The organism is Acinetobacter sp. YH12069 (assembly GCF_013419675.1).
Lineage (GTDB): Bacteria > Pseudomonadota > Gammaproteobacteria > Pseudomonadales > Moraxellaceae > Acinetobacter > Acinetobacter amyesii.
This window is the reverse complement of sequence record NZ_VOZS01000006.1, coordinates 1-57671: the sequence shown is the minus strand read 5'-3', so window position 1 is coordinate 57671 and position 57671 is coordinate 1. Positions and strand designations below refer to the sequence as shown.

The following is a 57671-nucleotide window of genomic DNA, read 5'->3' as shown; positions in this document are numbered from 1 at the left end:
AAGCCAATCCTGAATATGCATGTATTCAATGTATCAATCAAAAAGACGAAGTTGAATCAGCAGATCCGACCACGCCGGATGATGAAGTGATTGAAGTCACTAATCAGGATAATAAACCTGCTGAATCGAAAATTTCAGATACTGAAGCAGCAAACTATAAACAAGCTCAGCGAATTTTGAAGTCAAGTTCGGCCTTTGATATGGCGAACATCTTGCGTGACGTGATCCAACACGGTACAGGTCGTGCGGCATTAAAAATTGGTCGCGGTGATTTAGGTGGTAAAACCGGTACAACCAATGATGCAAAAGACGCGTGGTTTGCTGGATTTAATGGAAAATTAGTCACTGTGGCTTGGGTCGGTTTTGACCAACCCTCTACCTTAGGTCGTCGTGAATATGGTGGTGTTGCAGCTCTGCCGATTTGGTCAGATTTTATGGCGAAATCACTTAAAGGCACACCTGAAGCTTGGGTGCGTTTAGACACCCATGCCAAGAATCCAATCAACCGTAATTCGGCTAAAGCGACTCAAGGTCAACCTGAACAAGATCGTGCAGCAACGCCACCAATGGCTCAACCGCTGTATCGTCCTGCTCCTGTTGCACCGAAGCCTCAGGCTTCGCAAAATGATTTTGACGACCTTCCTGGGTCTACTGAAACCAATCTTGCACCGACTCGAACTGCGCCACCACCAATGCAGCCTAAACCACAAGGTGCAGAGCATAAAACGGACGCACTTGATCATCTCATCGATCAAGTTCAGTAAATACTGCATAAAAAAAGCCCTCAAACGAGGGCTTTTTTATCACTTCCAATGCATTATTTCTTTTTAAAGAGATAAATTTGATACTGCGCTTGCAACTCAAATTGTTCATTTTTTTCTAGAGCTTCTCGACGCTCAGCTTTCACTTTATAGGCATAAGGTGTCATTGCAATTAAGTTTTTGAGATCCTGCTGAGAAAGTGACATTTTCGCTTGTACCACTTGCTCACTTTCCAATTCAAAATCATTCGCCAGTTGTTCCACAAATTTATGCGGTTCATGTAGTTTTACTTCTTCAAACAGGGCTTCACGCATTGCATAAAGATGCTCTGGCGCAGGTGTAACCACCATCAAGTGCCCTTCAGGCTTTAATACGCGAAGGATTTCTTCTTTTGGAATAGGACTAAATAAACTCGTACACAAGTCAATCGAATGATCTAATACAGGTAAGGTTGCCCCTGTCCCAACCACCCAAGTCACCTCTTTATTCAGTTTAGCGGCCACTTGTACTGCATTTTTAGCAATATCGACACCCACACACTGTAATACTTCAGCTTGCATTGCATTGGTGTAATAGCCTTCACCACAGCCAATATCCAACAAGTTTTCAACACGTAACTTTTGAATCAAAGCCACTACTGCCTGTTGCAAAGGTGCATAGTGACCTGCACTTAAAAATGCTCGACGCGCCTGTACAGATTCAGGCGTATCACCCGGGTTTTTACTGTGTTTATGTTGAACCACATGTAAATTGACATAGCCTTGTTTTGCAACATCATAGCTATGATTATTTTCACAGCGCCATGTCCGCTCTGTGAGTTTCAATGCTTCACGGCATACAGGACACATCAACAGGTTCATCATTTACTCCACTATATTTTTGAAATAAAAAAACCGGCATCTGTGGGAGCAAATGCCGGTTTCGTTTATTTATTTGCTTAACGTAATTTTAAAGTCATTAGACCCAAAACTACCAGCATAATTGTGATAATCCAAAAACGAATCACCACCTGAGTTTCACGCCATCCCTTTTTCTCATAGTGATGGTGCAGCGGTGCCATTAAGAATACACGCTTGTTCCGCATACGCAGTGAGCCAATTTGCAAGAAAACAGAAATAGCTTCAACCACAAAGACACCGCCCATAATGGCAAAAACGATTTCTTGACGAACCATGACTGCGATCGTACCGAGCATCGCACCTAGAGATAAGGCACCGACATCACCCATAAACACTTGAGCAGGATGTGCGTTAAACCATAAGAATGCCAAACCAGCACCGATCATTGCCGCACAGATCACGACAAGTTCAGATGCGTATTTCACATAAGGGATATGTAAATAATCGGCAAAACGAACATCACCAGCCAGATAAGCAAATACACCTAAACCTGCGGCAACCAGAACGATTGGCATAATTGCTAGGCCATCTAAACCATCGGTTAAGTTCACAGCATTAGATGCACCGTTAATCACCAAATAAGTAAAGACAATAAAGCCAATACCGAGTGGAATAATAGACAACGGAATGCTAATTTCTTTAAAGAATGGAATCAGCAGATCCAACATATTTGAGGTATGTACTGGGTTTGCTTGCTGTGTCGCAATCACATAGAGCGCAATACCGGCGCCTAAAGATGCCACAGAAGTCCAAAAGAATTTCTTCTTCGCAGGTAGACCGGCATTATCTTTATAACGGATTTTAATCCAGTCATCGGCCCAGCCAACAGCACCAAAGATCACCATCACGCCAAGTACAATCCATACATAAGGGTTTGAAAGATCAGCCCAAAGTAAGGTTGAAATCCCAATAGACAGTAAAATCAACACACCGCCCATAGTCGGTGTGCCCATTTTTTTGGCATGATTTTCAGGTGCAAATGAACTGACTGCCTGACCATATTTGAGAGCTTGCAATTTGCGGATCATCACAGGTCCAAGCAACAGACCAATGGCCAATGCCGTTAAGACACTGAGTAGCGAACGAAGCGTTAAATAACGAACAACCTGAAACGAGCTGTGATAACCCGCAAGCTGCTCAAATAACCATAACAGCATTAAAGTTTCTCCATCAATTCAGCCATCAAAGTTTCCATGTGGGTATAACGAGAACCTTTAAACAGGAAACTCATGGACTGAGGCTGATGTGTTTTGACTAGACTAATTAATAACGGTAAAGCCTGTTCTTGAGTAAGAAAGGCCTGTAATTTTTTACCATATTGTGTACTGCGCGCGCCTTCTTGCACAGCAGGTGAAAACTCACCGACAGCAACGACAAATTGAAGACCAGAGTGTGAGACAAGATCACGTCCCAACATGTAGTGCTGCTGTGCAGCAGATGAACCTAACTCACCAATATCCCCAATGACCATGACTTTGATGCCATCTTGCTGCGCAAGTACATCAGCAGCAGCACGCATTGAGGTTGGATTTGCATTGTAAGTATCATCAATAAACAAATAATCTTTATGCTGAATAAAGTTTAGACGGCCTTTGGCACCTGTCGCATGTTCAAGCCCCACAACGATATCATCTAAACTCACACCAATCGATAATGCGAAAGCTGCGGCTGCAGTGGCATTTTGCACATTATGTTCACCAGCAAATGGCAGTTGAACAGGACGTGCACCTTGTGGCGTATTTAAGATAAAACGTGAAGATTGAGCCTGAAGCTCCGTCTCAGTCGCAAAGACATCCCCACCCTGACCAAAACTCATTACTTGCTCAGTTTGCACAGCTTGACGAATGGCATCTGTAAAATCATCTGCCGCAGGCACAATCGAAGTTCCTGTTTTCGCTATATGTACATAAATTTCAGACTTGGCACGACAGATGCCATCACGTCCACCAAACTCACCCATATGAGCGGTGCCAATATTTAAAATTCCGGCAACCTGAGGCTGTACCAAATTTGAGGTGTAATCAATTTCACCTTTATGACTGGCACCAAGCTCCATCACGGCATACTGATGTTCTGGACGCAACTCAAGTAACATCATCGGCACACCAAGGTCATTATTTAAATTACCGCGCGTAATTAACGTTGGTGCAAGACGAGAAAGGATACTCCCGAGCATCTCTTTGGTTGTGGTTTTACCACTGCTTCCTGTCAAGGCAATCACTTTTAAGGTTGGGTTTTGGGCACGACGAAATGCACCTAAATGTCCAAGTGCTAAACGTGTATCTGCAACCACCAACTGATAAATATCCACATCGACCGGATGACTGACAATGGCAATTTCACAACCCTTTTCAGCCACTTGAGCAAGGAAGTCATGCGCATCAAAGCGTTCACCTTTCAGGGCAAGAAAAGCATCTCCTTGCTCTGCATGACGTGAATCGGTCAAAATTCGTTTCACAGGAGCTGTCGGCGCTTGATTATTATGCCAGTGCCCTTGTGTCGCTTGAACCAACTGTTCGGCAGTCCAAGGTTCTAACGGAACCGTACTGGTCGTTGAAGTATGCATATCTGTTTCCTATTGCGCTGGATAAGCCGAGTCAGTGTTGTGATGCTGTGAATCAATCGCTGATTTCACCTCCACCACATCATCAAACCAATGTCGAACACCATCAATTTCTTGATAGTTTTCATGGCCTTTACCAGCAATCACCACAATATCACCCGCTTGCGCATGGTTGACTGCGAATTTAATCGCTTCACGGCGGTCATGGATTTCATGGACAGTTTTTCCAGTGAAATCAATACCAGCCTTCATATCTGCAAAAATTTGTTCTGGGTTTTCAGTACGTGGATTATCTGAGGTAATCAACGCAACATCTGCATGGTTTAATGCCGCTTGAGTCATCAATGGACGTTTACCACGGTCACGATCACCGCCACAACCGAACACTGCCCATAACTGTTGCGATACATGACGTTTTAAGGTCTGTAACACTTGAATCAAGGCATCTGGTGTATGTGCATAATCCACTACAAACAAGCGTTCATCATCACGGATCACTTGCATACGGCCCGGTGCACCTTTTAATTCGGGCGCAGTTGCGATCAAGGCAGATAAATCAAAACCTGCTTGCTCCGCTGAAATTAAGCTGGCCACAATATTTTCAATATTGAAGTGCCCCAATAATGGACTTTGCACCACAAATTCAGCTTGAGCAGTACGCAATTTAAATTGTGCGCCCGTTAAGCTGTATTGAATATCGGTCACTTGATAATCCGCAGCCTGACGCGTTGAATAAGTCAAAATTTTAGGCTGAGCCGGATTTTGACGTGCAGCATTCATCATCACTTCGGCATGTTCATCATCGAGATTGATGACTGCAACTTTGAGCGATGGAAACTGAAATAAACGTGATTTCGCTTCAGCATAGGCTTGAAGGGTTTTATGATAATCCAAATGGTCACGACTTAAATTGCTATAAGCGGCAATTTCAATAGCACAACCATTTAATCGACCTTGTTCTAATCCATGCGAACTTGCCTCAATGGCAGCAAACTCTGCTTCTTCAAGTGCATAGGTATGCAACGCATTTTGCATATGCAACGCATCTAAAGTGGTGTGAGAAGAGGCTTCTAAATTCGGTAAAATTCCGTTCCCGGTAGTTCCCATCACTGCACATTTTTTGCCTTGCAGCATGAGTAATTCAGCGATTAAGCGTGAGATCGTGGTTTTACCATTGGTACCCGTCACTGCCAAAATTCGTGCAGCTTGAACCGGTTGAGTCGCCTGTAAATATTGCTTTTGCCACTGCCCCATCAATTGACGCACATCAGCGATTACGACACTTTGATCCAAGCCCAAATCAGTTTCGGAAATAACTGCCAACGCACCATTTTCTAACGCTGTACATGCAAATTGTGCTGTTTTTTCAGGTTGCGAAAACGAAGTCAGGGCAATAAATATTTGCCCTGCTGTAACTTTGCGACTATCCAGATTGAAGCCTTGAAAGGATTGCGACATCCATTCAGCGGGCTGTTCAACGGTGTATAGATCTTGAAACGTAATTTTCATTCATCACCTATTACTGGATCTTAGGAGTGTCTAAAGGTTTATCTAAAGGTACGTTCATTAAACGTAAAGATTCTTGCATTACACGAGCAAAAACGGGTGCAGCCACCAGACCACCGTAATACTGACCTGTTGGGTTTTCCACCACAACAATCATGGCCAAACGTGGATCACTCACTGGTGCGACACCAGCAAAGAGTGCACGATATTCTGAAGTCGAATAACCTTTACGGTCTGCACGTAATTTATGTGCTGTACCAGTTTTACCCGCCACGCGATAACCCGGAATATTGGCTTGACGTGCCGTACCACCCGGTAAGGTCACCGCTTCCATCATTAAAAGCACTTGATCAGCAATTTTAGGGTCAATCATCTGCTCACCTTTCGGCTTTTCCTCAAGCTTGTACAAGCTCAGTGGCATTTTGACGCCTTTGTTGGCAATCATGGCATAAGCATCCGCCAGTTGGAGCACTGTAGCGTTCAAACCATAACCATAAGCCATGGTTGCAACTTCAGACACATTCCATTTGCTCTTCGGCAAAATCAGACCAGCACTTTCGCCGGGGAATTTCACGGCTGAACGTTGACCAAAGCCAAGACGTTGATAGAAGGTCGGTAATGTTTCATAAGGGAGAGATAAAGCGATTTTTGCCACACCGACGTTAGACGATTTTTGAATAATGCCGCCCAAAGTCAGAGGGCCATAGTTATGCGTGTCTCGAATAGTATGATTCCCAACGCGCATTGAACCTGGTGTGGTATTTACCACCGTATTTGCCGTGTATTTGCCGCTTTCCAACGCCATTGCCACGGTCATTGGCTTCATGGTTGAACCTGGCTCAAAAGAGTCAATCGCACCACGGTTACGCATGGCATCTTTATTTAAGACACCTTTTTTATCATTCGGGTTGTACGACGGCCAAGACGTCATCGCTAAAATTTCACCTGTTTTGACATCCACGGCAATCGCGGTTGCAGAACGTGCGTTATTGGCTACGCCGGCTGCAGTCAACTCACGATACATAATGTATTGCAAACGTGAATCAATACTCAGCGTGATATTTTCACCCGACTCAACTTCTTTCACGATCTCAGGGTCTTTAACGCGGTTGCCTTTTTTATCTCGGACAATTTGCTGCGCACCATCTACGCCTGCAAGACGTTCATTCAATTGCATCTCTAAACCTTCGATGCCCATACCCTCACTATTGGTTAAACCAATAATTTGTGAGTTTGGCTGAGGCTGTGGATAGTAGCGCTTATAGTTTTTCTCGGTATATACCCCCTGAAAGTCACGTTTCATGATCAATTCAGCTTGTTGTGGTGGCACTTCTTTCTTTAAAACTAAATAACGTGAACGTGGACGCTCATTCATTTTGCGTCTCAGTTCAGCACGATCCATCCCTACAGCATCAGCGAGTTCATCTAAATTCAGATTTTTATCTGGTAATTGACGTTTTAACTTACGATTGTTTGGATCTTTAGCCAATTCGGCCGTAATTTCTTCAAAGAGTTTTTTATTGTCAAAATAATCACGTGGATCGATCACGATTTTCATGATCGGAGTACTAATGGCTAAAGGAACGCCGTGACGGTCATAGATTACACCGCGCATGGCTTTTAAGGTTTCAGTTCTTAAAATTTTGGCATTGGCTTTATTTTGTAAAAAGTCTTTATTGATGATTTGTACATAAAAAGCCCGCCCGACCAATGCAATAAAGCACAGTAAAACCACCGCCCACATCAAGTGATAGCGCCACATCTCCACCGAAATGGCTGTACGACCAGTAACAGACTGCTGTTTTTTACGCGGAGTTTGTTTGTTTCTCTTTTCAACCATGTGACCGGCAGCCTATTTTTTCTGTTCTGGAGTTTGTGGCAATGAAATAACAACGGTTTGTGCAATAGGAGGAGAATACATCCGTAATTGGGTAACTGCACGTGTCCCAATTTGGGCTGTTGCACCAAAGGTTTGTTGTTCGATCAGCAAACGTCCCCATTCTGCGTTGAGGTCATCCCTTTCACGCATATAGGTACTCAATTGACGATAATCTTGGCGATATTCAAAGACTTGAAACACCACCATAATCGCACTCACAAAAACCAAGAGCAATAAAATGCCGTATGTAATGATTTTCTTTGACTGCGATTGATCAGAGTTTTTTTCGATTGCTTCGGTTTTCATTCTTTGCCTTTTAAGCTAAACGCTCTGCCACACGAAGCCAAGCACTACGAGATCGTGGATTGGCTTTAACTTCTTCTTCACTTGCTTTAATTCGTGACACTTTTTTTAAGCGGCGGGTATCTTCGCGTTTTTGTGGTAAACCCCAGCCTGTGTCTTCTGCAAGTGTAGATTCTTTTTGAATAAATTGTTTAATTAAACGATCCTCTAAAGAGTGGAAACTGATCACTGCCAGAGCGCCTTCAGGTTTCAGCATCTCCACCGCTTGAGGTAAGAAGATATCAATATCGTCGAGTTCTTTGTTAATAGCAATACGAATTGCTTGGAAAGTTCGTGTCGCTGCATGTTTATTTTTTTCCCATTTCGGGTGGGCAACTTTCACGATTTCGGCCAATTGAGCTGTGGTTTCAATATACCCTGCCGCTTTAATCGCTTTGGCAATACGGCGGCTATAACGCTCTTCACCATATTTAAAAATAATATTGGCCAAATCTTCTTCTTCAATATCAACCAACCACTCTGCGGCTGTTGGACCTTGTGAATTGTCCATACGCATATCGAGTGGGCCATCTTTCATAAAGCTAAAGCCACGCTCTGCTTGGTCTAGCTGCGGAGATGACACCCCTAAATCCGCCATAATACCGTCTACCAAGTCGATACCACGACTACGCAGTTCCTCTTTTAAATCGGCAAAACTAGCGTGAATGATTTTAAAACGCGCATCTTCTTGTTCTAATTCTGCTGCAACAGCCAACGCTTGCGGGTCTTTATCAAAGGCATAAACACGTGCGTTTTCATCTAATTTAGACAGTAATAAACGCGTATGACCACCACGCCCAAATGTACCATCTACGAAAATTCCTGTATTGCGATCTGCCAGTAAAGCATCAACAGTTTCATGAAGTAATACAGAAATATGCGACATAAGGGTTCGTTCAACACAGCTAAAAATGTAACTGCACATTATTACCTTGTTTTAGCAAAGCTCCAAACGTCTTTTTGTACAGAAATATTACTTTCCATAGAGAAAACCGTTTTTATTTTTTGCCATCCATTAAAAAACCTCCCGAAGGAGGTCCTTGTACATCTCAAATCATAGATTTCGATGCATTAACGCTTGTTATTGTAGATCTGATCGAAGATCGCACCATTCACAAAATGTGTTTGTTGTGCTTTTGCCCAGCCACCAAAGACTTCATCAATAGTAAAAGTTTTTAAAGGTGGGAATTGAGTTTTATATTTTGCTAAAACTGCTGCATTACGTGGGCGGTAAAAATGACGAGCTGCCATCTCTTGACCTAATGGAGAATAAAGATAATTGATATAGCCTTGAGCTAACCATTTATTACCATTTTTATCGACAGTTTTGTCTACGATTGCCACTGAAGGCTCAGTCAAAATCGACATCGATGGATATACGATATCAAATTTGTTTTTACCCAAAGTTTTTTGCGTAACTAAAGCTTCGTTTTCCCAAGTCAATAACACATCACCAATACCACGTTCTGCAAATGTAGTCATCGATGCACGTGCCGCAGAGTCCATTACTTTTACGTTATGGTACATCTTACCCACGAAATCTTTGGCTTTCGCTTCATTACCACCCGGCTGTTTCAAAGCATAACCCCAAGCTGACAAGTAAACCCAACGTGGGAGACCGCCAGTTTTCGGGTTTGGGGTAATAATTTGTACGCCTGGTTTGGTTAAATCAGACCAATCTTTAATATGTTTCGGGTTGCCCTTACGCACCATGAAGACAATCGTTGAAGTATATGGCGCTGAGTTATGTGGAAACTCTTTTTGCCAACCCGGCTGAATCTGACCAGACTTTACAATTTCTTCGATGTCATTGGCCAAGGCCAAAGTCACGACATCACCTTTTAAACCGTCTACTACAGAACGGGCTTGTTTACCTGAACCACCATGTGATTGTTTAAATGCAACCGTTTTACCCGTACGCTCTTTCCAATATGCGCCAAATGACTTATTAAATTCGTCATAAAATTCACGCGTTGCATCATAAGAAACGTTTAAAAATTCACGATCAGCGGCCTGAGCAGACGCTGAGAAAGCAACACCAGTGGCAAGCAATGCAGCACTGAGCCACGCCTTAAATTGAGTTTTCATAACAGCCAGCATAAAGTTATATTCAATACTGCTAAATATATGAAATAAAGTCATAAATCGCAATTGCAGCGTGTTTAAACGTCTTGCTGGATACAGCTAACGCAGCGAATTTAATTGTTTGTTTTTCATATTAAAATACACAAAAACAATCTACTTATTCCCTATATATAGATTTTTATGCATTACATATGCAAAAAAACGGATAACCCCAATTATCCGTTTTTACACCAATCAACTTTATTTGCAGACTTACTCTTTATTCTTTTCACTATAGATTTGATCGAAAATCGCACCATTCACAAAATGTGTCTTTTGCGCTTTTGCCCAACCTCCAAACACTTTATCAATGGTAAAGGTTTGAACTTTCGGGAATTGAGCAGCGTATTTTGCTGTGGCTTTTGCATCGCGAGGGCGGAAGAAATATTTACCTGCCAGCTCTTGGCCCTTAGGTGAATATAGATAGTTTAAATAACCCTTCGCCAAATTTCGATTACCATTTTTGTCGACGGTTTTATCTACTACAGCCACCGAAGGTTCAGCTAAAATCGAAATAGACGGATAAACAATGTCATATTTATCTTTGCCTAGGCCCTGAGTCGCTAATAGTGCCTCATTTTCCCAAGATAGTAAGACATCTCCAATGCCACGCTCAGCAAAGGTCGTGAGCGAACCACGTGCACCAGAATCCAATACTTTGACATTGCTATAGAGTTTTTTCACCAATTCTTTGGCTTTGGCCTCATTTCCACCCGGTTGTTTTTAAAGCATATCCCCAAGCTGATAAATAGATCCAACGCGGTGCCCCACCTGTTTTTGGATTTGGCGTAATAATTTCAACACCCGGTTTGGTCAGGTCATTCCAATCTTTAATTTTTTTCGGGTTGCCCTTACGCACCAAAAATACGATGGTTGAGGTATACGGTGCAGAATTATGCGGAAATTGTTTTTGCCAATTTTTCTTGATTTGTCCGGTCGCCACAATTTCATCAATATCATTGGCCAATGCCAAAGTGACAACGTCTCCTTGCAAACCTGTTGCCACTGCACGAGCTTGCTTCCCAGAGCCACCGTGAGATTGTTTAAAGTTAATCTCTTGTCCTGTACGTTTTTTCCAATATTGTCCAAATTCTTGGTTATATTCCTGATAAAACTCACGTGTTGGGTCATAAGAAACATTTAAGAAATCTTTTGCGGCATACACCTGTACCGCCACCCCACCCAACAAAGCGAAAATGCCCGATGCTATTATTTTTTTCATCTGCTCAAACTCAAATTGATATCGAGAGCACTATATAAATCAAAAATAACTTTAACAATCAACTATCTATAATACAAATTCAAATCTATTTCTGTTTTAAAGATATCTAAAAATAACGTATTTAAAGCTTTAATTCTGCTAATACAGCAACAATCAGAAGCGATCTCCATGCTATCTTCATAGTTGTTTGCTAAAACATCCGAAAATCTGGAGAAAACAGTCTATTTAGGTAATCCTAGTACAGACTTTTTTAGTTTTTTTGTAAAAATTGTGACGTAGTTCTACTTTTTAATTACGAAAGATGGTTAAATCGTAGTCTAAATATTAAAACTATTTTGCAAATAAAAAGTTCCATCACCAAAACTAGGGGGAGATTTGGACATGAAATTTTCATACGCACTATGCCTAGGCTTAAGTTTAAGCGTGACTGCACAGACTGGATTTTGTGCTGCAACCAGCACCGCATCGAATAACAAACTTACGATGCCTGCTGAACGTACCTCATTGATCGAAAAAGCGATTAATCAGCAAAAATCTGAAGGTAAAGGCCGTACAGACGATAATTTAAAAGTACTTACGTCTATTAAAGCTGCACCGACTCAAAGTTTCTTTGCATCACAAAACCAAAGTTTTTCTCGTTTTGTTCAAGCCATTTTCTCTGGTAGCAACTCATAACGACATCAGTATATTGATGCTGCCCAAGCTATTGTTTTAGACCAGTTCCCCCACTGTCGTCTAAAAAACACTAAAAACGCCTGATCATTCAATGTTGAATTAAGCATTAAGTGATCAGGCTTTTTCGTTATAATAGATCCCAATTTACATTCTGATTAAAAGCTGATTATGACTGTTCGTACTCGTATCGCACCTTCTCCTACTGGTTTCCCGCATGTTGGGACTGCTTATATTGCATTGTTTAACTTATGTTTTGCGAAGCAACATGGCGGTGAATTTATTCTTCGTATTGAAGATACAGACCAACTGCGCTCTACCCCAGAATCTGAAAAAATGATTTTAGATTCATTGCGTTGGTTAGGTTTGAACTGGTCAGAAGGTCCAGATGTGGGTGGCCCTCATGCGCCATACCGTCAATCTGAACGTATGGACATTTATAAACAATATGCGTTGGAACTGGTTGAAAAAGGTCATGCATTCTACTGCTTCGCAACAGCAGAAGAACTCGATCAAATGCGTGCGGAACAACAAGCGCGTGGTGAATCACCGCGTTACGACGGACGTGGCTTAAAACACACTGCGGAAGAAGTGGCGCAGCGTTTGGCTGCTGGTGAACCGCATGTCATTCGTATGAAAGTGCCTGAAGAAGGGATTTGTAAATTTAACGATTTACTGCGTGGCGAAGTCGAAATTCCTTGGGCGCAAGTCGACATGCAAATTCTACTGAAAACCGATGGTTTACCGACGTATCACTTGGCAAACGTAGTTGATGACCATTTAATGGAAATCACTCACGTGATTCGTGGTGAAGAATGGATTCCCTCTGCGCCTAAACACCAATTATTGTACAAATATTTTGGTTGGGACATGCCGGTGCTTTGCCACATGCCGCTGTTACGTAACCCAGATAAATCAAAACTGTCTAAACGTAAAAACCCAACATCAATTAACTACTACAAAGACATCGGCGTTTTACCAGAAGCCTTGTTGAACTACTTAGGCCGCATGGGCTGGTCAATGCCGGATGAAAGTGAAAAATTCACTTTGGCTGAAATGATTGAACACTTTGACATTCAACGTGTATCACTAGGCGGTCCAATCTTTGATGTTGAAAAGCTAAACTGGTTAAATGGTCAATGGATTAAAGGTTTAACACCGGGTCAATTGCTCGATACCCTACTGGCTTGGAAATCAGATCGTAATACCTTGGAAGAAATTGCTGCTGCGATTCAACCACGTATTAATTTATTGTCTGAAGCAGTGAATTGGGCAGGTTTTTATTTCAACCAATTCCCAACACTCAGCAAAGAACAGTTTGAAAGCAAAAAATTGACTGAAGAACAAGTTCGTCAAAGCCTTCAATTTGCCATTTGGCGTCTAGAAAGCATGTTCACTTGGAACAATGACACTGTCAGCCAAACGCTTATGGATTTGGCGAACCAAATGGACATTAAACTTCGTGACTTCATGCCAACCTTCTTTATTGCTATTGCTGGTTCGACATCTTCGACACCGGTTATGCAATCGATGGTAACCATTGGTCCTGATTTAACCTTTGCTCGCTTACGTCATGCGCTTGAAATTGTGGGCGGTCCGAGTAAAAAAGAAACAAAAGCATGGGAAAAACTCAATGAAAGCCTAAAACTGCCGAAAAATGATGCAGTTGATGAAGCTTAATTGATTTTTTAGTTGACGGATGGGCGTTATCCCCCTAATATAGCGCCCATACCGAGAGATGGTGTCAACCAACTCTAAGTTGCCTCAAATTGTCCCTATCGTCTAGAGGCCTAGGACATCGCCCTTTCACGGCGGTAACCGGGGTTCGAATCCCCGTAGGGACGCCATATTCAAGGTGATGCAAATCATCTTATAAAAAACCCAAGCATTATGACTTGGGTTTTTTATTGCCTAAATTTTATCTGATTTAAATTTACGGTATTTTTGCTTTCTGCGTCATTCTGATTAAAATAAACCATAGATTAAAATTATGGAGTTGCAATGCAATACCGTTGCCCTAAATGTCAAAGCCCTAAAATTATGCCTCTTGCGCAAGCAGGCCAGCCTGTTGCTCGTCCTGTCGTGCCTAAAAGCCTGATTATCCTCATCCCTGCGGTATTTATTCTTTTACTGTTGGTGATTATCAGCATCGCAATGTGGATTTTTGGCGACGGTGCAGGCACTACATTACAAACTGCGACTGTTGTTGTATTTATTGCTTGCTTGATTGCAGGCTTCATGTTCTACCGCGACCTGCCAGATTTTAAAATTTCAATGCAAGGTTTTATGCAATCACAGAAAAAATGGAAATGCCGCGAATGTAATCATGAGTGGGAAATCTAAGCCGGCCATTTAAATTACATCAGCATTAGTGCTGATGTGATTCATCATGAGAATGCGCGTGATCATCTTGATGATACCCATGTGCATGATCAGACTTTTGGGTATGTTGATGTACCACACATTCATCTTCTTCGATTTGTAATGTCATCTCCGTGATTCCATGTTCATGTTGCAACATTTCAATCGCCTCAAAATACAAGGCATTACGATCGGCTTCAGGTGCAAAGAGATGAACTGTCAAATGCACATTCTTTGATGTTATTGCCCAGACCTTTAACTGGTGAATACTCTCTACCCCATTGAGTGCCAATAAATCATTGCGTAACTTTTCTATGTCAATTTCTTCAGGCACGCCTTCTAATAAAATATTGATACTTTGTTTGAGTAAAATCCAAGTCCTTGGTAAAACCCAAAAGCCAATGAGCACCGCAATTAGTGTATCGACCCACATCCAGCCCGTAAAATAAATAATCGCTGCACCAATAATTACACCAATCGAACCTAGGGCATCACTCAACACTTCTAGATACGCCCCCTTCACATTCAAGCTTTCTTGTGAACTGGAAAATAAAATACGCATCGAGATTAAGTTAATGATCAAACCAATAACTGCGACCATCATCATGCCCATACTTTGAATTTCCGGCGGCGTTGAAAAGCGCTGATAGGCCTCATACAAAATATATATTGCAACTACAAATAACATCAAGGCATTAAACAAGGCAGCCAAAATCTCAAAACGCTGATAGCCAAAGGTGCGTTTGTTGTCAGCAGGAAGCTTGCCAATTTTAATCGCGACTAATGCTATAGCAAGGGCTGCGGCATCGGTGAACATATGTGCCGCATCTGACAATAGCGCCAAACTTTGCGTCATAAATCCTGCAATGACTTCAATAATCAAAAACGTCGTGGTCAGTGCTAAGGCAAAACTTAATTTTTTGACATTCCCTTCCGTCACAACGGCATGGCTGTGGTCATGCCCATGATGCTCACTCATTATTTTCTGACCTTTATAAATTATATATTCTTCAGTCTTGAGCTTAACAGGTGCAGTAAACGTAATAAAATTACATCATTCAACCTTCAGTATTACGTTTTACTTTCAAGCTTAAAAACTGCTTTTTCAGCATCCTCTTTCAATTTATTCAAATTAATTTTTCGCGATCTAGATGACTGAAATTACTTATAAATATTTTTCAAGAACTATTCACATATCATGACAAGCATGCTAATTTTCATCTTAAGTGTGATCTGTTTAAAACAATTAAATCATTCATCGCAGCGCACGAATGACTGCAATTAATATTTTTATTAATCAAGTGGTTATATTTAGCAACAAGGAGTTTAACAATGATGATACAAGCTCTGAAAAAAATCTATGCACTGTTGTCACAACAGATGAATCCAAAGTTGCAAGGAATGCACCTTTCGATTACAGAAGCCGAGGGTGATTACGCCCAAGGGACTTATTTTGAAATTCTTGCGGCTCAACACCATCAAGACTTTCTCAGTCACCATACTATGGATTCAGCAGACCAATCCCCTACTGACTATCGCAATGCCATGTGGAATTTCTTAAGTGCCGCATTAAAAGGTCATAAAGATGCCCAATATCGCTTAGGTCTCGGTTATTTACATGGAGAACTCGGCTTAGACCGCAATTATGAACTTGCAGAGCTTTGGCTCAGTAAAGCGGCTGCACAAGGCCATGAACAAGCAGACTACGTCTTACATCATGCCTATGAAGACATTGTTGTATAGTCATTGCTTCTCACGCAATAAAAAACCAGCCCGCAGGCTGGTTTTTTATTTTAAAACTGGAACTTAGTTACCAATTTTGCGGTATTTTTGACGCTTTGCAACAAGGTCATCACCATCACGTTTACGACGGTATTCTTCAAATTCATGGTAGTTACCCGTGAAGAATTCAGGGGTTTCACCTTCAAATGACAAGATGTGCGTTGCAATACGGTCGAGGAACCAACGGTCATGCGAGATCACCATGACAGTACCTGGGAATACCAGAATAGCATCTTCAAGCGCACGTAAAGTTTCAATATCCAAGTCGTTTGACGGTTCATCGAGTAAGATGACGTTTGCACCCATTTGCAGGATTTTCGCAAGTTGTAAACGGTTACGTTCACCACCTGACAATTGACCTACACGTTTTTGCTGATCTTGACCTTTGAAGTTAAAGCGACCGATATACGCACGAGATGCGATTTCGTATTCACCAATTTTCAAGATATCTAAACCGCCAGAAACTTCTTCCCAAACAGTTTTGTTGTCATCTAAGGTGTCACGAATCTGACCAACATAAGCCACTTTAACAGACTCACCCAGTGTAACTGTACCTGTATCTGGTTGTTGTTCGCCTGTCATCATACGGAATAATGTGGTTTTACCCGCACCGTTTTCGCCCACGATACCTACAATTGCAGCAGGTGGTACAACGAATGATAAATCTTTATAAAGCGTGCGATCACCAAACGACTTGCTGATACCTTCAACTTCTACAACTTTGTTACCTAGACGTGGACCAGGTGGAATATAGATTTCAGACGTTTCGTTACGCTGTTGGAATTCGCGTGAGTTAAGCTCTTCAAAACGCTCCATACGCGCTTTGTTTTTCTTTTGCTGACCTTTAGCATTTGAACGAACCCATTCAAGTTCTTTTTTCAATGCTTTAGCAAAAGATTCTTCTTGCTTCTGTTCTTGCTCTAAACGGGCATTTTTCTGCTCTAACCAAGAAGAGTAGTTGCCTTGGTATGGAATACCCATGCCGCGGTCAAGCTCAAGAATCCACTCTGCCACGTTATCCAAGAAGTAACGGTCATGGGTAATCGCAACGATCGTACCTGGGAAGTCTTTCAAGAAACGTTCCAACCATGATACTGATGAAGCATCCAAATGGTTCGTTGGCTCATCTAGAAGCAACATGTCTGGTTTAGACAATAACAAACGGCAAAGTGCAACACGACGGCGCTCACCACCAGACAACTTAGATACATCTGCATCCCAAGCTGGAAGGTTCAACGCTGCAGCAGCCTGATCCATTTGGTTCACAATATTATGTGCATCCCATGAATGGATAATGGCTTCTAACTTCTCTTGTTCTTTTGCAAGTGCATCAAAGTCAGCATCTTCTGCTGCATATTCTGCAAACACTTCATCAAGACGCGCCAAAGCATCTAACGGCTCACGTAAACCGTCTTCAACGTTACCACGAACGTCTTTGCTTTCATCCAATGGCGGCTCTTGTTCAAGGTAACCAATTTTGATACCCGGTTGAGCACGTGCTTCACCTGAGAAATCTTTATCTACGCCCGCCATAATACGAAGCAAGGTAGATTTACCTGCACCGTTTAGACCAAGCACACCAATTTTTGCGCCTGGGAAAAATGATAAAGAGATGTCTTTCAGGATTTCGCGCTTAGGCGGAACCATCTTCGACACACGGTTCATCGTGTAAATATATTGGGCCACTTAGGACTCCTCAATAGTCAAAACATATACGGAACAACACAAAGTTGCCCCTGCTCAATTGAGCGAAAAAATAATCGGCTATTATACGCATAAAGTCGTGAAAAAATAAGGTTTCGCACACGCCTTCAATGCATTGTTACAAGTTTAATGGCGAACAAAATTTAAACATGCGTTTTTAAGCATAATTTCGCTCATCTTTAGCTGAAAATTTTTCAATAATATGAATAATTATGATATTCATTTTATAAATAAAGCACTTTTATTCATATATATAAGTGATAGACTGTTTAAAAAATTAGCTCACTTAGATGATGTAATCATGACATATAAAGACGAAACTTTAGCAATTCACGCGGGGTATACCCCGGAGCCAACCACCAAAGCGGTTGCGGTGCCGATTTATCAAACCACCTCATATTCCTTTGATAACACACAGCATGGTGCTGATTTATTTGACTTAAAAGTTCAGGGTAATATTTATACCCGCATTATGAATCCAACCACGGCGGTACTTGAACAGCGTGTTGCAGCGCTCGAAGGCGGTATTGGCGCTTTGTCCTTAGCCTCTGGTATGGCGGCCATTACATATGCGATTCAAACCATTGCTGAAGCAGGCGACAATATCGCTTCAGTTTCGACCCTGTACGGCGGCACATATAACCTGTTTGCCCACACCCTGCCGAAACAAGGCATTGAAGTTCGCTTCTTCGATTATCAAAATCCTGAAGCGCTGCGCAGCCTCATCGATGACAAAACCAAGTTGGTCTTTGTCGAATCTATTGGTAACCCATTGGGCAATATTATTGACCTCGAAGCAATTTCGAAAATTGCGCATGAATTTGGCATACCTGTAGTCGTAGACAATACTGTTGCCACACCTGTTCTGCAAAAATCATTTGAATTTGGTGCCGACATCGTGGTGCACTCACTCACAAAATATATTGGCGGTCATGGTAATTCGATCGGTGGCATCATCGTCGATAGCGGCAAATTTCCTTGGGGCAAATACCCTGAACGCTTTAAATCACTCAACACCCCTGATCCAAGCTACCACGGGGTCAATTATGTCGAAGCTTTAGGTGACGCAGCCTACATTGCCCGTGCGCGCGTGGTCCCACTGCGTAATACAGGCGCTGCGATCAGCCCGCATAATGTATTCTTAATCTTACAAGGTTTGGAAACCTTAAGCCTGCGCATGGAGCGTCATACTGAAAATGCGCAAAAAGTGGCTGAATACCTACAAGCACACCCAAAAGTAAAATGGGTCAACTACGCTGGCTTAAAAGACCATCCACAGCATGCTTTGGCGCAAAAATATGTCAAAGGCAAACCATCTGCGATTCTTTCCTTTGGGGTTCAAGACGGCCTTGCAGGTGGCACACGTTTCATCGATGCCTTGCAGTTGTTTACTCGCCTTGTGAATATTGGTGATGCCAAAAGTTTAGCTTGCCATCCTGCGACAACGACACATCGTCAGCTCAATGAAGATGAACTCAAAGCAGCCGGTGTCAGCATTGATATGGTTCGTTTATCGATTGGGATCGAGCATGCAGATGACTTGATTGCCGACTTAGAGCAAGCCTTAGCTGCTGTTTAAACCATAATTGCACAATCCACAGGTCTTATTTTTAAGGCCTATTTTTATTTCCATTTCATTTAAATAACCTTCCCCACATAATCCGCCTTCCAATTTTGGGCATCTGTGGCCCTGCTTCTATATTTATTTACAATTTTATTTATCTTGAAAATCGACTTTTTTAGGTTGCAACGATGTTGATAAAAGCACTTCTCTTTCACATATTTATGTGTTAAAAATTGAGTAAATAGGGATTTTAATTTAGAGTAAAAACTCTAAATATTATTTTATTATCAATTACTTATCATATGGCTTTTTTTGAATAAAACGCTATCATACCGCTGACTTAAAACAGCCCTGCACATAGCGTTGTCGGGCCGATAAATGAATACAATAAAACTGATTTAACAGGGAACTTCATCGTGAATTCAAGACTTGAGAAACGTTTCGTTGACCGTGTCAACGGTAAGACCATTTTAATCACTGGTGCATCAAGTGGTATCGGTTTAACCACAGCGCATCGCCTTGCCAACGCAGGCGCACATGTTCTACTGGTTGCACGTACCAAAGAAACCCTCGATGCCGTAAAAGCTGAAATTGAAGCCACTGGCGGTAAAGCCGATGTTTTCCCATGTGACCTCAATGATATGGACTCCATTGATGCTGTGGCACAACAAATCCTCGCTTCCGTCGATCATATCGATATCTTAATTAATAACGCTGGCCGTTCTATTCGTCGTGCCGTGCATGAATCAACCGATCGTTTCCATGATTTTGAACGTACTATGCAGTTGAACTATTTTGGCGCGGTACGTTTGGTGATGAATTTACTGCCGAAAATGATGATTCGCCGTGAAGGTCATATCATCAACATCAGTTCGATTGGTGTATTGGCCAATGCAACGCGCTTCTCTGCGTATGTTGCATCTAAAGCCGCATTAGATGCTTTCAGCCGTTGCCTAAGTGCTGAAGTTCACTCGCATAATATTGCCATCACGTCGGTCTACATGCCATTGGTGCGCACGCCAATGATCGCCCCAACCAAAATTTATAAATACGTACCAACGCTTTCTCCAGAACAAGCAACTGACCTGATTGCCTATGCCATCGTGAAACGTCCGAAGAAAGTGGCGACCAATTTGGGCCGTTTGGCTTCGATCACCTACTCCATTGCTCCTGACATTAATAACAAACTCATGTCGATTGGTTATAACCTATTCCCAAGCTCTTCAGCGTCTATTGGTAAGCAAGAAAAACTCAATTGGGTACAAAAAGCATATGCTCGCCTATTCCCTGGTGAACACTGGTAAGACCTGACTCACCCTTTAAAAAGCCCTTTTAAGGGCTTTTTTTATTGGGTTTTATGCGGCAACTTTGCTACATTGGGCTGAGATAAAATCAACTTTTATAACAATGAAAACTCAAAATATTGCCATCATCGGTGCAGGTACTGCAGGATTGGCTGCTGCAGCAATGCTTGCTAATCAAGGCCATCAAATCTGCTTATATGAAAATGTCTCACAACTTGAACCTGTGGGCGCAGGATTATTATTACAACCCGCCGGGCTGGCGGTTTTCGAACATTTAGGCATTTTGGAACAAGCCTTAAGCCTTGGCGCTGTGGTAACCGGTCTTGAAGGTCAACTGGCTGGCGGCGACTTGCTGATAAACAGTCATTATCGACAAGCCGATGAACGTTCATATGGACTCGGCATTCACCGTGCCACACTCTGTCATGTCCTCGCATCCAAAGTCCGTGAGTATCCTCAACACGTTGAGTGGTGCATGGCGCATGAAGTGCATGAACTTCAAGAGTCCAGTGACGGTATAAACGTGATTGGACAATCCGCAGATCAATCCTTTCAACGTCAATTTGATCTCGTGCTGATCGCCAATGGCGCACGCAGCCATTTACGCCCTAAAGCATGGGAAAAGCTCAACCAAGCCTATCCTTGGGGTGCAAAGTGGATCATCGTGCCTGAATGCGAAGTGCTGAATCCACAGATCTTGCATCAGTTCTATGACCGCTCTAACATCATGATGGGTGTGATGCCTACGGGAGCAATTCCAACGCAGCCTGAACAGCGCCTTTCGAGCATTTTCTGGAGTCTACCTACAGCAGATTTAGAAGGATTCTTAAAAACCAAGAGCGCACAGCAGCAATGGTTGCTTGAAGTTTCGAAACGCTGGCCGAGTGTTGCAGAATGGTTAGCGCATGTGATTCCACATCCAGATGATCCGCAGCAATGGCTGTCTGCCAACTATCGTGATGTGGTGCTGAGCAAACTTGGTGAAGGTCGTATCGGCATCTTAGGAGATGCGGCTCATGCCATGAGCCCACAGCTTGGACAAGGTGCCAATATGGCGCTGCTCGACGCATGGGCCATCAGTCAGGCCCTGCTCCAATATCAACAGGACTCCTCACTGCAAAACCTCTGGCAGCAGTATCATCAACTGCGGTTGCCGTCCGTACGGTTTTACCAATTTTTTAGCCGCCTGCTGACTCCGTTTTATCAATCACATCATCTCTGGACAGCGCCGCTGCGTGATATTTCATTTCGTGCCATGTATCAGCTGCCGTTTTTCCGCAAAGAAATGGCCATCACGATTTCTGGCTTAAAAACAGGTGCATTTGGGCAAATGAATTATGCCGACATTGCCCGCAAGCCTGCAGATGATTCTGCTGCTGAACTGCGCAATTTAAAATTTGATTAAGAATTAACTCCCCATCATTCTCTTGATGGCTTACACTATGATGCTGCTCAAATGCTGCGGCATTTATTTTTTGATTTTTGAATTGGTGAAATCCTCATGAACAACCTGCAATGGCTCGATGAAGTAAAATTTAACGAACAAGGCTTAGTGCCTGCTATTGCACAGCATCATCAAAGCGGACGCGTATTGATGGTGGCATGGATGAACCGTGAAGCGTTGGCGCAAACTGCAGAAAAGAATCAAGCGGTGTACTTTTCACGTTCACGCAATAAGTTATGGCATAAAGGTGAAGAATCTGGCCATTTCCAAACCGTGCATGAAATCCGTTTGGACTGTGATGCTGACGTGATTGTGCTACAAATTGAACAACATGGCGGCATTGCCTGCCATACCGGCCGTGAGTCGTGTTTCTATCGCAAACTTACTGCCAATGGCTGGGAAATTGTCGATGCGCAATTGAAAGATCCGGCTGCAATTTATGGCGAAAAATCAGCAAATCCGCATACCCTTGCGATGAATGCATCCAATGCACAATCTGAGCAAGTCGAAGTACTCGACTACTTAGGTAAAATGATGGCTGAACGCAAACAAGCCGATCCTGAGTCCTCTTATGTGGCGAAGCTTTACCATAAAGGCCTGAATAAAATTTTAGAAAAAATCGGTGAAGAAAGTGTTGAAACCATCATTGCCGCTAAAGATTTTAAAATCGAAGCCAATGAAGACAACAAAAACGATTTAATTTACGAAGTGGCAGACCTTTGGTTCCATACCATTGTGATGTTGGGTTATTTCGATATTGATCCTCAATTGGTACTTAACGAACTCGCTCGTCGTCAAGGCCTTTCCGGTTTGGTTGAAAAAGCCAACCGTCAGCACTAAGACGCAACCGTGCCAGAGCTTAAAAAACCGACCGCGACCTATGAGCAGGCCACTGCCATAGATAACGCACGTCTTGGAAAATCATTTAAAGTGATTGCCTATGCTGGCACAGGTAAAACCACTACACTCCAAATGATCAGTGATGCCATGCCTCAGCGGCGTGGCATGTACTTGGCCTTTAACAAAGCCATTGCCACCGAAGCACAGAATCGTTTTCATCAAAATGTCGACTGTCGCACCTTCCACTCATTGGCCTATCGCAGTGTTCCACGTGGAGTGACTGATAAACTGCGTCTACCGCGTTTAAGCCCCAGTTTTATTGCCAAAGAATATCGACTAGAACCGATCACCCTACGTCGTATGATGGGTGGTCGTTATGAAAAATATGTGCTCATGCCATCACGTTTGGCGAGTCTGGTAGCAAACGCTGTCAGTTATTTCTGTTCAACCAGTTCACAGTACCCTGCCCCACGACATCTACAAGCACCGAGTTGGCTGCATCCTGACGATATCGAAAGCTTACAAAAGCATTTGTATCCTGCCATTGAACGTCGTTGGTTAGAGTCGATTGATCCGAACCATGCAGCAGGGATTGGACACGATATTTATTTAAAACTTTGGGCTTTGTCTGAACCGAATATTCCTGCGGATTATGTGCTGTTCGATGAAGCTCAAGATGCTGACCCGCTAATGCTAGGGATTTTACTGAAACAGCGGAATACTCAAGTCATCTATGTTGGCGATGCGCATCAACAAATTTATGCATGGCGTGGCGCAGTCAATGCCATGCAGCAACTCCCTTTACCTGAATCCCGCTTAACCACGTCTTTCCGTTTTGGTGAAGAAATTGCCTTGAACGCCAATGCTCTACTGGGCGCATTGAACGAAACCGTGCCGTTATTGGGTAATCCGCAGCTCAACTCTAAAGTGGTCAATAAACCACATACCAAGATGCGCGATGCCATTTTATGTCGTACCAATGCACGTGCGATGGAACTCTTATTAGCGGGTTTGGTTAAGGGCGAAAAAGTTAGCCTGCAAGCAGATCATGCGCGACTCAATCGTTTTGTCGATGCTGCAGCCATGCTCAAGCAAGGCAAACGCGTAGTCGATGTCCCAGAGCTTGCATGGTTTAACTCATGGCATGATGTGCATGAATATTGTGAAACCAATGACGGCAGCGATATTAAACCGCTAGTGAAGTTGGTCGATGACCACGGTACTGACCCACTGAAAAAGGCGCTGGCGAAAATCACCCCGATTGATCAAGCCGACTACATCATCTCGACTGCCCATAAAGCCAAAGGTTTAGAATGGGATCGGGTACATATTGAAGATGACTACCAATTTAAGCTCAACGATAAAGATTATAAAATTAGTGACGAAGAGTTACGGTTACTTTACGTGGCTTGCACACGTGCTAAAGTAAGTTTAAATATCCATCATATTTATGACTTGATGCAACACTTAAAACGTCAAATGCCCAAATCTTTGGCACAAGCGGTCAGCTAGTATGATGAAAAAGGTGAATAAACAATAAATCAGTAAAAGGTGCACCATGAAATTACAATCGATTCAACTCAAGCACACCCTTCATTTTACTGATATCACCCTCAATTTTAATTATCACGATCTGCCGATTACCTTAATTTTGGGTGATCAAAGCTCCGGAAAAACATCCCTACTGCGCTTTAGTTACCAGGCCCTCACTTGGTTCGCTGCACGCTATAAAGATTTACGCACCGCAGGCGTGGTAATGCTCGATCAAGACATCATGTTAAATCGCTTGCAATCGAAACTTGATATTCAAGTCAGTTTTCCCGAAGACATTGGTGCATTTCAGCTTTCAAGTGATCAGCAAGACCAAGACCCTCAGCGCTGTTCATGGCAATTGTATAAAACCTTAAACAGTCAAGGCGTCGGCCTCAGTAAGGCCGAAACACAGCAATTAGAATCGATGGTTGCGCTGTATCAAAAAGCCCTCAAAGCTGATCCGTTACAAGGGTTGCCACTCATTGCCTATTACCCTGCTGAACGTTTCGTCAACGATGTGAATATTCTTAATAAAAATAATCCTGCTATTTTTCAGCCTTCACATGCCTATGAAATCTCGGCCATTCCCTTTACCACGTTTATTCGTTTTTTTGAGTGGTTCCGAGAAATATCCGACATTGAAAATGCACAAAGTGCCGAATTAATTCAAAATTTATTACATCCTAAAACCCAAGCCGATACATCCAACGCATCAGACACGCCAATTTTTGGGCAAAAACTAGCACAAGCTCAGGCCGATCTACACGCGCCGTCACTCAGATCATTAAAACAAGCTTTAGAGACCGTATTGCCCGATGTGAGCAATATTTATCTGCAATATCATCCTAAATTACAATTAATGGTCTGCTACCAAGGCAAAGACATGTTGTTTCAACAGTTGTCGAATAGTGTGCGCAACCTTGTGGCCTTAATTGGTGATATTGTGCGTCGCCTTTGTCTACTCAATCCTCACAGCTTGTATCCGTGCCAAGAAGGTGACGGTATTTTATTGATCGACGCCATAGATCACCAACTCGATCAAAACATGACCCAAGTGATTTTGACCCGTTTAAATCAAGCATTTCCACGACTCCAAATTATTGCCAGCGGAAACCGTCCTGAACTATTGGAACATGCTTCTCGTTTTCAGTGCTTACAACTACAGAATAAAAAGCTCAGTGAGATTCAGCCTGAAAAATTACAAGAAACCTATGATCAGATTTATCAGCAGTTGCAACTCGGATCAAAGCCATCGCTTCCAGCCAAAACTGAAGAGACTGAATTAAATGAGCCACTGAACAGCCCAGACACCATCCAGCACATGTTGCAATTAATCCAGACGCAACTGACCGAGCAACAGCAACACCAATTGGTTAGGGCTTTATCACAGCGGGGTGATCAGGACGTTACGATCCAACCGCTGAGTTAAAAATACCGAGGCTGATTGGCTGGGCGTAATCCATAGCCTCGATGTTTAAATATTCAGCAACAAGGCCGCAATAGATGTCGAGTCAGTTTCGTCAGGCGTATAATGTGTAAGTGGGTCATAAAAAAGATTGATGTTGTTTTACGCATGTAATATGATCGGTTTTATTTGCAATTTTCATAGTAACATCGGAAATTGCTATCGCTTCACGAGTTGCGCAACACAGCTTGTTTTTAATTTTTTTTGACACACATGGCTTTCAAGATTGAATTTTTGGACTGCTCTTTGCTGTCCTGTAATCCTTGAAAGATGAAATACACCTAGGTTTCACCGCCTAATCATGACAATGGATACGAGTGTGCTACCGATTATTATATTGTTACCGTTAATACTAGGCACAACACTTGTCTCGTGGTTGAAGCAATTCTCTCGCGGGGTAACAGCTTTAGGGGCGATTGGCGTCAGCCTCAGCAGTTTAGTTTTATTATTGAGTCAGGCCCCAGATGTCTTTAATGGCAAAACCATCATTCAAACTTGGCCGTGGCTCACTCAAGTTGGCATTGATTTCAGTTTCCGTCTCGATGCACTGGGCTTGTTGTTTTCCCTGCTCATTACCGGGATCGGCACCTTAATTTATATCTATGCCTACTATTATTTAAGTCCAAAGAACTCGCTCAGTAAACTGTATGTTTTATTGATGCTGTTCATGGCTGCCATGCTCGGCATTTCATTGTCTAATAATTTAATTTTATTACTCATTTTCTGGGAACTCACCAGTATTTCATCCTTCCTGTTGGTCGGTTACTGGAGCAACTACGACGCTGCTCAACGTGGCTCTCGAATGGCTTTGACCATTACAGGCATGGGTGGTCTATGTATGTTGGGTGGTTTTGTCCTGTTGGCGCAAATCACGGGCACCTATCAGATTGATCAAATCCTGACGATGGGCAGCCAAATTCAGCAGCATTCGCTTTTTGTGCCCACACTCTTATTGATTTTAATGGGGGCCTTTACCAAAAGTGCACAGTTCCCTTTCCATTTTTGGTTGCCAAATGCCATGGCGGCACCGACCCCCGTCTCGGCTTATCTACACTCTGCCACGATGGTGAAAGCCGGAATTTTCTTGCTTGCACGCTTATTGCCAATCTTTGCAGGCGCGGCGTTGTATCACAACTTGGTCACCTTTATTGGTTTGTTTACCTTATGTATGGCGGCCTTCTTTGCCATTTTCAAAGAAGATTTAAAAGGGCTGTTGGCCTATTCCACCATCAGCCATTTAGGTCTGATCGTTTGTTTACTCGGGATCGGTTCTCCCCTCGCAGTTGCCGCTGCTATTTTCCATATCATTAACCATGCAACCTTCAAAGCAGCCCTATTTATGATCGCGGGGATTATTGACCACGAATCAGGTACACGTGATTTACGAAAACTCTCTGGTTTATGGCAATTACTTCCGTTTACAGCAACGCTGACCATGATCACTGCGGCCTCTATGGCAGGTGTACCATTAACCAATGGTTTCCTTTCTAAAGAGATGTTCTTTACTGAACTTTTGGCCAACCTGACTGGGCCAGTGATGATCGTGTCAGCCATCATTGCCACCTTTGCCGGTATCTTTGCTGTCGCGTATTCGGTACGTTTGGTTCATGGGGTATTTTTTGATGGTCCACTAGGGAAAGATGTTCCCAATAAAGAAGCGCATGAACCACCGTTTGGCATGCGCGCACCAGCAACCTTACTGGCTGCTTTATGTATTTTAGTTGGACTCTTCCCTGCGTTATTGGTTGAGCATATTGTCAATAGTACCGCGCGTGCGAGTATTCAAAATACTGCGTTTGAAGGTACACATTTAGCGATTTGGCATGGTTTAAATGCACCCCTTTTGATGAGTGTGATTGCACTTTTAGGTGGTTTAGTTTTCTATTTCGCATTGGCAAAGGGCGGCAAATTACGCCGTATCGATTTGGATCCTCTTTTGGGCCGTTTGCAAGGCAAAATCCTGTTCGACTTATTTTTAAAGCATCTTTTACTCAGCTCAAGAAAGTTCCGTCGCTTTACTGAAAATGGCAAATTACAAAGCTATTTATTGTGGATTTTAATCTTTAGTGTAGCCATCGTCATTGTTCCATTTTGGCTGCAAGGTATCGGCACAGGCAGCCGTGAACTGATACATGCACCAATCATCGCAATCGTTCTATGGCTATTATTATTCTCTGCATGTTGGATGATGCTTTGGTTCCACCATGAACGGATTAAAGCCGTCCTCATCAGTGGTGCAGTCGGTCTAGTTGTGACCATGGTGTTTATCTGTTTCTCCGCTCCAGATTTGGCGCTCACGCAGATTACTGTTGACGTGGTGACCACCGTGCTCTTACTCATGAGCTTATCATTATTACCACAGCTCACACCTTATGAGTCGAGCGTGTCACGTCGTTGGCGAGATGCAATAATTGCGATTATTGCAGGTTTAGGGATCGCATGGATTTCATGGCTGATCATGACCCGCGATCATAATTCCATCTCATGGTTCTTTATGCAGCAATCCATCCCACTTGGTGGTGGTACCAATGTGGTCAACGTGATCTTGGTCGACTTCCGTGGCTTCGATACCTTTGGTGAAATTACCGTACTGGGAATTGCCGCAATTGGTACGCTGTGCATGATGGATGGTATGCGTGCTCATGGTACCACCATTACGCAAGGTCTGACCTATCGTTTTAATCCGTCACCACTGATGTTCCGTATTACATCATCATGGATTTTGCCTTTAGCACTCGTCATCAGCTTATATATTTTCCTACGGGGTCATAATTTACCAGGCGGTGGCTTTATTGCAGGCTTAATTACCTCTTTAGCCTTAGTGATTCAATATATTGCGCTCGGCCAAGACCGTGCTGAACAACTGATTGGTGCAAAATCAGGTCGCTTATATGAAGTTTGGATTGGTATTGGTTTAACCATTGCGGGGCTGACAGGTATCGCGGCTTGGCTATGGGGGCGTCCATTCCTGACCAGTGCTCATATCTATGTATCGCCACCCATTTTAGGTGAAATGCACCTTGCCTCCGCTGCCCTCTTCGACACAGGTGTCTACATCACCGTTGTGGGCGCGACGATGTTAATGATTTCCGTCTTAGGCGACTCGCGTCACTCGAGTATGTCTGGTCCAGTTCCAAGAGGCGAATAAGATGATTAGTTTAGAATTTTTACTCGCTTCAGCCATTGGCTTACTGACTGCAACAGGGGTCTACCTGATTTTGCGGGCACGTACCTTTCCTGTCGTACTGGGTTTAGCCATGATTGGCTATGCCGTGAACTTATTTTTATTTGTCATGGGGCGTATTCATGTCAACGCACCTGCCGTGTTAACTGAAACCACCAAAGCGACCGATCCTTTACCACAAGCCTTGGTCCTGACAGCCATTGTGATTGGCTTTGCGACCACTGCCTTTATCGTACAATTGGCTCTGCGTAGCCGCTATGAAACTGGAACAGATCATGTGGACTCCAAAGAAGAAATACCGCAAATTGACCCGCGGGAGGATGAGCCATAATGCATGACTTCATCCAATTTTGGACTACGCATAGCCCGATTTTCAGTATTTTAATTCCTGCAATTACTGCATTTATTTTAGTCCTGCTGGGCAACCCCGGTTCTGGCTCGTTGGCGCATGACTGGCGACAACCTTGGCGTCGCGGAATCAGTTATGTCTCTGGTATCCTCGGACTGATCACATCCATCAGTTATTTGATGATTGCCAGCTCTGGTCAAGTTTTGGTTTATAACTTGAGTGAATGGGCCGCACCGTTTGGTATCGTCTTAGTTCTAGATCGACTCTCAGCATTCATGTTGGTGCTGACTTATGGTCTTGCTGTGCCAGTGATGTGGTTTGCCAGCAAAGAATGGGATGAGCGTGGTCGTTATTTCCATGCCATGTGCCATTTCTTACTGATGGGTTTGTGTGGTGCGTTCCTAACAGGCGATTTATTTAACCTATTTGTCTTCTTTGAAATCCTGCTGATGGCATCGTATGTTTTGCTCTTACACGGCCAAGGCAAAGCACGTTTTCAATTGGGTATTCATTACGTCACCATTAACCTATTTGCCTCTGCCCTTTTCCTGATTGGACTCGGGATGATTTACGGCAGTGTAGGTAGCTTAAATATGGCTGATGTTGCACGACTTATGCCTTTGCTTGAAGCGGATCAACATCGTATCGCAGTGGCTGGTGCATTGTTACTGTTTACCGTCTTTGGCATCAAAGCTGCAATGCTGCCTGTAGGGTTCTGGTTACCAAAGACCTATGCTGTGGCAACCACGCCTGTCGCAGCCTTATTCACCATCATGACTAAGGTCGGCATCTATGCCATTCTCCGTGTCAATGGTACTGTGTTTGACGATGGGATTAGCCGTGAAATCTTACAACAGTGGCTGTTACCGATTGGCTTAGTAACCTCGCTCTATGGTGCTTATGGTGCTATCGGAACCGATCGTTTACGTCGTTTTGTCGGTTTTATGATTTTGTCTTCTATCGGGACAATATTGGTTGCGATTTCACTCTTTAATACGGATGCATGGGCTGCGGGGCTTTACTACCTGATTCACAGTACCATCATTGGTGCAGCTTTTTATATTCTCTCGGGTTGGATTACCTCACAACGTGGCGAATTTAAAGATCATTTTAAAATTGCGCCCCATATGAAACAGCATAATACCGTTGCTGTCTGCTATTTCATCATTGCGTTGATGATGGCTGGTCTACCGCCCTTTAGCGGCTTTTTAGGTAAAGTATTTCTCTTACAAGCAACGGCAAACTCACCTTACCAAATCATGATTATTTTGATCGTATTGTTGGTGAGTTTACTCAGTATTATCGCATTCACCCGAGTTGGTTTTGTGCTTTTCTGGCGTTCATCTCGCCCAGAAGATGATATTGATACTGAAGAATATCAGCGTTATCAGGCTTTGCCGAATAAGGCACCGCTTCGTAATGACAAAACCATTTATCTGCTGTTAACAGCGCTTGTGGGATATATGGTTTTTGCTGCGCCGATCTATGACTATACCTACAAAACTGCACAGCAAATTCAAGACAATCCATTATATGAATCGTTGCTACTGAAAAAGGATGAAAAAGGCCAAATCATCAGTGTTCAACCTTATGATCCTGAAAATTTACCTGAAACCAAATATGGTGGTGAATCAGCCGATCCAAATGCACACCTCATTCCTGCATTGATCGCACCTGAAACTCTACATGGCAAGCATATTTCTGAGTACAAGCAACGCCAAATTCAGGGACAGCAACAAGAAGAAAAACTACCTGAAGAGACCCAACTAAAACCGATGGAGGCACCTTAACATGGCGAAAACATCTGTATTAAATCGCTGGTTTCCGCATCCATTGGTATCAGTCATGGTTGGTCTGAGCTGGGTTATGTTGGCGCACAGTCTAGATGCGGCCACACTCTGTATGGCCTTGGTTTTAGCCATTGTTATTCCGCGATTGGTTCGCCCTTTTATTGACCGAACGCCGAATATCAACTGGCTGGCGGCATGTAAATTATTCTTTGTGGTGCTGTGGGATATTATTGTCAGTAATATCCATGTTGCAAAATTAGTCCTTGGGCCAACACATAAACTTCATCCGAAATGGTTCCGTGTTCCTCTCGATACACAGCATGAGGAAGTCAATTCTTTACTTGCGATGATCATCACCACCACACCCGGTACGGTGTCTGCTGGGATTGACCAAGACCGTGGTGATATTTTGGTCCATGCGCTGAGCACGGATGACCCTGAAGCGGAAATTCAAACCATTAAAGAGCGCTATGAACGCCCTCTCATCCTCATTTTTGGCGCTGATACAGGAGAATCCGCATGACAATTTTACCGTATGCGCTTGGCATCTGTTTAGTTGCTGTGACGATCTCGATGTTACTGTGTCTCATTCGCTTGGTGATGGGACCCTCAATCGTAGACCGGCTACTTGCTTTAGATACCTTATTTTTAAATGCTACCTGTTTAATTGTCATTTTAGGTATTTATTGGGCAAGTACATCGATGTTTGAAGGGGCTTTATTGGTTGCCATGCTGGGGTTTGTGTCTACAGCCGCTTTAGCACGATATTTCACCACTGGCCACGTCATCGACTAGGAGTACATTAATATGCAATTAGTCATAGAAATTTTGGTCTCGATTTTTTTGGTTATTGGCGCTTTTTTCATGTTGGTCGGCGGTATTGGCATGGTTCGCCTACCCGACTTATTTATGCGTCTGCACGCACCGACCAAATCGAGCACCTTAGGCTTAGGAAGTTTTCTAATTGCTGCAATTATTTATGCAGCATTTCAAGGTCGTTTTGGTTTTGCAGAAATCCTAATCACGCTCTTTGCCTTTATCACCGCACCGGTTTCTGCAAACCTCATGGCACAAGCGGCATTACATTTACGACTGCGCTCGATGAGTGGTGATGCACCAGAAGCGCTCAATCGCCCTCTTCCTTGGCAACGAACTCGGCGCCGTGCCTTTCACTCTAAAATCCATTCAAAACCGGAAGATCTGGATTAAATCCAGATCTAGTTTTGATTATGCCTTCGAGCTAAAAAAATCTTTGATTCGCATCCACATTTTTTCAAATACGCTGCTTTGAGCCATATATTGCAAACGCTTTTGGTTATATGGCGTCGTCTTTAATCCATATTTTTCTGCTAAATCAATCAGTATATTTGTTTCATAACGACTTTGAAAATGATCAGACCAATTAGGCTGATATTGACTCATCTCAAGATTCGCCAATTCATAAAACAGCTGTGCCATCACGGCATCCTGTCTTGAAACAAAATTTTTCCGCTCATTAATCTGTAAACTGGCCTGCTCTCGTATGGCATCGTATTCCGCTGTTGTGAGTTTTCGTTGATTCTTCCAGTGCGCATCAGGTACATAACCTATTCCATAATGTACATTCAACAATGGATATTCATGAAAATATTTTGCTGTCGCACGTTTTTCTTTGGCTGTTAAAATATTCAGATGAATCCATTCACTGCCAAGATGTATCGATGGATCACGCTTCATGCCTTCAGCAATCCATTTTTTGGCCTGTGGAATATTGCCAATCAACTCATATGCAGTACCTAAATTCACTGCAGTCTTTGGTAAACCTGGATGCTCTTTTTCAATTGCACGCAAAACCTTAATGGCTAAATCGTAACGGCCTGCGTAGATCTGATGTACGGCATAATCATTTTCTGCCTGATAGTCTATTGGGCTAGGATGCCTTGAGACAAAGTTATTCAATTTTTCATCATGATCTTCTTCGTGTTGATTTTCTTTTTCTGAATCAGATGTATAAAAATCTTCTACATAGGTATTTAAACATGCCCAACTTGGCATAGTGATGAGTAATATGCTGCTCAATAGCATGATTTTTTTTATTATATTGTGTGTATAGACTGGACTATCCAATGTCATTTTCAAGCTTAGTTTTATCATCTAGTTATAATTCTGTGTGTTATTGGGGATTTTTAAAGAATGACCATTCAAACATAAAAAAGCCACCCGAAGGTGGCTTTTTTCATTCAGCGAACTGAATTATTCATCATCTTTTTTTGCTTCGTCAGTAGGAGGTAAGTCCTTGACCGCTTCCGCAATTAGACCAAACATATAGTTGCCATAAGCATTTGTTTTGTCGTAATGGAAACGCAAACGTGGCGTAATACGTGTTTTGATACGATGGCTTAGTTCATGACGCAAGAAACCAGATGCTTTATTCAAGACATCTAAAGTCTCTTTATTTGCGGCTTCACTTTGCTCATCGCCTAGCTCACGACCCATTACAGTCACATAAACTTCGGCATATCCTAAGTCTGGGCTCACCTTCACGGCAGAGATGGTCACGAGACCACCTAAGCGTGGATCTTTCAGCTCCTGACGGATCAGTTCTGACAACTCACGTTGTACTGTATCCGCCATACGCTTCAGACGTTGACTACCCGCCATTAAAGACTCCGTTTAATTAATTGAACATCGTACACTTCAATCTTATCTTGTGCTTTGATGTCTTTATAGCCTTTCACCGCAAGACCACATTCCATACCGGCACGAACTTCTTCAACCACATCTTTGTAGCGACGAAGAGATTCAAGCTCACCTTGGAATACCACCACGTCATCACGTAATACGCGAATCGGTTTATTACGGTGTAATGTACCTTCAAGTACCATACAACCTGCAGCAGCACCGAATTTACTTGAGTGGAACACTTCACGTACTTCAGCAACACCCAGAATTGTTTCACGGTGTTCAGGCGCCAATTTACCGCTCATCGCATCTTTCACATCATCAATTAATTGATAGATGATTGAGTAGTAACGAATGTCGATACCATCAGCATCAGCTTTTTGACGTGCAGTATTATCAGCACGTACGTTAAAGCCGAGAAGAACCGCTTCTGATGATTCAGCAAGTGTTACGTCAGACTCAGTGATCGCACCAACACCTGAACCAATAATACGTACTTTCACTTCATCAGTTGCAAGTTCAGCAAGTGCAACGTGTAATGCTTCCAAAGTACCACGTACGTCTGTTTTCAATACCACGTTGACAATAGGCACATCTTTCTTGCCCATAGACGCCATGATATTTTCAAGACGCATCGCAGATTGACGTTCAAGACGTTTTTGACGTTCACGATCCATACGCGCATCAGCAACTTCACGTGCTTTTTTCTCGTCATTTACAACAAGAACTTCATCACCTGCCATTGGCGCTTCTGGTAGACCCAAGATTTCCACAGGAATCGAAGGACCAGCAGATTTAATACGTTGACCATTTTCATCTGTCATCGCACGTACACGACCATATGATGAACCTGCAAGAACAAGGTCACCCACTTTCAATGTACCGTTTTGAACAAGAATCGACGTTACCGCACCACGACCTTTGTCTACACGTGCTTCAATTACAACACCTTGTGCCGCACCCTCTTCAGATGCTTTAAGCTCAAGAAGTTCGGCTTGAATTGAGATCAAGTCTAGAAGCTCGTCGATACCTGCACCGCTGTGCGCAGAAACCATTGCCACTGGAACGTCACCGCCCCATTGCTCAGGTACGATTTCTTTCGTCGTCAACTCATTCAATACGCGATCTGGATCAGCAGACTCTTTATCCATTTTGTTGATAGCAACAATAATTGGCGTACCTGCTGCACGTGCATGGTCAATCGCTTCCGCAGTTTGTGGCATAACACCATCATCTGCTGCAACAACCAACACTACGATATCTGTAGATTTCGCACCACGTGAACGCATTGCAGTAAATGCTGCGTGTCCCGGTGTATCTAAGAAAGTAATAATACCTTTTTCAGTTTTCACATGGTAAGCACCAATATGCTGTGTGATACCACCTGCTTCACCTGCAGCCACTTTAGAGCGACGAATACGGTCAAGAAGTGATGTTTTACCATGGTCAACGTGACCCATAATTGTCACAACTGGCGGACGAGTGGTTTGGACACCACGCGCTTCTTCAGCTGCTTCAAGTAAGTTGTCTTCTGCTTGAGTATCAGAAACCAATACTGGGTTATGACCCATTTCTTCAACAACAAGTGCTGCAATTTCTTGATCAATCGCTTGGTTTTGAGTAACCAATTCGCCCATTTTCATGAGTGATTTGATAACTTCGCGAACTTTAACCGCCATTTTCGCAGCCAAGTCAGCAACAACAATTGTTTCACCAATTTCAACATCATAAACTTGTTTTTTAACTGGTTTTTCAAAGCCATGCTTGTTCGCTTGACTTGTTTTTAAACCACGTTTATGTGAGTTATCACGGAAAGATTGCTCTTCGCCACGACGACCACCTTTTTTAGGTGAACGTGAATTGTTGGTATTGGTACCACGTTTAATTTCACGGTCTTCTTTCGCAAATGAATCTTCATATGCCTGACCTACAAGGCCGGCAGCAAGCGGAGAATCATCTACAACACGAATGGTCGCAGTAGTGTCTTCGTTAGAATACTTAGACGCCATTTGACGCATTTGCTCAAGCGTACGTTGTTGCGCTTCTTCAGCGGCTTTACGACGCGCCGCTTCTTCTACAGCTTTCAATTGTGCTGCTTGAGCTTCACGTGCTTTTTTCTGTTCTAGAGTTTCAACAGGTTTTGTAATTGGCTTGTTGTTTGACTTACGTTTTACAACAACCGCAGCTTTCGGTGTTTCTTGCTTCGCATGTTCTTGCTTCGCAGCAGCGCGCATTGCTTCTAAAGCTTGTTTCGCTTTAGATACTGGTTGTTGCTTCGGTTCTTCAGCTTTCGCTTCAACCTTAGGTTCCTGTTTACGTGCTTGTTGGTCAGCTTGTGCTTTCGCTAATGCTTCAGCTTTAATTTGCTCAGGATCCGGTTTAACAAATGTATGTTTCTTACGAACTTCTACATTAATCGTTTTTGCCTTGCCCGATGTACTCGCCACTTTAGCAGTACTGGTAGTTTTACGTTTCAACGTGATTTGTCCTGCATTGCCCGCATCCTGACCATGAACTTTTTTCAAATGGTTAACGAGGGCATTTTGTTGTTCAGTGGAGATAATATCGTCAGGTTTAGTTTGTGGTAAACCCGCATCACGAACCTGTTCCAGTAGCTTCTCAACTGGACGACCCACGTTGAGAGCTAACTCCTTAATCGACTTGTCCGTCATATATTACCTCCTAGTTAAACCATGATTCGCGCGCTTTCATAATAAGTTGACCTGCTTTTTCAGCACCTAAACCTTCGATATCAGAGATATCGTCAGTGGCTTGATCTGCAAGATCATCTACAGTTACCACACCGCGAGCGGCAAGCGCATATGCGATTTCTTTAGTCACGCCTTCCATTGCAGCAAGCTCTTCGCTTGGCTCTTGGATGTTTTCTTGTTGCTTCAATGCATCAGCCAATGCAATTTCTTTTGCACGACCTTGCAGCATTTCAACAGTTTCAGCATCAAGTTCGATCTCATCGAATGTTTCCGCAGGAACATACGCGATTTCTTCTAATGATGTGAAACCCATTTCAACTAACGCCATCGCTAAGTCTTCATCAATATCTAGACGTGTAACAAACATATCTAAATATTGTTGCGCTTCGTTTTGTTGGCGTGCGTGATATTCTTCTTCAAGCATCATATTGAGCTTGTAACCAGTCAATTCAGATGCTAAGCGTACGTTTTGACCTTGAGAGCCAATTGCACGTGCTAACTGATCACTCGTTGCAAAAATAATATCTGCAGTACGTTCTTCTTCATCAATCACGATACCTGATACATCAGCAGGCTCTAGAGCACTTGCAATGTACTGTGCCGCGTCATCAGACCAAACGACTACATCAATACGCTCACCATTTAACTCTGATTGAACTGCTTGGATACGTGTACCACGCATACCAATACATGCACCTACAGGATCAATACGGTGATCGTTTGTTTTCACAGCGATTTTAGCACGAACGCCAGGTTGGCGTGCAGCAGCCTTAATCTCAATGATTTCTTCAGCAATTTCAGGAATTTCTTTCTTCATCAATGCAATGAGCATTTCTGGTTTAGAACGAGAAAGTAATAACTGAGCACCACGGCCTTCACGGTTTACGTTAAACAAAATCGCGTTCACACGTTGTTTAGGACGTAGAATTTCTTTAGCGATCATTTCTTCACGCGCAAGATATGCTTCTGCATTGTCACCTAAATCAATGATAAAGCCATCTTTGGTTTGTTTTTTCACTTCACCGTAGATGAGTTCACCAACTTTAGATTCGTAAGCATCTGCAATTAGTGCACGCTCTGCTTCACGAATTTTTTGAACAATCACTTGTTTCGCAATTTGTGCCGCAATTCGACCGAAATCAATCGATTCAACTTCAAGTTCACGAATATCACCAATTGCCCATTTTGCAGGATCTACATCAGAGATCGCATCTTGGCATGCTGGCATTTCGTGATCTTCGTCGGCAACCACTTCCCATTGACGGAAAGTACGGTAATCACCAGTACGACGGTCGATTTCTACACGTAGACGAGCTTCTTCCGAGTGAGTTCCCTCGTAGAATTTCTTCTTAGTCGCTGCAACTAAAGCTTGTTCAAGCGCTTCAAAAATTGCATCACGACTTACACCTTTTTCGTTACTAACCGTTTCTACTACGGTAAGAATTTCACGAGCCATAAGTCACCTATTCGTTCAGATTCTTATTTATTAAATTAATCTTGGAAAACCAGATTTGCTTTATCAATATTGTGGCTGTCAATATCCAACACTTGTTGCTTTTCAACTTCAACCTGAATCATTTCGTTCTCAAGGTCTACGTTAACAAGTTTGGCTTGGAATTTACGACGATTATCCACAGCACTGATCAAACGCAAAGCGACTTGCTGACCAATGTATGCCGTCATTTGTTCCAATTTAAAGAACTGACGATCCCAACCTGGAGATGACACTTCTAATGCATATTCGCCTGAAATTGGATCATGTACATCCAACATCGCACCCACTTGCTGAGTGACACGAACACAGTCCTGCACGCCGATACCACGGCCTTGCTCAACTTCGCCATCTTCATTGATGACAGGTTCTGCATTTTCATCAACTTCACGGTCGATATAAATACGTAACAGTGAACGTTTTCCTTGAGGTTGGAAATCAATCCCCCAAAGTTCTACATCACATGCTTGCACCGCTGGGGCAATTAAGTCCTGAAGTGCTTGAGTTTTATTTGATAGCTTCATTTACTCTCGTCAAATTTGTGCGATTCGATGGTCGAAATGACCACTACAGACCAATACGAAACTATAGTAGTAGTGAAACATGACGGTTTGACCAAAATACTGTCGACACTACACGATAGCCAATAAAAAAGGGCGTAAATCGCCCCATTATTACACAGAAAACCATAGTCCACTGTGCAAAAAGGCCCACCTAGTTGTGAGCCTCTTTTAGAAACTTGGTAGCGGGAGCTGGATTTGAACCAACGACCTTCGGGTTATGAGCCCGACGAGCTACCAGACTGCTCCATCCCGCATCAACATGCAAAAATTATATACAATTTCTTGGTCATTTTCAATCTAAAACAACCTGAAGAATTGCCCTACTGAGTTGCATCTCAGAGGATTGGTAGCGGGAGCTGGATTTGAACCAACGACCTTCGGGTTATGAGCCCGACGAGCTACCAGACTGCTCCATCCCGCATCAACATCACAATGACTTTCAGATAAACTGCTTATATAAATTGTGCGCTATATAAGATTGGTAGCGGGGGCTGGATTTGAACCAACGACCTTCGGGTTATGAGCCCGACGAGCTACCAGACTGCTCCACCCCGCATCAATATGCAAATAGTTCTCTCAGCTTTAAAAGCTGTCCATTTAAAAGTTTGCATCTTAAAAATAGAATTGATTGGTAGCGGGAGCTGGATTTGAACCAACGACCTTCGGGTTATGAGCCCGACGAGCTACCAGACTGCTCCATCCCGCATCAACAGAGTTTTGCTGCATACACCAACTTATGTTCTGGATTATAAGTTGGTGCGGAAGGGGGGACTTGAACCCCCACGCCCGAAAGCACTACCACCTCAAGGTAGCGTGTCTACCAATTCCACCACCACCGCAGCTGTGACGCATTCTAGTCGCAACACGTCAAAAAAGAAAGCGCTAAATAAATTATTCAGCGCTTTTTGGTGCAGTTGGCGAAGTTTCAGCCGATTTTGCTGGCGCAGTCGGTACTGAAGAAATCGCATTCAGACTATAAGCATCTGTCGTTTGTTTCTTTGCAAACACAGCAAGTGTCAAGCTCGTAACGAAGAACAAAGCCGTTAAAATCGCAGTCAAACGGGTCATAAAGTTACCCGAACCCGATGCACCAAATACAGTTGCAGCACCGCCGCCACCAAAAGATGCACCCGCATCTGCGCCTTTACCATGCTGAACTAAAATCAGCACGATCATTAAAATCGCTAAGATAATATGTACCACCAGCACAAACGTATGCATGCTGAACTCCTAATTATTTTGTATTTGCAAATGCTTGAGCAATTTTATAAAACGACTCTGCATTTAATGATGCACCACCGACCAGCGCACCATTGATATCCGGACAGGCTGCCAACTCTACTGCATTTTCAGGTTTTACACTACCACCATAAAGAATCGCAGTATGAAGTCCCATTGGGGTGATTTGGCTTAAACCTTCACGAATTTTAGCATGCATCGCTTGTGCATCTTCAGGTGACGCTGTTTTACCTGTACCAATGGCCCAAATTGGCTCATAAGCCACCACAATTTGTTTCCACTGCTCTGCTTGTACGACAGCAGCGATATCACATATTTGTTGTAACACAACCTGTTCTGCTTGACCGCTTTCACGTTGTTCTAAGCTTTCACCCACACAATAAATCACAGTCAAACCTGCGTTTAATGCATTTTTTACTTTTTCATTAATGATATGCGGTTGATCAGCAAAAATTTCACGGCGTTCTGAATGACCAATCAGTACAAATTCAACACCATAATCTTTTAATAGCTCAGCACTGAGCTCACCCGTATATGCACCTGTACCTGCAACGCGAGAAACGTCTTGTGCAACAGTCATGATGTTACGGCTAGCTTGTGCTAATTCATTTTGCACCGTGGTCAGAGCAATAGCTGTTGGTGCAACCCCAATATGGCATGCCGCTTCAGCAATATTTTGTTCATTTAATAATTGCTTAAAATTCTTAAGAAGTGCGCCAGCATCGGCTTGCAATGGGTTCATTTTCCAGTTACCCACTACCCAAGGCGTAATCGTCGAACCCGACATATTTATCCCACATGACAAAGATGAAATCGGGCACATTCTACACGTAATTCATAATTTTGAAGATAAATTTCAACACATTTGCATCTTCGAACCACACCAGTCATTCCAAGATCTTCACTTTTCTGTAAAAAAATTAAGCAGATTTAAGGACTGGTTCATGCTTTTTACCAATTCTTAGCTAGTGACAACACTTTAAGATATGGTATTTTTGTGCAACAAAAGTATAATTTTGCTATACCAATTATAAACAGACTGAAGCATAGGCAAGTAAAAGCATGACAGCAGTTCAAGGTTCTTCAAGATTTACGGGGTTTATTCGTCGCTTAGTTGACGAAGGGCATCTGTCTGCCGAAAAAATGCAAACAGCGCTGCAAAATTCAAAAAAGGCTCATCAAGATATCGTGCCGCATTTGATTCAGGAATATCAACTTTCAGCACGCCTGATCGCTGAAACCATCTCGATAGAGTTCGGTGAACCGGTTTTTGATATTTCGACTTATGACACCTCCTTAATTATTCGTGATGAATTTGAAGATAAGTTAATTACCAAGCATCGTATTTTGCCCATTTTTAAACATGGCAATTTATTATTCGTTGCGATCAGTAATCCCACCAATATTGAAGCAGTGGATGCCATTCGGTTTGGTAGTAAGCTGAATACCGAAACCATTATTGTTGAACATGACAAACTTGAAAAGTTAATTGAACAGAACTTCGCTGAAGAAAGTACTTTTGACTTTGATGATGACTTTGATCTTGATTTAGATAGTGAAACACCCGATCCATCTCAAGAAGATGAAGATGAGGCAACGGGTGATGAAGCGCCGATTGTTAAGTACATCAATAAACTACTAGTCGACGCAATTCGCATGGGTGCATCTGACTTACATTTCGAACCCTACGAAAAGACCTATCGCGTCCGCTACCGTGTCGATGGCGTGTTAAGAACAATTACCAATCCGCCCTTGCAACTTGCGACTCGACTTGCTTCGCGTTTAAAAGTCATGTCACAAATGGACATCTCGGAAAAACGTATTCCACAAGACGGTCGTATCAAGTTAAAGCTGTCAAAGAACAAAGCCATCGACTTCCGTGTGAACTCCTTACCGACCTTGTTTGGTGAAAAACTTGTTCTACGTATCCTTGACCCTTCTAGTGCGATGTTAGGGATTGATGCGTTGGGTTATGAACCGGATCAAAAAGAACTGTTCATGCAGGCTTTAGAAAAACCGCAAGGCATGTTGCTCATTACCGGTCCAACGGGTTCCGGTAAAACCGTATCTTTATATACAGGTCTAAACATTCTTAACCGTGAAGATACCAACATTTCAACGGCCGAAGACCCTGTGGAAATTAACTTAGAAGGGATCAATCAGGTCAACGTAAATAATAAAGTCGGCCTCACCTTCTCTGCAGCATTGAAGTCATTCTTACGTCAAGACCCTGATATTGTGATGGTCGGTGAGATTCGAGATTTAGAAACGGCTGAAATTGCCATTAAAGCAGCTCAAACGGGTCACATGGTGATGTCTACACTACATACCAATAGTGCACCTGAAACATTGACACGCTTACGCAATATGGGCGTGCCCTCATTTAACATTGCGACATCCGTGAACCTTGTCATTGCGCAGCGACTTGCGCGTCGCCTATGTTCACAATGTAAAGAAACCGTAGAGGTACCAAAACAAAGTCTACTGGAACTTGGTTTTACTGAAGACGATTTAAATACACCAGAATTTCAAATATACCAACCTGTCGGTTGTTCCGAATGCCGCGAAGGCTATAAAGGTCGTGTCGGTATATATGAAGTCATGAAAGTGACACCTGAAATTTCAAGAATTATTATGGAAGATGGCAATGCCTTACAAATTGCCGAAGCTTCAAATCAAGCAGGTTTTAACAATTTACGCCGTTCAGGCTTAATTAAGGTCATGCAGGGGGTGACTTCACTTCAAGAAGTCAATCGTGTGACCAGTGAGTAAGTGAATTAGTATTTAAAAATAAGGATAAATTCATGGCTGTAAAAAAAGCGCAGATGATGCCAACCTTCAGTTATGAAGGCGTGGATCGCAAAGGGGCGAAAATCAAAGGGGAAATGCCTTCGCGTAATATGGCTTTAGCCAAAGTCACTTTACGTAAGCAAGGCATCACCATTAAAACCATTCGAGAAAAACGCAAAAATATTCTCGAAGGCTTGATGAAAAAGAAAGTATCCACTTTGGATATCACGGTATTCACGCGCCAACTTGCAACCATGATGAAAGCCGGTGTACCGCTCGTTCAGGGTTTTGAAATCGTGGCGGAAGGCCTAGAAAACCCAGCCATGCGTGAAGTGGTTTTGGGGATTAAAGGTGAAGTTGAAGGCGGCAATACCTTTGCAGGTGCACTGCGTAAATATCCGCAGTATTTCGACAACCTATTTTGCTCTTTGGTTGAATCAGGCGAACAATCGGGTGCACTTGAAACCATGCTGGATCGTGTTGCCATTTATAAAGAAAAAAGTGAATTGCTTAAGCAAAAAATCAAAAAGGCCATGAAATACCCAGCCACAGTTATTGTGGTCGCGATAATTGTGACCATTATTTTGATGGTGAAAGTTGTACCCGTATTTGAAGGCCTTTTCAGTTCATTTGGTGCAGAACTGCCAGCTTTTACTAAGATGGTTGTCAATATGTCAAATTGGACTAAAGATTATTGGTTTATCATGCTCGTGGTTATTGCAATATTAATTGGTGGGTTTCTAGAAGCAAAAAAACGTAGCAAAGCTTTCCGAGACTTCTTAGACAAAGCTGCACTAAAAGCACCAATTTTTGGTGATTTGGTTTATAAAGCGATTATTGCCCGCTATAGCCGTACCTTGGCAACCACCTTTGCCGCAGGTGTACCTTTAATCGATGCACTAGAATCGACTGCAGGTGCAACCAACAACGTGGTCTATGAAACAGCGGTCATGAAAATTCGTGAAGATGTCGCGACTGGTCAGCAATTGCAATTCGCCATGCGTGTTACCGATAAATTTCCACCTATGGCAGTCCAAATGGTCGCTATTGGTGAAGAGTCTGGTGCTTTAGATGCCATGCTAGATAAAGTGGCGACACATTATGAGAATGAAGTAGATAATGCTGTAGATGGTTTAACCTCTATGATGGAACCCTTAATTATGGCTATTCTCGGGATTTTAGTAGGGGGGCTTGTTGTTGCAATGTACCTTCCAATCTTCCAAATGGGTTCAGTGGTTGGTTAAAACCAAGAAAAGGAAATATTTTGTTTACTGATTATTTTAGCTACTTAATCAACAACCTAACTGCGATGTATATCGCAGTTGGGATTTTTAGTCTTTGCATCGGTAGTTTTTTGAATGTGGTGATTTACCGCACGCCGAAGATGATGGAACAAGAATGGCGCACAGATTGCCAACTATTTTTGCATCCAGACCAACCGATTATTGATGAAACCAAGATTACCCTGAGTACCCCTGCTTCAACCTGTCCAAAATGTAAAACGCCCATTCGTTGGTATCAAAACATTCCTGTCATCAGTTGGATTGTGTTACGTGGAAAATGTGGAAGTTGCCAAAACCCGATCAGTAGCCGTTATCCACTGATCGAGCTACTCACCATGGTCTGTGCGCTGATTGTTGTTGCAGTTTTTGGTCCAACCATCCAGATGCTGTTTGGTTTGGTGCTGACTTATGTATTGATTGCCTTAACATTTATTGACTTTGACACCCAACTTTTACCTGACCGTTATACCCTTCCTTTGGCTGCACTCGGACTTGGCGTGAATAGCTATGCCATTTATACCTCTGCAACCTCAGCCATTTGGGGATATATCATCGGCTTCTTATGCCTATGGATCGTTTACTATTTATTTAAAATTATCACTGGCAAAGAAGGCATGGGCTATGGTGACTTTAAGCTTTTAGCTGCCTTGGGTGCATGGATGGGCCCTTTCCTGCTTCCACTGATTGTATTACTCTCTTCACTAGTGGGTGCAATCATTGGCATTATTTTGCTCAAAGTTCGTAAAGATAACCAACCTTTTGCATTTGGTCCCTATATTGCCATCGCCGGATGGATCGCCTTTTTATGGGGTGATCAAATTATGAAAATTTATTTGGGTCAGTAAGGTCGTTGTATGACATTTGTCTTGGGTTTAACAGGTGGTATTGGTAGCGGTAAATCTGCTGCAAGCAATTGGTTTGAACTCCAAGGCATTCAAGTCGTCGATGCTGATATCGTTGCACGGGAAGTTGTCGAACCTGGTCAACCCGCACTGAATCAAATTCAGCAACAATTTGGTGATTGGGTTTTACTTGCAAATGGTGAGTTAAATCGGCGTGCATTACGCGAGCATATCTTTAAAGATCCTACAGCACGTCAAGCACTTGAAGCCATTACCCATCCAGCAATACGCCAGTCCATTATCCAACAATTAAACGAAGCCACTAGCCCCTATGTCATCTTGGTTTCGCCGTTATTATTTGAAACCAATCAACATGAATTGGCCAATCACACCTTGCTGATTGATGCCACAGAACAATTGCAAATTCAGCGTGCATCACAGCGTGATGGTCAAAATATCGAGCAAATCCAAAAAATTATTCAAGTTCAAATGTCACGTCAGGAAAAGCAAAAAATTGCAGATGATATCGTGCTGAATGATGGTCATTTAGATCATCTTTATGCGCAGCTTCGACCCTTACATCTCAAGTACTTAGCGCACGCTGAAAAAAGCTAAAGAAAAAAGCAGTCTTACTCAGACTGCTTTTTTTGTTGTTCGAGTTGCTGCTCTAGACTATCCTTTCGTCCCAACCATTTCCACGGTTGAATCGCTCCAATCCCCATCCCGACCAATCCGCACACAATTGCAAAACTTAAGGGTTCATTTAGCAGCGGCACCGCTAAAATCGCAGCAATAAAAGGTGCCAAAGTTACGATACTTCCGGCTTTAAATGCACCTAAGCGCTTGATCGCCTCTACATACGTTAAAGTCGCAATAATCACCACAAAAATACCGTGAAAGATGACTTGCCCAATGAGCTGCAGCGGCTCAGGATCGGACCAATGTTTAGGGAAAAATAGTAGGTAAATTGGTACAAATACCACGGCAGACCAAATCGCAACCCCCGCCATGGCATGCCAAGCAGAGAGCTTCCATTGCTTAAGCAATACCGTAAATATCCCCCACCAAATGGCACTGATAAAAAACAGCAAATCACCCAAACCAAACGCTACACCGGTTTCCACATACATCAGATAGCTCATTAAGCTAATAGCAGAAACCATAATGACCACACTGATCCAGGTATGCTTATCGAGCGGCTGTTTGAAGATCAGAAATGCGGCTATGGCCGTACATAAGGGAATACAACCATTGAGGAAAATTGCAGCATGGGCCGCAGGAGCATAATGAAATGCGCTATAGGCCGTTAAACAATAGGTCACCCCACCGAGCATAGCAAGGATAAAAGGCTCTTTTTTCCATAAAAAAGCCGTATCTTTTTTATAAATCAAAATTGGCATTAAGATGCAAAATGCCAAAGCAAACCTGAGCGCCGTGATATCCCAAGCACTGATTCCCCAATTGGTGCTTAAACGCGCCGTTAAGGTAAATCCACCCCAAATACACATGGTAATGAACACATATAAATAACCTTGCTTTTGAGGAGACATCATCACTGCTATTTCAATTTATTATTACGTTGACGGCATGCTTCATACAATGCCATACCTGTCGCGACACTGACATTTAAGCTTTGCAAATTACCAGCCATTGGAATGTAAACAGTTTGATCACATTGCGCCTGCGTAATAGGACGTAAACCTGTATCTTCAGCGCCCATCACCACACATACACCCGTACCTGTGAAGTCAAAATTTTGAATCGGCAATGCTTTTTCATCTAGCATAGTGCCGACCACACGTACATTAAAGTCTTCTTTGATTTGAGCCAAGGTACGTGCCAAGTTCGTCACCTGAATAAACTTCACTTTTTCAGCACCACCTGCAGCCACTTTACGGGCTGTTGGGGTAAGCGTCGCTGAACGATCACGCGGTGCAATCACAGCTTCAACACACATGGCTGCCGCTGTACGAATGCATGCACCAAGGTTATGTGGATCTGTAATATGATCTAATGCCAATAGCAACGCATTTGGATTGGCTTGTAATAAAGCCTCTAAATCTTTTTCGTTCAAGACTGGATGTGGGCGTACAGCCGCAACCACACCTTGATGGAACGGTTGTCCCGCAAGTTTTTCCAAACTATCACGACTAGCTTTTTGAATGCTGACACCAAACGGTTCTGCAAGCTCAAAAATACGTTTTAAACGCTGATCATCACGTCCTTTTAACGCAAATAAAGTTAAAACGCGTTCTGGCTCAAGTTCCAGTAATGACTCCACTGAATGAACGCCATAATAATATTCCGGTTTCGCCATGAACGACCTCTAAATTGCAAACTTCGATAAACTTTTGAACAGGGTATGATATCCCTAGAGCACAGCATAGGCTGCCAAAAAGAAAAATCCTGCAAAGCAAGCTTTACAGGATTTATGCTATGACACATAGTTTAACCGATTTAAGGTTAAAAAACTGTGCCTAAATTGATTGAATCATTAGCCTTCTAAGTGGCACACATAGTCCAAGACTTCATCTGTTTCAATTTTAAAACGGCTATTACCTGGCACGTAGAACGATTGGCCCGCACGGAATAATTCGCTTTCTTCGCTATCTGCAATTTGAACACGACATTCGCCTGAAATAATTTCCATACGTTCAGGTACATGAGTTTCAAAAGTCAGCGCTTGTTCAGTTGGAAGCAACACACCCAGTGTTTTCTTTGTTCCATCTTCAAATTGCACAGTATGGCTGATGCATAGACCGCCAAAATAAACATTTGATTTTTTGATTACCGATACATGATCAAACTGTGCTGACATGCGTTTTCTCCAGATAAAGCATATTTATAATATTTTGATCGATGTAGTTTAATTGTGCTGCAAAAACTAATCAATCTGTGTTGAAAACTGTGCGATAGATAATTACAAAAATCTGAGTACTGGATGTGCCCCTATTTCATCCCACCACCTCAACATTTAGAGTCTAAAACAAGCTGTGCTGTTGTACAAAATACTTTTTTGTTTCATCCACTAAAGTCCTAGTTAGGGTTAATTGAAACGCTGCAAACTCATTTCAAAAAAATAGCAGCGTGATGAATCATATTGGTGGATTTGAGTGACCAAATCATGACGTTTTATGGCAATAACACGCTAGATTAAATACAAGAATACATACACAAACGTGTTTTGTGAGGACTTGGCAGGACATTTGATGGTTTCAGCTCACGTTATGCAAGATCACCTACTCTTTACATCACAACACTGCATGGATACAGCGGATACGAAACTAATTTCTTGTTAAACTGAAATTTAAGATAGAATTACGAGGTTTTTCGTCATCTTAAAATAAAACTTGTCTTGTGACCAAAACAAAACTTAATTATCTTTAACTAGAACTTTTCGCAGCTCGGATGCGTTTATGCTGACACATTTAACTCTGATCAATTTTGCATTAGCCGACCATTTAGCCATCGACATTGAACAAGGCTTTAATGTCCTGACGGGTGAAACGGGTGCAGGTAAATCTTTACTGCTAGACGCATTATCAGCTTGCTTAGGTGAACGTACAGACACCAACTATGTGCGCTATGGATCAGACAAAGCCGATGTAACAGCGACCTTTAGCTATCAAGAGCACAGTCCTGAAGCGCTTTGGCTCAAAGAACACGAATTGGATGATGAGTCTGGCGAAATCCATTTACGTCGCGTAATTTTTGCAACAGGTCGTAGTAAGGCATGGATTAATGGACGTCCGAGCAGCTTATCCGAATTAAAAGAAATTGGCCGCTTATTGGTTCAACTCTATAGCCAACACAGCCAACAACAACTTTTAGAACCACCCTACCCAAAGCATTGGCTGGATCGTTATTATAATTTTTATCAGCCTGCTCAAGCCGTGCGTGATGCTTATAGCAAATGGCAAAAGGACATTCGTCAGCACCAAGCAGCACTCGACGCCCAAGCCACACGTAAGCAACGGATAGAAACGCTTGAACTTCAATTGGAAGAACTTGAAGACGTTGTGCAAACGGACTACAAAGAAATCGAGCAAGAATTTGACCGTCTCAGTCATCATGAACATATCATGCAGGATTGTAGCTATGGTTTAAATGCCCTCGATGACGCCGAGCAAAATATCAATCAAGAAATGGGCGCGATCATTCGTCGGATTGAATCGCATGCAGGACGTAGTGAACAACTTTCTGAAATTTATACGTCGCTGCTGAACGCTCAAAGTGAAATTGAAGACGCGACAGCAAATTTACGTCAGTTTATTGATCGTCAAAGTTTCGATCCTGAACGTATGGACGAATTAAACACTAAACTCGAAGTTTTTCATCGATTAGCGCGTAAATATCGTACTCAGCCCGAAGATTTAAAAAATGATTATGATGCGTGGCAACTTGAGCTTGAGCAATTACATCAACTTGAAGATCCTGAAACCTTAGCTGAACAAGTAGAAGTGTCTCATCAAGACTTTTTAGCCAAAGCACAGCATTTGGATGATATTCGTCGTGAAGCGTCTACCCCATTGGCGAAGCAGTTGACTGAACAAGTGAAGCAGCTCGCGCTCCCAGAAGCACATTTTGAATTTAAGTTTGAGCCTCTAGAACAAGCTTCAAGTGAAGGTTTGAGCTTTATTCAACTGCTGTTCACCGCAAACAAAGGGATTCCTGCTCAGCCTTTAGCACGCGTGGCATCGGGGGGTGAATTGTCACGTATTGCATTAGTCATGCAAGTGATGAATGCTGAAAAAACTGAATCCGAAGTGTTAGTCTTTGATGAAATTGATGTCGGGATCAGTGGCGGAACGGCAGAAATTGTCGGGCGTTTGTTGGCTGATTTGGCACAGCATGTTCAAATTTTATGTATTACTCACCAAGCCCAAGTCGCTGCCCAATCTGACCAACATCTTTTGGTGAAAAAACGCCAAACAGATCCTGCAAGCAGTACCATTATCGAGTTAGAAGAAGATGATCGGATTCAAGAGCTGGCTCGAATGACTGGTGGTGTGGAGATTAGTCAAACGACCTTACAACACGCAAAACAGTTGCGACAATTAAAATTTCAACATAGTTAATTTTTGATGCTTGCAAAAAAGCCTGTGTATTCAAAGTACACAGGCTTTTTTCTTAAACACACTATTTGACAATTCCCTGATACACAAAGGCTTTCGAGCCTAAGCTATAGCGTAAATATTTATACTGCGGCTGATATTGTTGATTGAGTAACATAACATCCACGTGTTTCGGACTGATTTTGAGATATTCATTACCGCTACGACGATCGGTTTCATAATGGCAGTCATAATCTACCGAGATTTGATCTAGTTTCTTTTGCTTAGTTTGAAATACATAAGATTTAAGTAACTGTTTTGGCCCAACTTCAACAGCTCTTAGATGATGTAATCCACTGCAATTATCACCTTTATAATAACTCTTCACCAAATATACGGTTTTATTTTGGATGTTGATCGGCAAAATTTGATTGATATAGCCTGAGTCAAATTGATCTAAATGTTGCGTTTTTCCCGTTGCATATTGCACATAGCTGCTCCACTCCCCCATGGTGCCTCCGCCAGACACATCAAAACTATAAAATTTAAGCTTTTTATCTGGTGAATATTGAACATGAATAAAACCTTGCTTCTCCAGTTGCGTAAATCCGTAGTGAAAACTGCTCGGATCTGCCGCGATGACATCCACAATTTCACGTTCTATCGCTTCATTGACCTCATAAAAATTTAATTTTTTATATTTTTTAATTACTTGCGATTCATGTTTTTGTAAGTCAGCGCTTCCTGCAAAGCCTGAAATAGGTAGGCTTGCACAGAGTGCCATCCCTATTATTTTTGAAAAATGTGTCATTGTTTTACCCTCAGTTTATCCTGCTATTTTAAGCAATCTCAGTTATCCATCACGTATAGCTTCTCCTCACTTTTGTACTGCTGTTGTTCAAATCACCAATCATCTCTTCACAATTCACCACATTGCAGACCTGCCTGCACGATGACGGTTTTTAGCATGTCCCTCACTGGTCGAGCATGACAAATATTGAATTTGCAGAAAAACTCATTGTTGAAAACTTATGAGTCTAGTATGTTGATAAATACAACGTTATTCGAATGCAATTCACCCCAAGAATGAAACTTACCCCAATAAGGAGAAGCCATTAGGTGACTAAACAATACCTCACACACCGCTGCCTGATTGCTCCACCCGAAATGAACGATGAATTCTTTGCCAATACGGTGATTTATTTGGCTCGACATGATGAAGATGGCGCTCAAGGCATCATTATTAATCGTCCATCAGGTTTACAGATCAAAGAACTCTTGAATGATTTGGAAATTGAGGCAGATAATGTGCATCCTCATGAAGTGTTGCAAGGTGGACCTTTACGCCCAGAGGCAGGTTTTGTTCTTCATACCGGTCAACCGACATGGCATTCGTCTATTGCTGTGGGTGAAAATGTCTGTATTACCACGTCTAAAGATATTTTAGATGCGATTGCACACAATGAAGGTGTGGGTCGTTATCAGGTGGCTCTAGGCTATGCCAGTTGGGGTAAAAGCCAATTGGAAGAAGAAATTGCTCGGGGTGATTGGCTCATTTGTGACTCAGACATGGATTTAATATTTAACTTACCTTATGACGACCGCTGGGATGCTGCCTATAAAAAAATGGGCGTTGACCGCATGTGGTTATCATCTGAGATTGGACATGCCTGATTTACCACAATATCAAATGATTATGGCCTTTGACTTTGGCACACAAAAAACAGGAATAGCTGTTGGACAAGCCCTGATTGAAAGTGCAAATCCCCTACCACTCTTTCCCATGAAAGATGGCATTCCCAATTGGGATAATCTACTCAAGATTGTGAAACAGTATCAGCCGGATTTGTTTATCGTGGGTCTACCGCTCAATATGGATGATAGCGAATCTGAACTCTCCACACGTGCGCGTAAATTTGCACGACGCCTTCGCCACCAAACCAATATTGAAACTTTGATGGTCGATGAACGCTTAACGACACGTGAAGCGCGTGATGAATTAGATCATTATCAAGCCCAAGGCCGTGCGAAGAATCTTTCTGCCGACAGCCTTGCTGCAGCATTGTTTATTGAAAGTTGGTATCGAAATCCAGTTGGACTAAAACCTTAAGCACTTTCAACAAACAGGCAAATAAAAAAGCATCCGAAAAAGGATGCTTTTTTATGCGCAAGATTGATCACTCAATGCTGTGCAAATGAAATGATTGGGGATAACTTAGTTTTTATCCACAATATGAATCGTGGTGGTTCGACCTGCAACAAAAGCCAACTGATCATGCGGCACTTCATCCAGTACAATTTTCACTGGTACACGCTGTGCCAAACGGACCCAACTAAAGGTTGGATTGACATTGGCAAGTAAGCCATCAGTCGATGTACGTTCACGGTCTTCAATCCCTGTTGCAACGCCTTGTACATGGCCTTTATAAACTTCAGAACTTCCCATCAGTTGGATTGTTGCAGGTGCGCCAACATAGATTTTATCCAGTTTGGTTTCTTCAAAATATCCCACAACATACAATTGTTGACGGTCAATTAAGGCCGCTACGGCTTGGCCTACTTTGACATAATTCCCCGCTTTGAGTTCAAAGTTAGACAAAGTTCCATCAGTCGGTGCAGCCACTTCCGAACGTTTTAAATTCAATTCTGCCAAATGCAAACTGCTATTCGCCGCTTCAATCAAGGCTTTTTGCTGCACCACACTGGCTTTGGCTTGCTCAATCGCGGCCTGAGTTTGTTCATGCTCTGCATGTGATTGATCACGTACTGCAAACATTTGATCTTGTTCTTGTTTTGAAATCGCACCGTCCATCAAACTTGCATAACGATTTGCATTTTTATCTGCAAGATTAATATTAGCTTGTGACTTCACTAGATTGGCTTTAGCTTCAGCAAGCTGCGCTTCAGCCCCTGCCAGTCCTGCTTTGGCTTTCGCCAAGTCAGATTTGGCTTGCTCAACATCCAAAGCTTGACGTGCCACATCTATACGAAACAGCACTTGGCCTTTTTTCACTTGTTGGTTGTCTTGAACCAAAACGTCTGTGACCAAACCTGAAACATCCGATGACACTTGAATCACGTCACCACGTACCCGTCCATCACGCGTCCATGGTTCCGAATTGTAATAGTCCCAAATATGTTTCAGCGCAAGTAATGCGCCACATAGCACGATTATCAACAATACAGGCCGAACATATTTTCGGACATTCAAATTGGTCATACGATTACCTCAATCATTTCATTTTTTAGGGGCTTAGAACTGGCAGAAAATAAAGATTTCATGCACCAGCCAAAGCAACATCATAAATACACCCAAATAAAAAATATTGAGCATCGGCACCCAATCTGGCGCCATCCATCGGTCAAGCAAACGCATGATGACCCGCAATAACAGATAGGCCAATACCGCTTGAATCAATAGAATGGGCACATAGACGCCATATACATTTAGCTCACCCATGTTGTGCCTCGACCTGTAAATGATTTGGAGTCTGCTGTGTTAGAACATGACAAAAACTGCTTTGAATATTGTTCAGTAAATACTGAATTCGATGCATAACATCGTCGTTTTCAATACCCTGAACGGCCTGATTCAATCGTTGAATTCGCTCTACAATTTGCTGTTTCAAGCTCATATACACATTCTTTTGCCCTTGTTCCATGGCCCGAAAATAGTCATCTAAATCCTGTTGTAACTCTTCGAGTTCGCTGACCAATGCATCATTCGGATCGAGTTTATTCATCAGTTCTTGTAAGCGGGTCAAATCAATCACCGCACTGGCTTCCACCAAAGCCCACTCGATCTGTTGTTTCAAATTTCCTGATTGCACCATTTTGCTGTTTAGGATGCCAATTCGGTCCAACATACTGCGTAAATGCACCCGAAACGGTAAGCCGTACGGCAGATATAAAGCCTGACGCAGTGCCTTATAATGCTGAGAAAGGATGCGTTGGGCCGTCATATCTGGTGACATTGCACGTACTAAATGAATAATAAATACCGAAATAATGGGTCCCAAAACCGTCCCAATCGATGCATCAAAGAAAAACACCTGATCGAGGCTAAAGCGGTTTTGAATATTCAGTCCCATAATCGCCCCCATCAGTAATGGCAAGCTAATTCCAATTAAAGGTGGATGTAAAAACAGCATCAGACAGAACATCACAAACGGTGCTAACACCACGATCAACTGCCAAAAGGCGGTCACATGCGGGAAAATGCCATAGGCGTAGATAAACACCATGAAAGCCGCATACATATTGGCTCGAATAAACATTTTCAATGCAGGAACAGGGTTATCCATTGCAGTTAAAATACAAGCACTGATTGCAGCCATTTCGGCCATCATAAATCCAGCTTTCCAACCACTAACGATCCAAAAACCCGTAGAAATTAAAATAATCAGACACGCAGACACTCCGCCACGAATAGCAACCCCCGCATCACGGTGCAAAGTCGGATAATGACTATTGCTCAAGGCGGTCAGTGTGGTTGGTAAAGTGGAGTCGCCTTGCTGTACCCGCTGCCAAAGCAAGCGAATCGCACGGATATTCTGAATAAAATGGCGAATATCCATTTTTAGACTACCCAAAATCACCTGCTGTGATGGCAATGCCTGTGTCTGAATGTGTTGAAAATCTTGCTCAAACTGTTCAGGTAATTGATTAAGTTCACTTTCCTCAATCTGATGTTGATCTAATAAAAACGCGGCAATATGTTCATGGGCTTGCTTGAGTGCCGTCCGATAATGTGTGTCCAGACCATCTAATTGTTTCATCCGTTCAGACATGGCCACCAAGTTACTGACCAACAAACTCAACTGATGCAAGATTTCCTGCAATGGACGTGTCATGCCTTTTAAGGTAGATTTTTCATATGACAAATGCACCGCCATGACATGTATATCCGCGATATCTCGTGCAATATTGCCAAGATTTTTAGAATAATTTTCTAGTTCGGCAGGCTCTAATAAAATCTGATCAAATATTTCTTTGGTATCGGCAAAGGTTTTGCTCACGCGTGTTTCGACTGCAGGGCCAATATGCATTGGAAATAATGTCGTGGTCACGATGGCACTACATACCACACCCACCGTAATTTCGAGAAAACGCCCCAAGGCCATATCGAAAATCGAAGCGGTATCAATAAAATACACCACGTTAAAACAGATAATGACCGTGGTATAACCCGCCAACATGGAAACATAACTACGAGGCGTACGGTCTAGCAGTGACAAATACAGGCAAAACCCAACCCAAACCGCTAAAAATACCGTAAACAGTACAGGCATGTGAATGAGATGTGGCAGTGCCACCACCGACACGGCCGCCCCTAAGAACGTCCCTAATACACGATACAAACTTTTTGAAGACGTCATCCCTGAATATGGATTCGCGATCACGAAAACGGTGCCAATCGCCCAAATCGGATAAGCTAAATTCAGTACAAAGGCCACATACAATGCCAACATGCCCGCGATGAACGTTTTGGTCGCAAAAATCCAGTCCATTTTATTGGGCCGAAAAGCGAGTATTTGTTTCGTCAGCAGCATGATGGATCTCGGTGGTTTGCTTCTTTTTAGTGAAAACGGCCTCGTATCGAATGCTTAAACATTCGACAGCACAACCTGTATCACGGCACAGGAATGACTAGAAATTTCAATAAGTAAAGAAGCGATTCAAATCGTGTTTCAAACCATTTGAATACAAAAAGTAGTGTGCAACATTGCCTGCGCATCGAACAGATGGGCAATATTTATTCAATATAGGATATTTTCATAGTAATTTTGCTAAAAAAACAAACCAAAGTCAATAAAAATATCTTATTTTGATAATTGACCTATATTTTAAATGCATATTTCAATTTTTTATTATGCTTTTATCAGAATAACCCAAGAAACCCGGTGATATTTCAGATTTGTTTCATTTCCAGTGTAGAAAAGCGCAACATCAGGCCGAGCAATTTGTTATAAAGTAACTTAACGATTCATTTTTTATTGTGACCAAGCAGGTTCTTATGGCGCTTTCCAGTTTTGGTAAAATTCTCACCGTACTCGACTTATTTTCAGTTGCTCGTCCCATCATCAATGTCGACATTATTAGTGAAGAATTAGGCTTATCTAAACCAACGAGCTATCGCTATTTAAAAGAACTGGTTTCTGCTGAATTATTGCAGCGCCTCAGTGGGACTTCTGGCGATTACACACTGGGTTCAAAAATTGCTGTGCTTGATTTTATTTCTCGCACCACCGATCCATTGGTGCAAATTAGCATCCCCTTCATGAAAGAAATTGTGGAACGCACAGAGTCTTGCTGCTTATTGACGCATCTAAATATCGACTCTTGCATTGATGTACATCATGAACTTTATAAAGACTATGCCGCATTGGCTTATGGTCGAGGTAGCCCGCGTCCAATGTATAAAGGCTCATCATCTAAAGTGATTTTGTCCCAGTTACCCAAGCAACGGATTTTAGATTATTACCACCGTTTTGCAGATGAATTATCTCAAGTTGGTTTTGCGCATAATGAAGAAGAATTTATGCTGCAAATGAAAAAGATTAAAAAGCAGGGTTATTATTTTTCCAATGGTGAAGTTGACCCGAATATGTCGAGCCTATCGATTCCGATTAAATTCTCCAGTAAAGAACCCCCACTTGCTTTGACCCTATTGGCGTCTAAAAATCGTTTTGATTTTATGAATTTTCAGAAAGTTGTAGAAATGCTGCAAGACTGTACAGCGCGTATTGAGAAAAAATACAGCAGTATGATGGAAGAATCGGACGCCATTTAAATCTGATCAGTTTGCGCACAACTGATGCGATGTTGTAAAGATGATATTTAATTAATCTGATAAATTCATATTATTAATTGAATTTATTAATTATAAACTCCAGAAAGATTATCATAATATGATTATTGTTCTTTAGCAGTCATCTCAACCATGTGTTCCATGATTTCAGTTGATTGTCGCTATACTCTTCCTCAGAGAAAGAAAAAAGCTCATCTAGATATGGGCTTTTTTTATGGCTGTTGATCATAGAAATAACGAAAGGTTAAATTCACCCTCGGCTCGGTCACGTTCATCGACTTCATTAGGGCATGCTTCCAATACCGTTGGGTTTGCCCACGCATCACGATCAACTGTCCACTTTGCAGTAAAAGCTGTACTTTCTCTTGGGTGCTTTTATGTTTAAAGCAAAACTTTCGGCTTGCGCCAAAACTTAAAGATGCGATCACCACCTGCTGTGTGGGTGAAAGTAAAGACGGCTCATCATCACTATGCCACCCTACCGCTTGCGTACCATTTTCGTATAAATTGGCCAAACAGGAATTAAACGTCTGACCCACCCGTTGCTCAATAGATTTCTTTCATAAGTCATTTTTCACTCAGCTCCAAGTTATAAATTCCAGCAATTAGATTGAATCTTAATGCTAGTCTTTTGCCTCGATTGCGATATCGCTCAGCAAGAATTTTGAAGGTTTTCAAACTGCCAAATACATGCTCAATTCCAATTCTTCTTTTATTGATTTCCTGATTATAGATTTTTAGTTCGGAATCCAGTTTACAGCGCTTCTTTGCTTTTAATGGCAACAAGCTATTTGGATACACTGTATAAACTCCCTGATAACCCTTATCCGCAAGGATAAATGCACCTGCAGGAATCTGATTCAAGTTACGTTTGAAGAGTTCGAAATCATGTACGGCACCACGACTCGTACATAAACTCAGGATTTTTTGAGTTTGA

Annotated in this window: 50 protein-coding genes, 6 tRNA genes and 2 pseudogenes (1 of these 58 running past the window's edge); 26 read left to right on the top strand and 32 right to left on the bottom strand. The window is 42.5% G+C overall.

Going from position 1 to position 57671, the window contains the following annotated elements; genetic code table 11:
- Positions 1-764, top strand: partial view of a penicillin-binding protein PBP1a gene (ponA, locus tag FTU16_RS05285; RefSeq protein WP_180162851.1) — the 3' end only. It extends 1777 nt beyond the left edge of the window; 764 of the gene's 2541 nt are visible here — the last part of the coding sequence; its start codon lies off the left edge, out of view; the stop codon is at positions 762-764.
- 53 nt (positions 765-817) lie between these two features.
- Here ponA and FTU16_RS05280 read toward each other — a convergent pair whose 3' ends face one another.
- The 9 genes and pseudogenes from FTU16_RS05280 to FTU16_RS05240 form a co-directional block, all read right to left on the bottom strand.
- Positions 818-1621, bottom strand: a complete 804-nt coding sequence (locus tag FTU16_RS05280; protein WP_180162905.1) for a putative RNA methyltransferase — start codon at positions 1619-1621, stop codon at positions 818-820.
- Positions 1622-1698: 77 nt separating this feature from the next.
- On the bottom strand, positions 1699-2817 hold the full coding sequence (mraY, locus tag FTU16_RS05275) for a phospho-N-acetylmuramoyl-pentapeptide-transferase (protein ID WP_078189386.1): 1119 nt from the start codon (positions 2815-2817) through the stop codon (positions 1699-1701).
- Complete coding sequence (gene murF / locus FTU16_RS05270; RefSeq protein ID WP_180162850.1) at positions 2817-4226, bottom strand: UDP-N-acetylmuramoyl-tripeptide--D-alanyl-D-alanine ligase; 1410 nt, start codon at positions 4224-4226, stop codon at positions 2817-2819. The genes mraY and murF overlap by 1 nt, the downstream gene beginning before the upstream one ends.
- A 9-nt stretch (positions 4227-4235) precedes the next feature.
- Positions 4236-5732, bottom strand: coding sequence for a UDP-N-acetylmuramoyl-L-alanyl-D-glutamate--2,6-diaminopimelate ligase (locus FTU16_RS05265; RefSeq protein ID WP_180162849.1), 1497 nt, complete (start codon positions 5730-5732; stop codon positions 4236-4238).
- A 10-nt stretch (positions 5733-5742) separates the two neighbouring features.
- Positions 5743-7569 carry a penicillin-binding protein PBP3 gene (ftsI, locus tag FTU16_RS05260; RefSeq protein ID WP_180092196.1) on the bottom strand — a complete coding sequence of 609 codons (1827 nt, stop codon included), beginning with the start codon at positions 7567-7569 and terminating at the stop codon, positions 5743-5745.
- Positions 7570-7581: 12 nt separating this feature from the next.
- Entirely contained in the window at positions 7582-7914 is a 333-nt protein-coding gene (gene ftsL, locus FTU16_RS05255) for a cell division protein FtsL (RefSeq protein WP_078189390.1), read from the bottom strand.
- 10 nt (positions 7915-7924) lie between these two features.
- Entirely contained in the window at positions 7925-8836 is a 912-nt protein-coding gene (gene rsmH / locus FTU16_RS05250; protein ID WP_180162848.1) for a 16S rRNA (cytosine(1402)-N(4))-methyltransferase RsmH, read from the bottom strand.
- Between the two features lie 185 nt (positions 8837-9021).
- Complete coding sequence (locus FTU16_RS05245; protein ID WP_078192855.1) at positions 9022-10038, bottom strand: sulfate ABC transporter substrate-binding protein; 1017 nt, start codon at positions 10036-10038, stop codon at positions 9022-9024.
- Positions 10039-10287: 249 nt separating this feature from the next.
- A pseudogene (locus FTU16_RS05240) lies at positions 10288-11296 on the bottom strand (sulfate ABC transporter substrate-binding protein).
- 381 nt (positions 11297-11677) lie between these two features.
- On the opposite strand from FTU16_RS05240, the gene FTU16_RS05235 reads away from it, so the two are divergent.
- The 4 genes from FTU16_RS05235 to FTU16_RS05220 all read left to right on the top strand — a co-directional run bounded on the left by FTU16_RS05235 (position 11678) and on the right by FTU16_RS05220 (position 14311).
- Positions 11678-11971: a hypothetical protein gene (locus tag FTU16_RS05235; RefSeq protein WP_078192541.1), complete on the top strand. Its 294-nt coding sequence runs from the start codon at positions 11678-11680 to the stop codon at positions 11969-11971.
- Positions 11972-12139: 168 nt separating this feature from the next.
- Positions 12140-13648, top strand: a complete 1509-nt coding sequence (gltX, locus tag FTU16_RS05230; RefSeq protein WP_168378189.1) for a glutamate--tRNA ligase — start codon at positions 12140-12142, stop codon at positions 13646-13648.
- 91 nt (positions 13649-13739) lie between these two features.
- Positions 13740-13815: transfer RNA gene (locus FTU16_RS05225), tRNA-Glu, on the top strand.
- 154 nt (positions 13816-13969) lie between these two features.
- On the top strand, positions 13970-14311 hold the full coding sequence (locus FTU16_RS05220) for a hypothetical protein (RefSeq protein ID WP_078189395.1): 342 nt from the start codon (positions 13970-13972) through the stop codon (positions 14309-14311).
- Positions 14312-14336: 25 nt separating this feature from the next.
- Here FTU16_RS05220 and FTU16_RS05215 read toward each other — a convergent pair whose 3' ends face one another.
- Complete coding sequence (locus tag FTU16_RS05215; protein WP_180162847.1) at positions 14337-15308, bottom strand: cation diffusion facilitator family transporter; 972 nt, start codon at positions 15306-15308, stop codon at positions 14337-14339.
- 353 nt (positions 15309-15661) lie between these two features.
- Here FTU16_RS05215 and FTU16_RS05210 point away from each other — a divergent pair, with 353 nt between their 5' ends.
- Entirely contained in the window at positions 15662-16072 is a 411-nt protein-coding gene (locus FTU16_RS05210; protein ID WP_180088901.1) for a tetratricopeptide repeat protein, read from the top strand.
- A gap of 63 nt (positions 16073-16135) precedes the next feature.
- On the opposite strand, the gene ettA is transcribed toward FTU16_RS05210, so the two are convergent.
- Positions 16136-17797, bottom strand: coding sequence for an energy-dependent translational throttle protein EttA (ettA, locus tag FTU16_RS05205; RefSeq protein ID WP_180042172.1), 1662 nt, complete (start codon positions 17795-17797; stop codon positions 16136-16138).
- Between the two features lie 319 nt (positions 17798-18116).
- Between ettA and FTU16_RS05200 the strand changes: the two genes are divergently transcribed.
- From FTU16_RS05200 to FTU16_RS05145, 12 genes are all read left to right on the top strand, one after another.
- Positions 18117-19394 carry an O-acetylhomoserine aminocarboxypropyltransferase/cysteine synthase family protein gene (locus FTU16_RS05200; protein WP_180162846.1) on the top strand — a complete coding sequence of 426 codons (1278 nt, stop codon included), beginning with the start codon at positions 18117-18119 and terminating at the stop codon, positions 19392-19394.
- A gap of 401 nt (positions 19395-19795) precedes the next feature.
- A complete protein-coding gene (locus FTU16_RS05195) occupies positions 19796-20683 on the top strand; it encodes an SDR family NAD(P)-dependent oxidoreductase (protein ID WP_078189400.1) in 888 nt (295 codons plus the stop codon).
- A 103-nt stretch (positions 20684-20786) separates the two neighbouring features.
- Positions 20787-22088 (top strand): NAD(P)/FAD-dependent oxidoreductase, encoded by a 1302-nt coding sequence (locus tag FTU16_RS05190; RefSeq protein WP_180162845.1) that lies wholly within the window; start codon positions 20787-20789, stop codon positions 22086-22088.
- 96 nt (positions 22089-22184) lie between these two features.
- Positions 22185-22967: a bifunctional phosphoribosyl-AMP cyclohydrolase/phosphoribosyl-ATP diphosphatase HisIE gene (gene hisIE, locus FTU16_RS05185; protein WP_180012102.1), complete on the top strand. Its 783-nt coding sequence runs from the start codon at positions 22185-22187 to the stop codon at positions 22965-22967.
- Positions 22968-22976: 9 nt separating this feature from the next.
- Positions 22977-24479: a UvrD-helicase domain-containing protein gene (locus FTU16_RS05180; protein ID WP_180009538.1), complete on the top strand. Its 1503-nt coding sequence runs from the start codon at positions 22977-22979 to the stop codon at positions 24477-24479.
- A gap of 46 nt (positions 24480-24525) precedes the next feature.
- Complete coding sequence (locus FTU16_RS05175) at positions 24526-25929, top strand: AAA family ATPase (RefSeq protein WP_180162844.1); 1404 nt, start codon at positions 24526-24528, stop codon at positions 25927-25929.
- Between the two features lie 343 nt (positions 25930-26272).
- Entirely contained in the window at positions 26273-29113 is a 2841-nt protein-coding gene (locus FTU16_RS05170) for a monovalent cation/H+ antiporter subunit A (RefSeq protein WP_180162904.1), read from the top strand.
- Between the two features lies 1 nt (position 29114).
- Positions 29115-29480 (top strand): Na+/H+ antiporter subunit C, encoded by a 366-nt coding sequence (locus FTU16_RS05165; RefSeq protein WP_078189407.1) that lies wholly within the window; start codon positions 29115-29117, stop codon positions 29478-29480.
- Positions 29480-31288, top strand: a complete 1809-nt coding sequence (locus FTU16_RS05160) for a monovalent cation/H+ antiporter subunit D (RefSeq protein ID WP_180021481.1) — start codon at positions 29480-29482, stop codon at positions 31286-31288. Before FTU16_RS05165 ends, FTU16_RS05160 begins: the two co-directional genes overlap by 1 nt.
- A gap of 1 nt (position 31289) precedes the next feature.
- Complete coding sequence (locus FTU16_RS05155) at positions 31290-31811, top strand: Na+/H+ antiporter subunit E (protein ID WP_168378198.1); 522 nt, start codon at positions 31290-31292, stop codon at positions 31809-31811.
- Positions 31808-32083: a monovalent cation/H+ antiporter subunit F gene (locus FTU16_RS05150; protein ID WP_078189410.1), complete on the top strand. Its 276-nt coding sequence runs from the start codon at positions 31808-31810 to the stop codon at positions 32081-32083. Before FTU16_RS05155 ends, FTU16_RS05150 begins: the two co-directional genes overlap by 4 nt.
- A 12-nt stretch (positions 32084-32095) precedes the next feature.
- Positions 32096-32497 carry a Na+/H+ antiporter subunit G gene (locus tag FTU16_RS05145; RefSeq protein ID WP_180162843.1) on the top strand — a complete coding sequence of 134 codons (402 nt, stop codon included), beginning with the start codon at positions 32096-32098 and terminating at the stop codon, positions 32495-32497.
- 18 nt (positions 32498-32515) lie between these two features.
- Here the strand turns inward: FTU16_RS05145 and FTU16_RS05140 are convergent, their stop codons facing one another.
- From FTU16_RS05140 to tpiA, 12 genes are all read right to left on the bottom strand, one after another.
- Positions 32516-33352, bottom strand: coding sequence for a M48 family metallopeptidase (locus tag FTU16_RS05140; RefSeq protein WP_180162842.1), 837 nt, complete (start codon positions 33350-33352; stop codon positions 32516-32518).
- A 168-nt stretch (positions 33353-33520) separates the two neighbouring features.
- Positions 33521-33928: a ribosome-binding factor A gene (locus tag FTU16_RS05135; protein ID WP_180088887.1), complete on the bottom strand. Its 408-nt coding sequence runs from the start codon at positions 33926-33928 to the stop codon at positions 33521-33523.
- The gene (infB, locus tag FTU16_RS05130) at positions 33928-36621 is read right to left on the bottom strand and encodes a translation initiation factor IF-2 (RefSeq protein ID WP_180004671.1); all 2694 of its coding nucleotides are present in this window, start codon (positions 36619-36621) and stop codon (positions 33928-33930) included. The genes FTU16_RS05135 and infB overlap by 1 nt, the downstream gene beginning before the upstream one ends.
- 10 nt (positions 36622-36631) lie before the next feature.
- A complete protein-coding gene (nusA, locus tag FTU16_RS05125; protein WP_078192558.1) occupies positions 36632-38116 on the bottom strand; it encodes a transcription termination factor NusA in 1485 nt (494 codons plus the stop codon).
- A gap of 35 nt (positions 38117-38151) precedes the next feature.
- Positions 38152-38676 (bottom strand): ribosome maturation factor RimP, encoded by a 525-nt coding sequence (gene rimP, locus FTU16_RS05120; protein WP_078192559.1) that lies wholly within the window; start codon positions 38674-38676, stop codon positions 38152-38154.
- Between the two features lie 216 nt (positions 38677-38892).
- Positions 38893-38969 (bottom strand) — tRNA-Met (locus FTU16_RS05115).
- A 90-nt stretch (positions 38970-39059) separates the two neighbouring features.
- Positions 39060-39136, bottom strand: a tRNA-Met gene (locus FTU16_RS05110).
- A gap of 58 nt (positions 39137-39194) precedes the next feature.
- A tRNA-Met gene (locus FTU16_RS05105) sits at positions 39195-39271 on the bottom strand.
- Between the two features lie 73 nt (positions 39272-39344).
- Positions 39345-39421: transfer RNA gene (locus FTU16_RS05100), tRNA-Met, on the bottom strand.
- A 48-nt stretch (positions 39422-39469) separates the two neighbouring features.
- Positions 39470-39554: transfer RNA gene (locus tag FTU16_RS05095), tRNA-Leu, on the bottom strand.
- 52 nt (positions 39555-39606) lie between these two features.
- Positions 39607-39936, bottom strand: a complete 330-nt coding sequence (secG, locus tag FTU16_RS05090) for a preprotein translocase subunit SecG (RefSeq protein ID WP_078192560.1) — start codon at positions 39934-39936, stop codon at positions 39607-39609.
- 13 nt (positions 39937-39949) lie between these two features.
- Positions 39950-40741 carry a triose-phosphate isomerase gene (gene tpiA / locus FTU16_RS05085; protein ID WP_180039974.1) on the bottom strand — a complete coding sequence of 264 codons (792 nt, stop codon included), beginning with the start codon at positions 40739-40741 and terminating at the stop codon, positions 39950-39952.
- A gap of 275 nt (positions 40742-41016) precedes the next feature.
- Here tpiA and pilB point away from each other — a divergent pair, with 275 nt between their 5' ends.
- The 4 genes from pilB to coaE all read left to right on the top strand — a co-directional run bounded on the left by pilB (position 41017) and on the right by coaE (position 45484).
- Complete coding sequence (gene pilB / locus FTU16_RS05080) at positions 41017-42726, top strand: type IV-A pilus assembly ATPase PilB (protein WP_180162841.1); 1710 nt, start codon at positions 41017-41019, stop codon at positions 42724-42726.
- Positions 42727-42758: 32 nt separating this feature from the next.
- Positions 42759-43988, top strand: coding sequence for a type II secretion system F family protein (locus tag FTU16_RS05075; RefSeq protein ID WP_180059132.1), 1230 nt, complete (start codon positions 42759-42761; stop codon positions 43986-43988).
- A gap of 65 nt (positions 43989-44053) precedes the next feature.
- Positions 44054-44872, top strand: a complete 819-nt coding sequence (locus FTU16_RS05070) for an A24 family peptidase (RefSeq protein WP_180055490.1) — start codon at positions 44054-44056, stop codon at positions 44870-44872.
- A gap of 9 nt (positions 44873-44881) precedes the next feature.
- Positions 44882-45484 (top strand): dephospho-CoA kinase, encoded by a 603-nt coding sequence (gene coaE, locus FTU16_RS05065; RefSeq protein ID WP_168378206.1) that lies wholly within the window; start codon positions 44882-44884, stop codon positions 45482-45484.
- A gap of 14 nt (positions 45485-45498) precedes the next feature.
- Here the strand turns inward: coaE and FTU16_RS05060 are convergent, their stop codons facing one another.
- The 3 genes from FTU16_RS05060 to FTU16_RS05050 all read right to left on the bottom strand — a co-directional run bounded on the left by FTU16_RS05060 (position 45499) and on the right by FTU16_RS05050 (position 47687).
- Positions 45499-46419 carry a DMT family transporter gene (locus tag FTU16_RS05060; RefSeq protein WP_373683891.1) on the bottom strand — a complete coding sequence of 307 codons (921 nt, stop codon included), beginning with the start codon at positions 46417-46419 and terminating at the stop codon, positions 45499-45501.
- Between the two features lie 8 nt (positions 46420-46427).
- Entirely contained in the window at positions 46428-47186 is a 759-nt protein-coding gene (gene rlmB, locus FTU16_RS05055; protein WP_180162839.1) for a 23S rRNA (guanosine(2251)-2'-O)-methyltransferase RlmB, read from the bottom strand.
- A gap of 177 nt (positions 47187-47363) precedes the next feature.
- The gene (locus FTU16_RS05050) at positions 47364-47687 is read right to left on the bottom strand and encodes a pyrimidine/purine nucleoside phosphorylase (protein ID WP_067763086.1); all 324 of its coding nucleotides are present in this window, start codon (positions 47685-47687) and stop codon (positions 47364-47366) included.
- 598 nt (positions 47688-48285) lie between these two features.
- Between FTU16_RS05050 and recN the strand changes: the two genes are divergently transcribed.
- Positions 48286-49947: a DNA repair protein RecN gene (recN, locus tag FTU16_RS05045; RefSeq protein WP_078189423.1), complete on the top strand. Its 1662-nt coding sequence runs from the start codon at positions 48286-48288 to the stop codon at positions 49945-49947.
- 61 nt (positions 49948-50008) lie between these two features.
- On the opposite strand, the gene FTU16_RS05040 is transcribed toward recN, so the two are convergent.
- Positions 50009-50734: a hypothetical protein gene (locus FTU16_RS05040; RefSeq protein WP_180162838.1), complete on the bottom strand. Its 726-nt coding sequence runs from the start codon at positions 50732-50734 to the stop codon at positions 50009-50011.
- 308 nt (positions 50735-51042) lie between these two features.
- Here FTU16_RS05040 and FTU16_RS05035 point away from each other — a divergent pair, with 308 nt between their 5' ends.
- Positions 51043-51597, top strand: a complete 555-nt coding sequence (locus FTU16_RS05035; RefSeq protein ID WP_078189425.1) for a YqgE/AlgH family protein — start codon at positions 51043-51045, stop codon at positions 51595-51597.
- The gene (gene ruvX / locus FTU16_RS05030; RefSeq protein ID WP_111884874.1) at positions 51590-52033 is read left to right on the top strand and encodes a Holliday junction resolvase RuvX; all 444 of its coding nucleotides are present in this window, start codon (positions 51590-51592) and stop codon (positions 52031-52033) included. The genes FTU16_RS05035 and ruvX overlap by 8 nt, the downstream gene beginning before the upstream one ends.
- Positions 52034-52138: 105 nt before the next feature.
- On the opposite strand, the gene FTU16_RS05025 is transcribed toward ruvX, so the two are convergent.
- The 3 genes from FTU16_RS05025 to FTU16_RS05015 are packed head-to-tail and all read right to left on the bottom strand — an operon-like array spanning position 52139 to position 55475.
- Positions 52139-53143, bottom strand: coding sequence for an HlyD family secretion protein (locus FTU16_RS05025; RefSeq protein WP_180162837.1), 1005 nt, complete (start codon positions 53141-53143; stop codon positions 52139-52141).
- A 33-nt stretch (positions 53144-53176) separates the two neighbouring features.
- The gene (locus FTU16_RS05020; RefSeq protein WP_180136599.1) at positions 53177-53383 is read right to left on the bottom strand and encodes a DUF1656 domain-containing protein; all 207 of its coding nucleotides are present in this window, start codon (positions 53381-53383) and stop codon (positions 53177-53179) included.
- On the bottom strand, positions 53376-55475 hold the full coding sequence (locus FTU16_RS05015) for an FUSC family protein (protein ID WP_180162836.1): 2100 nt from the start codon (positions 55473-55475) through the stop codon (positions 53376-53378). Before FTU16_RS05015 ends, FTU16_RS05020 begins: the two co-directional genes overlap by 8 nt.
- 464 nt (positions 55476-55939) lie before the next feature.
- Between FTU16_RS05015 and FTU16_RS05010 the strand changes: the two genes are divergently transcribed.
- Positions 55940-56716, top strand: a complete 777-nt coding sequence (locus tag FTU16_RS05010; protein WP_180162835.1) for an IclR family transcriptional regulator — start codon at positions 55940-55942, stop codon at positions 56714-56716.
- Positions 56717-56946: 230 nt separating this feature from the next.
- On the opposite strand, the pseudogene FTU16_RS05005 reads toward FTU16_RS05010, so the two are convergent.
- Positions 56947-57294: pseudogene (locus FTU16_RS05005) on the bottom strand (alpha-ketoglutarate-dependent dioxygenase AlkB); the annotation flags it as partial.
- A 7-nt stretch (positions 57295-57301) separates the two neighbouring features.
- Positions 57302-57671 (bottom strand): transposase (locus tag FTU16_RS05000; RefSeq protein ID WP_180162834.1); only part of this gene is annotated, 370 nt, incomplete at its 5' end.

Coding starts and splice junctions, on each gene's coding strand:
- FTU16_RS05280 (WP_180162905.1), bottom strand. CDS start 1,621: ATGAACCTGTTGATGTGTCCTGTATGCCGTGAAGCATTGAAACTCACA.
- mraY (WP_078189386.1), bottom strand. CDS start 2,817: ATGCTGTTATGGTTATTTGAGCAGCTTGCGGGTTATCACAGCTCGTTT.
- murF (WP_180162850.1), bottom strand. CDS start 4,226: ATGCATACTTCAACGACCAGTACGGTTCCGTTAGAACCTTGGACTGCC.
- FTU16_RS05265 (WP_180162849.1), bottom strand. CDS start 5,732: ATGAAAATTACGTTTCAAGATCTATACACCGTTGAACAGCCCGCTGAA.
- ftsI (WP_180092196.1), bottom strand. CDS start 7,569: ATGGTTGAAAAGAGAAACAAACAAACTCCGCGTAAAAAACAGCAGTCT.
- ftsL (WP_078189390.1), bottom strand. CDS start 7,914: ATGAAAACCGAAGCAATCGAAAAAAACTCTGATCAATCGCAGTCAAAG.
- rsmH (WP_180162848.1), bottom strand. CDS start 8,836: ATGTCGCATATTTCTGTATTACTTCATGAAACTGTTGATGCTTTACTG.
- FTU16_RS05245 (WP_078192855.1), bottom strand. CDS start 10,038: ATGAAAACTCAATTTAAGGCGTGGCTCAGTGCTGCATTGCTTGCCACT.
- FTU16_RS05235 (WP_078192541.1), top strand. CDS start 11,678: ATGAAATTTTCATACGCACTATGCCTAGGCTTAAGTTTAAGCGTGACT.
- gltX (WP_168378189.1), top strand. CDS start 12,140: ATGACTGTTCGTACTCGTATCGCACCTTCTCCTACTGGTTTCCCGCAT.
- FTU16_RS05220 (WP_078189395.1), top strand. CDS start 13,970: ATGCAATACCGTTGCCCTAAATGTCAAAGCCCTAAAATTATGCCTCTT.
- FTU16_RS05215 (WP_180162847.1), bottom strand. CDS start 15,308: ATGAGTGAGCATCATGGGCATGACCACAGCCATGCCGTTGTGACGGAA.
- FTU16_RS05210 (WP_180088901.1), top strand. CDS start 15,662: ATGATGATACAAGCTCTGAAAAAAATCTATGCACTGTTGTCACAACAG.
- FTU16_RS05200 (WP_180162846.1), top strand. CDS start 18,117: ATGACATATAAAGACGAAACTTTAGCAATTCACGCGGGGTATACCCCG.
- FTU16_RS05190 (WP_180162845.1), top strand. CDS start 20,787: ATGAAAACTCAAAATATTGCCATCATCGGTGCAGGTACTGCAGGATTG.
- hisIE (WP_180012102.1), top strand. CDS start 22,185: ATGAACAACCTGCAATGGCTCGATGAAGTAAAATTTAACGAACAAGGC.
- FTU16_RS05175 (WP_180162844.1), top strand. CDS start 24,526: ATGAAATTACAATCGATTCAACTCAAGCACACCCTTCATTTTACTGAT.
- FTU16_RS05170 (WP_180162904.1), top strand. CDS start 26,273: ATGGATACGAGTGTGCTACCGATTATTATATTGTTACCGTTAATACTA.
- FTU16_RS05165 (WP_078189407.1), top strand. CDS start 29,115: ATGATTAGTTTAGAATTTTTACTCGCTTCAGCCATTGGCTTACTGACT.
- FTU16_RS05160 (WP_180021481.1), top strand. CDS start 29,480: ATGCATGACTTCATCCAATTTTGGACTACGCATAGCCCGATTTTCAGT.
- FTU16_RS05155 (WP_168378198.1), top strand. CDS start 31,290: ATGGCGAAAACATCTGTATTAAATCGCTGGTTTCCGCATCCATTGGTA.
- FTU16_RS05150 (WP_078189410.1), top strand. CDS start 31,808: ATGACAATTTTACCGTATGCGCTTGGCATCTGTTTAGTTGCTGTGACG.
- FTU16_RS05145 (WP_180162843.1), top strand. CDS start 32,096: ATGCAATTAGTCATAGAAATTTTGGTCTCGATTTTTTTGGTTATTGGC.
- FTU16_RS05140 (WP_180162842.1), bottom strand. CDS start 33,352: ATGCTATTGAGCAGCATATTACTCATCACTATGCCAAGTTGGGCATGT.
- FTU16_RS05135 (WP_180088887.1), bottom strand. CDS start 33,928: ATGGCGGGTAGTCAACGTCTGAAGCGTATGGCGGATACAGTACAACGT.
- infB (WP_180004671.1), bottom strand. CDS start 36,621: ATGACGGACAAGTCGATTAAGGAGTTAGCTCTCAACGTGGGTCGTCCA.
- nusA (WP_078192558.1), bottom strand. CDS start 38,116: ATGGCTCGTGAAATTCTTACCGTAGTAGAAACGGTTAGTAACGAAAAA.
- rimP (WP_078192559.1), bottom strand. CDS start 38,676: ATGAAGCTATCAAATAAAACTCAAGCACTTCAGGACTTAATTGCCCCA.
- secG (WP_078192560.1), bottom strand. CDS start 39,936: ATGCATACGTTTGTGCTGGTGGTACATATTATCTTAGCGATTTTAATG.
- tpiA (WP_180039974.1), bottom strand. CDS start 40,741: ATGTCGGGTTCGACGATTACGCCTTGGGTAGTGGGTAACTGGAAAATG.
- pilB (WP_180162841.1), top strand. CDS start 41,017: ATGACAGCAGTTCAAGGTTCTTCAAGATTTACGGGGTTTATTCGTCGC.
- FTU16_RS05075 (WP_180059132.1), top strand. CDS start 42,759: ATGGCTGTAAAAAAAGCGCAGATGATGCCAACCTTCAGTTATGAAGGC.
- FTU16_RS05070 (WP_180055490.1), top strand. CDS start 44,054: ATGTATATCGCAGTTGGGATTTTTAGTCTTTGCATCGGTAGTTTTTTG.
- coaE (WP_168378206.1), top strand. CDS start 44,882: ATGACATTTGTCTTGGGTTTAACAGGTGGTATTGGTAGCGGTAAATCT.
- FTU16_RS05060 (WP_373683891.1), bottom strand. CDS start 46,419: ATGTCTCCTCAAAAGCAAGGTTATTTATATGTGTTCATTACCATGTGT.
- rlmB (WP_180162839.1), bottom strand. CDS start 47,186: ATGGCGAAACCGGAATATTATTATGGCGTTCATTCAGTGGAGTCATTA.
- FTU16_RS05050 (WP_067763086.1), bottom strand. CDS start 47,687: ATGTCAGCACAGTTTGATCATGTATCGGTAATCAAAAAATCAAATGTT.
- recN (WP_078189423.1), top strand. CDS start 48,286: ATGCTGACACATTTAACTCTGATCAATTTTGCATTAGCCGACCATTTA.
- FTU16_RS05040 (WP_180162838.1), bottom strand. CDS start 50,734: ATGACACATTTTTCAAAAATAATAGGGATGGCACTCTGTGCAAGCCTA.
- ruvX (WP_111884874.1), top strand. CDS start 51,590: ATGCCTGATTTACCACAATATCAAATGATTATGGCCTTTGACTTTGGC.
- FTU16_RS05025 (WP_180162837.1), bottom strand. CDS start 53,143: ATGACCAATTTGAATGTCCGAAAATATGTTCGGCCTGTATTGTTGATA.
- FTU16_RS05020 (WP_180136599.1), bottom strand. CDS start 53,383: ATGGGTGAGCTAAATGTATATGGCGTCTATGTGCCCATTCTATTGATT.
- FTU16_RS05015 (WP_180162836.1), bottom strand. CDS start 55,475: ATGCTGCTGACGAAACAAATACTCGCTTTTCGGCCCAATAAAATGGAC.
- FTU16_RS05010 (WP_180162835.1), top strand. CDS start 55,940: ATGGCGCTTTCCAGTTTTGGTAAAATTCTCACCGTACTCGACTTATTT.